Annotated in this window: 49 protein-coding genes and 1 pseudogene (1 of these 50 only partly in view); 25 read left to right on the forward strand and 25 right to left on the reverse strand. The window is 67.4% G+C overall.

Annotation, left to right across the window (positions count from 1 at the left end):
- A protein-coding gene (locus tag DIE23_RS07885; RefSeq protein ID WP_124611605.1) for an acyl-CoA dehydrogenase family protein crosses the window boundary here: on the reverse strand, positions 1-20 show its start. The gene continues 1360 nt to the left of window position 1, outside the view; the window shows 20 of its 1380 coding nt (coding positions 1-20); it begins with the start codon at positions 18-20; the stop codon falls past the left edge of the window.
- 435 nt (positions 21-455) lie between these two features.
- Between DIE23_RS07885 and DIE23_RS07890 the strand changes: the two genes are divergently transcribed.
- The 8 genes from DIE23_RS07890 to DIE23_RS07925 all read left to right on the forward strand — a co-directional run bounded on the left by DIE23_RS07890 (position 456) and on the right by DIE23_RS07925 (position 8583).
- Positions 456-1541 carry an LLM class flavin-dependent oxidoreductase gene (locus DIE23_RS07890; protein WP_124611606.1) on the forward strand — a complete coding sequence of 362 codons (1086 nt, stop codon included), beginning with the start codon at positions 456-458 and terminating at the stop codon, positions 1539-1541.
- 20 nt (positions 1542-1561) lie between these two features.
- Complete coding sequence (locus tag DIE23_RS07895; RefSeq protein WP_124611607.1) at positions 1562-2407, forward strand: class II aldolase/adducin family protein; 846 nt, start codon at positions 1562-1564, stop codon at positions 2405-2407.
- Positions 2408-2442: 35 nt separating this feature from the next.
- Positions 2443-3477 (forward strand): ABC transporter substrate-binding protein, encoded by a 1035-nt coding sequence (locus DIE23_RS07900; protein WP_124611608.1) that lies wholly within the window; start codon positions 2443-2445, stop codon positions 3475-3477.
- A gap of 4 nt (positions 3478-3481) precedes the next feature.
- The gene (locus DIE23_RS07905; protein WP_124611609.1) at positions 3482-4582 is read left to right on the forward strand and encodes an ABC transporter permease; all 1101 of its coding nucleotides are present in this window, start codon (positions 3482-3484) and stop codon (positions 4580-4582) included.
- A complete protein-coding gene (locus DIE23_RS07910; RefSeq protein ID WP_124611610.1) occupies positions 4576-5400 on the forward strand; it encodes an ABC transporter ATP-binding protein in 825 nt (274 codons plus the stop codon). Before DIE23_RS07905 ends, DIE23_RS07910 begins: the two co-directional genes overlap by 7 nt.
- A gap of 50 nt (positions 5401-5450) precedes the next feature.
- Entirely contained in the window at positions 5451-6632 is a 1182-nt protein-coding gene (locus DIE23_RS07915) for a cytochrome c (protein WP_124611611.1), read from the forward strand.
- 38 nt (positions 6633-6670) lie between these two features.
- Positions 6671-7624, forward strand: a complete 954-nt coding sequence (locus DIE23_RS07920; protein ID WP_124611612.1) for an ABC transporter substrate-binding protein — start codon at positions 6671-6673, stop codon at positions 7622-7624.
- Positions 7625-7716: 92 nt separating this feature from the next.
- Positions 7717-8583, forward strand: coding sequence for an MOSC domain-containing protein (locus tag DIE23_RS07925; RefSeq protein ID WP_124611613.1), 867 nt, complete (start codon positions 7717-7719; stop codon positions 8581-8583).
- 80 nt (positions 8584-8663) lie between these two features.
- On the opposite strand, the gene DIE23_RS07930 is transcribed toward DIE23_RS07925, so the two are convergent.
- Together DIE23_RS07930 and DIE23_RS07935 are read right to left on the reverse strand one after the other, a co-directional pair.
- On the reverse strand, positions 8664-10139 hold the full coding sequence (locus tag DIE23_RS07930; protein WP_260435993.1) for a sensor histidine kinase: 1476 nt from the start codon (positions 10137-10139) through the stop codon (positions 8664-8666).
- Positions 10136-10810 carry a response regulator gene (locus tag DIE23_RS07935; RefSeq protein WP_124611614.1) on the reverse strand — a complete coding sequence of 225 codons (675 nt, stop codon included), beginning with the start codon at positions 10808-10810 and terminating at the stop codon, positions 10136-10138. Before DIE23_RS07935 ends, DIE23_RS07930 begins: the two co-directional genes overlap by 4 nt.
- Positions 10811-10936: 126 nt before the next feature.
- On the opposite strand from DIE23_RS07935, the gene DIE23_RS07940 reads away from it, so the two are divergent.
- The 4 genes from DIE23_RS07940 (at position 10937) to DIE23_RS07955 (ending at position 16217) form a co-directional block, all read left to right on the forward strand.
- Positions 10937-12037: an ABC transporter substrate-binding protein gene (locus tag DIE23_RS07940; protein WP_124611615.1), complete on the forward strand. Its 1101-nt coding sequence runs from the start codon at positions 10937-10939 to the stop codon at positions 12035-12037.
- Positions 12038-12137: 100 nt separating this feature from the next.
- A complete protein-coding gene (locus DIE23_RS07945; protein WP_124611616.1) occupies positions 12138-13910 on the forward strand; it encodes an iron ABC transporter permease in 1773 nt (590 codons plus the stop codon).
- A complete protein-coding gene (locus DIE23_RS07950) occupies positions 13903-14970 on the forward strand; it encodes an ABC transporter ATP-binding protein (protein WP_021164062.1) in 1068 nt (355 codons plus the stop codon). Before DIE23_RS07945 ends, DIE23_RS07950 begins: the two co-directional genes overlap by 8 nt.
- Before the next feature lie 155 nt (positions 14971-15125).
- On the forward strand, positions 15126-16217 hold the full coding sequence (locus tag DIE23_RS07955) for a porin (RefSeq protein ID WP_124611617.1): 1092 nt from the start codon (positions 15126-15128) through the stop codon (positions 16215-16217).
- 138 nt (positions 16218-16355) lie between these two features.
- On the opposite strand, the gene DIE23_RS07960 is transcribed toward DIE23_RS07955, so the two are convergent.
- From DIE23_RS07960 to DIE23_RS08005, 10 genes and pseudogenes are all read right to left on the reverse strand, one after another.
- Positions 16356-16856 (reverse strand): hypothetical protein, encoded by a 501-nt coding sequence (locus DIE23_RS07960; protein WP_260435994.1) that lies wholly within the window; start codon positions 16854-16856, stop codon positions 16356-16358.
- Positions 16853-18040 (reverse strand): DUF6402 family protein, encoded by a 1188-nt coding sequence (locus DIE23_RS07965; protein WP_260435995.1) that lies wholly within the window; start codon positions 18038-18040, stop codon positions 16853-16855. Before DIE23_RS07965 ends, DIE23_RS07960 begins: the two co-directional genes overlap by 4 nt.
- Before the next feature lie 230 nt (positions 18041-18270).
- Positions 18271-18715: pseudogene (locus tag DIE23_RS07970) on the reverse strand (excisionase family DNA-binding protein).
- A 95-nt stretch (positions 18716-18810) separates the two neighbouring features.
- Entirely contained in the window at positions 18811-19614 is an 804-nt protein-coding gene (hpaI, locus tag DIE23_RS07975) for a 4-hydroxy-2-oxoheptanedioate aldolase (protein ID WP_124611618.1), read from the reverse strand.
- Between the two features lie 8 nt (positions 19615-19622).
- The gene (gene hpaH / locus DIE23_RS07980; protein WP_124611619.1) at positions 19623-20426 is read right to left on the reverse strand and encodes a 2-oxo-hept-4-ene-1,7-dioate hydratase; all 804 of its coding nucleotides are present in this window, start codon (positions 20424-20426) and stop codon (positions 19623-19625) included.
- A 19-nt stretch (positions 20427-20445) separates the two neighbouring features.
- On the reverse strand, positions 20446-20838 hold the full coding sequence (locus tag DIE23_RS07985; protein WP_124611620.1) for a 5-carboxymethyl-2-hydroxymuconate Delta-isomerase: 393 nt from the start codon (positions 20836-20838) through the stop codon (positions 20446-20448).
- Between the two features lie 29 nt (positions 20839-20867).
- Positions 20868-21716 (reverse strand): 3,4-dihydroxyphenylacetate 2,3-dioxygenase, encoded by an 849-nt coding sequence (gene hpaD, locus DIE23_RS07990; protein WP_124611621.1) that lies wholly within the window; start codon positions 21714-21716, stop codon positions 20868-20870.
- A gap of 44 nt (positions 21717-21760) precedes the next feature.
- On the reverse strand, positions 21761-23224 hold the full coding sequence (gene hpaE, locus DIE23_RS07995) for a 5-carboxymethyl-2-hydroxymuconate semialdehyde dehydrogenase (protein ID WP_124611622.1): 1464 nt from the start codon (positions 23222-23224) through the stop codon (positions 21761-21763).
- Positions 23225-23246: 22 nt separating this feature from the next.
- Positions 23247-24011, reverse strand: coding sequence for a fumarylacetoacetate hydrolase family protein (locus DIE23_RS08000; RefSeq protein ID WP_124611623.1), 765 nt, complete (start codon positions 24009-24011; stop codon positions 23247-23249).
- Entirely contained in the window at positions 24008-24697 is a 690-nt protein-coding gene (locus tag DIE23_RS08005) for a fumarylacetoacetate hydrolase family protein (RefSeq protein ID WP_124611624.1), read from the reverse strand. The genes DIE23_RS08000 and DIE23_RS08005 overlap by 4 nt, the downstream gene beginning before the upstream one ends.
- Positions 24698-24849: 152 nt before the next feature.
- Here DIE23_RS08005 and hpaR point away from each other — a divergent pair, with 152 nt between their 5' ends.
- The gene (gene hpaR, locus DIE23_RS08010) at positions 24850-25290 is read left to right on the forward strand and encodes a homoprotocatechuate degradation operon regulator HpaR (protein WP_124611625.1); all 441 of its coding nucleotides are present in this window, start codon (positions 24850-24852) and stop codon (positions 25288-25290) included.
- Positions 25291-25368: 78 nt separating this feature from the next.
- Here hpaR and DIE23_RS08015 read toward each other — a convergent pair whose 3' ends face one another.
- Positions 25369-26580, reverse strand: a complete 1212-nt coding sequence (locus tag DIE23_RS08015; RefSeq protein WP_124611626.1) for an SDR family oxidoreductase — start codon at positions 26578-26580, stop codon at positions 25369-25371.
- A 647-nt stretch (positions 26581-27227) separates the two neighbouring features.
- Between DIE23_RS08015 and DIE23_RS08020 the strand changes: the two genes are divergently transcribed.
- Both DIE23_RS08020 and DIE23_RS08025 read left to right on the forward strand, forming a co-directional pair.
- On the forward strand, positions 27228-27569 hold the full coding sequence (locus tag DIE23_RS08020) for a DUF3564 family protein (RefSeq protein WP_124611627.1): 342 nt from the start codon (positions 27228-27230) through the stop codon (positions 27567-27569).
- 375 nt (positions 27570-27944) lie between these two features.
- Positions 27945-29840 (forward strand): penicillin-binding protein 2, encoded by a 1896-nt coding sequence (locus tag DIE23_RS08025; RefSeq protein WP_124611628.1) that lies wholly within the window; start codon positions 27945-27947, stop codon positions 29838-29840.
- Between the two features lie 129 nt (positions 29841-29969).
- Here the strand turns inward: DIE23_RS08025 and DIE23_RS08030 are convergent, their stop codons facing one another.
- From DIE23_RS08030 to DIE23_RS08055, 5 genes are all read right to left on the reverse strand, one after another.
- Positions 29970-31691 carry a cation:proton antiporter gene (locus DIE23_RS08030; protein ID WP_124611629.1) on the reverse strand — a complete coding sequence of 574 codons (1722 nt, stop codon included), beginning with the start codon at positions 31689-31691 and terminating at the stop codon, positions 29970-29972.
- Positions 31692-31900: 209 nt separating this feature from the next.
- A complete protein-coding gene (locus DIE23_RS08035; protein WP_124611630.1) occupies positions 31901-33325 on the reverse strand; it encodes a cytochrome c in 1425 nt (474 codons plus the stop codon).
- On the reverse strand, positions 33322-35100 hold the full coding sequence (locus DIE23_RS08040) for a GMC family oxidoreductase (RefSeq protein WP_124611631.1): 1779 nt from the start codon (positions 35098-35100) through the stop codon (positions 33322-33324). Before DIE23_RS08040 ends, DIE23_RS08035 begins: the two co-directional genes overlap by 4 nt.
- Positions 35100-35837: a gluconate 2-dehydrogenase subunit 3 family protein gene (locus tag DIE23_RS08045; RefSeq protein ID WP_124611632.1), complete on the reverse strand. Its 738-nt coding sequence runs from the start codon at positions 35835-35837 to the stop codon at positions 35100-35102. The genes DIE23_RS08040 and DIE23_RS08045 overlap by 1 nt, the downstream gene beginning before the upstream one ends.
- Before the next feature lie 641 nt (positions 35838-36478).
- The gene (locus DIE23_RS08055; RefSeq protein ID WP_124611633.1) at positions 36479-36895 is read right to left on the reverse strand and encodes a DUF3995 domain-containing protein; all 417 of its coding nucleotides are present in this window, start codon (positions 36893-36895) and stop codon (positions 36479-36481) included.
- A gap of 351 nt (positions 36896-37246) precedes the next feature.
- Between DIE23_RS08055 and ald the strand changes: the two genes are divergently transcribed.
- Positions 37247-38362: an alanine dehydrogenase gene (gene ald / locus DIE23_RS08060; RefSeq protein ID WP_124611634.1), complete on the forward strand. Its 1116-nt coding sequence runs from the start codon at positions 37247-37249 to the stop codon at positions 38360-38362.
- Between the two features lie 33 nt (positions 38363-38395).
- Here the strand turns inward: ald and polX are convergent, their stop codons facing one another.
- On the reverse strand, positions 38396-40162 hold the full coding sequence (polX, locus tag DIE23_RS08065; protein WP_124611635.1) for a DNA polymerase/3'-5' exonuclease PolX: 1767 nt from the start codon (positions 40160-40162) through the stop codon (positions 38396-38398).
- A 167-nt stretch (positions 40163-40329) separates the two neighbouring features.
- Complete coding sequence (locus tag DIE23_RS08070) at positions 40330-40722, reverse strand: TraR/DksA C4-type zinc finger protein (RefSeq protein ID WP_124611636.1); 393 nt, start codon at positions 40720-40722, stop codon at positions 40330-40332.
- 341 nt (positions 40723-41063) lie between these two features.
- Between DIE23_RS08070 and DIE23_RS39440 the strand changes: the two genes are divergently transcribed.
- Positions 41064-41237, forward strand: a complete 174-nt coding sequence (locus DIE23_RS39440; RefSeq protein WP_185646404.1) for a hypothetical protein — start codon at positions 41064-41066, stop codon at positions 41235-41237.
- Positions 41238-41319: 82 nt separating this feature from the next.
- On the opposite strand, the gene DIE23_RS08075 is transcribed toward DIE23_RS39440, so the two are convergent.
- The gene (locus DIE23_RS08075; protein WP_124611637.1) at positions 41320-42732 is read right to left on the reverse strand and encodes an undecaprenyl-phosphate glucose phosphotransferase; all 1413 of its coding nucleotides are present in this window, start codon (positions 42730-42732) and stop codon (positions 41320-41322) included.
- 11 nt (positions 42733-42743) lie between these two features.
- Positions 42744-43526, reverse strand: a complete 783-nt coding sequence (locus DIE23_RS08080; RefSeq protein ID WP_124611638.1) for a Crp/Fnr family transcriptional regulator — start codon at positions 43524-43526, stop codon at positions 42744-42746.
- A 925-nt stretch (positions 43527-44451) separates the two neighbouring features.
- On the opposite strand from DIE23_RS08080, the gene DIE23_RS08085 reads away from it, so the two are divergent.
- The 6 genes from DIE23_RS08085 to DIE23_RS08110 all read left to right on the forward strand — a co-directional run bounded on the left by DIE23_RS08085 (position 44452) and on the right by DIE23_RS08110 (position 51338).
- On the forward strand, positions 44452-45234 hold the full coding sequence (locus tag DIE23_RS08085; protein ID WP_185646405.1) for a Crp/Fnr family transcriptional regulator: 783 nt from the start codon (positions 44452-44454) through the stop codon (positions 45232-45234).
- Between the two features lie 168 nt (positions 45235-45402).
- The gene (locus tag DIE23_RS08090; protein ID WP_040139663.1) at positions 45403-45654 is read left to right on the forward strand and encodes an acyl carrier protein; all 252 of its coding nucleotides are present in this window, start codon (positions 45403-45405) and stop codon (positions 45652-45654) included.
- Positions 45651-46847: an acyl-CoA dehydrogenase family protein gene (locus DIE23_RS08095; protein WP_124611640.1), complete on the forward strand. Its 1197-nt coding sequence runs from the start codon at positions 45651-45653 to the stop codon at positions 46845-46847. The genes DIE23_RS08090 and DIE23_RS08095 overlap by 4 nt, the downstream gene beginning before the upstream one ends.
- Positions 46844-47815 carry an amino acid--[acyl-carrier-protein] ligase gene (locus tag DIE23_RS08100; RefSeq protein WP_124611641.1) on the forward strand — a complete coding sequence of 324 codons (972 nt, stop codon included), beginning with the start codon at positions 46844-46846 and terminating at the stop codon, positions 47813-47815. The genes DIE23_RS08095 and DIE23_RS08100 overlap by 4 nt, the downstream gene beginning before the upstream one ends.
- Positions 47812-48867, forward strand: a complete 1056-nt coding sequence (locus DIE23_RS08105) for a DUF1839 family protein (protein ID WP_124611642.1) — start codon at positions 47812-47814, stop codon at positions 48865-48867. The genes DIE23_RS08100 and DIE23_RS08105 overlap by 4 nt, the downstream gene beginning before the upstream one ends.
- A complete protein-coding gene (locus tag DIE23_RS08110; RefSeq protein ID WP_124611643.1) occupies positions 48864-51338 on the forward strand; it encodes a glycosyl hydrolase 2 galactose-binding domain-containing protein in 2475 nt (824 codons plus the stop codon). Before DIE23_RS08105 ends, DIE23_RS08110 begins: the two co-directional genes overlap by 4 nt.
- A 51-nt stretch (positions 51339-51389) precedes the next feature.
- Here the strand turns inward: DIE23_RS08110 and DIE23_RS08115 are convergent, their stop codons facing one another.
- Positions 51390-52781, reverse strand: coding sequence for a sigma-54 dependent transcriptional regulator (locus DIE23_RS08115; RefSeq protein ID WP_185646406.1), 1392 nt, complete (start codon positions 52779-52781; stop codon positions 51390-51392).
- Positions 52782-53785: 1004 nt separating this feature from the next.
- On the opposite strand from DIE23_RS08115, the gene DIE23_RS08125 reads away from it, so the two are divergent.
- Positions 53786-54370 (forward strand): GNAT family N-acetyltransferase, encoded by a 585-nt coding sequence (locus DIE23_RS08125; protein WP_124611715.1) that lies wholly within the window; start codon positions 53786-53788, stop codon positions 54368-54370.
- A complete protein-coding gene (locus tag DIE23_RS08130; RefSeq protein WP_124611645.1) occupies positions 54367-55947 on the forward strand; it encodes a mannose-1-phosphate guanylyltransferase/mannose-6-phosphate isomerase in 1581 nt (526 codons plus the stop codon). Before DIE23_RS08125 ends, DIE23_RS08130 begins: the two co-directional genes overlap by 4 nt.
- 114 nt (positions 55948-56061) lie before the next feature.
- Here the strand turns inward: DIE23_RS08130 and DIE23_RS08135 are convergent, their stop codons facing one another.
- Entirely contained in the window at positions 56062-57351 is a 1290-nt protein-coding gene (locus DIE23_RS08135) for a nitrous oxide reductase family maturation protein NosD (protein ID WP_124611716.1), read from the reverse strand.
- Positions 57352-57671: the final 320 nt, after the last annotated feature.

A 57671-nucleotide genomic window follows, 5' to 3' on the forward strand; every position in this document is an offset into this window, starting at 1 on the left:
GCGGCAAGGCTGGCGGACATCGGTACGGATTCCCTCGGTGACTGGGTAGCTGGACGACGTAACAGTGGAGATCGATTGGCGGATGACGCGGCGGCGCGTGAAGCCGGCCGCGATCGGGTGCGGGCGCGCGGGCTGGTTCGCGGGCGTTTGTCGTTTGTCGCCAGTGCTCGTAGACGGCTCGGCATTCGAGCCGGGTCGCGAATCCCGGACCGCGTGCGGATCCGATTCCTGCCCGGCGCGTCAGCCCCGCCAGAGACGCACCCGGCGCCCTTTCGATTCGATCCCGAGCCCACAGCGTATGCGCAACGCACACGCGCCCAAACCATGCAAATCTGATATTCAAATCGGGATTGATTATTTCCGTTCCGCATGATCCCGGCGGTAATCTGCGCTCCATTCCCGCCCCGGCCGGCCATCGCTGGCCGAGCCGGGCCGTCCTTGCATCGGAGATCCAGATGAGCGTCGAATTCATCGGCATGATCCAGAGCCAGAAGCAGTCGGAAATCCATCCGCCTGCCGGCCCCGTCGTCGACCCCGACTATGTGCGCGACTTCGCCCGCGCACACGAAACGGCCGGCTTCGACCGGATCCTCGTCCCGCACCACTCGACCGGCCCGTCGGCGACGCTGACGATCGCGTTCGCGGCCGCGGCGACCGAACGCATCCACTTCATGCTCGCGCATCGCCCGGGCTTCACCGCGCCGACGCTTGCCGCGCGGCAGATCGCGACGCTCGACCAGTTCAGCCGCGGCCGGCTCGCCGTGCACTTCATCTCCGGCGGCTCGGACAGCGAACAGCAGCGCGACGGCGATTTCCTCGACCACGACGCACGTTACGCACGCACCGACGAATACCTCGGCATCCTGCGCCGCATCTGGACCGAAACGCAGCCGTTCGATCACGCCGGCGCGCACTACCGCTTCACGCAGGGCTTTTCGGAAGTGAAGCCGTTCCAGCGGCCGCACGTGCCGATCTACTTCGGCGGCGCCTCGGAAGCGGCGCTGGAAGTGGCCGGCAAGCACGCGGACGTCTATGCGCTGTGGGGCGAATCGCTCGACCAGGTACGCGACCTGACGACCCGCGTGCGTGCCGAAGCCGCGAAGCACGGCCGGCAGGTGCGCTTCTCCGTGTCGTTCCGGCCGATTCTCGCGGCGACCGAAGACGAAGCGTGGGCACGCGCGCACCGGATCCTCGACGAAACCCGCCGGCTGCGCGACGCGGCCGGACTCGGCACCGGCGGCCCGCAGCAGAGCGAAGGCGCGCGGCGCCTGCTCGCCGCGGCCGAACGCGGCTCGCGCGTCGACAAGCGGCTGTGGACCGAAATCGCGAAGCTCACCGGCGCGCGCTCGAATTCGACCGCGCTGGTCGGCACGCCCGAACAAGTCGCCGACGCGCTGCTCGACTACTACGACCTCGGCGTGACGACGTTCCTGATCCGCGGCTTCGACCCGCTCGACGACGCGATCGACTACGGCCGCGAACTGATTCCGCGCGTGCGCAGCGCCGTCGCGGCACGCGACGCGGCGCGCCGCGCGGCCTGATGCAAAGGGAGACGCCGATCATGTCCGCCGTTCTGTCCTCTTCATCGCCCGCGCGCACCGCGTCGGGTCTCGTCCTCGCCGACACGCCGCGCCAGCATTTCTGGTTCGATCCGCCCGCGCCGCGCTTCGACGTCGCCGCCGAGCGCCGCCACCGGCAGGAGCGGCTCGCGGCCGCGTTCCGCCTGTTCGCGCGCTTCGGCTTCGCGTCGGGCCTCGCCGGTCACATCACCGCGCGCGACCCCGAACTGCCCGACCACTTCTGGGTGAATCCGCTCGGCGTGCATTTCTCGCAGATCAAGGTGTCGGACCTGCTGCTCGTCAATGCGCACGGCGAAACCGCGATCGGCAACCGGCCGCTGAACAAGGCCGCGTTCGCGATCCATGCGGCGATTCACGACGCGCATCCGCACCTCGTCGCGGCCGCGCATACGCACTCGACCTACGGCAAGGCGTGGTCGACGCTCGGCCGCCCGCTCGACCCGCTGACGCAGGACGCGTGCGTGTTCTACGAGGACCACGCGTTGTTCGACGACTTCACCGGGATGGTCGTCGATACGAGCGAAGGCGCACGGATCGCGGACGCGCTCGCGAAGCCCGACGGCACCACGCACAAGGGCGCGATCCTGAAGAACCACGGAATCCTGACGGCCGGCCCGACGGTCGAGGCCGCCGCGTGGTGGTACATCGCGCTCGACAACGCCGCGCACACGCAGCTGCTGGCCGAGGCGGCCGGCACGCCGCAACCGATCGATCATGCGACCGCGCGACACACGCACGGCCAGATCGGCGGCCCCGACGGCGCATTGCATGCGTTCGACAGCCTGTTCGCGCGCGTCGTCGCCGACGAACCCGACCTGCTCGACTGAACGCCTGCCGCACGACCGGAACCGGAGACCACACGATGACCGATACCACCGCACCCGCGCCGACCGGCGCACCTGACGACAAACGCCGACGGCTGCTGCGCGCGGCCGGCGCCGCCGCGCTCGCCGCGCCGACGATCACGCTCGGCCGCAAGGCCTGGTCCGCGCCGCCGCTGAAGAAGCTCACGTTCGCGTGGAACCAGAATGCGTTCTGCCTGACGCCGATCGTCGTCGCGCAGGAGAACGGCTTCTTCGAGAAGAACGGGCTGAAGGTCGAGCTGATCAACTACAGCGGATCGACCGACCAGCTGCTCGAATCGATCGCGACCGGCAAGGCCGACGCGGCGGTCGGGATGATCCACCGCTGGCTGAAGCCGCTCGAAGCCGGCTTCGACGTGAAGATCATCGGCAGCTCGCACGGCGGCTGCGTGCGGCTGCTCGGCGCGAAGACGGCCGGCGTGACGACGCTGCAGGCGCTGAAGGGCAAGACGGTCGGCGTCAGCGATCTCGCGGCGCCCGGCAAGCACTTCTTCTCGATCCTGCTCGCGAAGAACGGCATCGATCCCGAACGCGACATCACGTGGCGGCAGTATCCGGCCGACCTGCTCGGCGTCGCGGTCGACAAAGGGGAGATCCAGGCGATCGCCGACGGCGACCCGAACCTCTATCTGCTCGAGAAGCGCAGCAACGGCGCGTATACGGAACTCGCGACGAACCTGTCCGGCGAATACGCGCGCAAGGTGTGCTGCGTGATCGGCGCGCGCGGCGACCTCGTGCGCAATGACCGGCCGGCAGCCGCCGCGCTCGCGCGCTCGATCGTGCAGGCCACCGAGTACACGCACGACAACCCGAACGAAGCCGCGAAGGCGTTCGCGAAGTATTCGCCGAAGATCAGCCCGGACGACCTGCGCAAGCTGTACGCGACGCTGACCTACACGCACCACCCGACCAACGTCGACCTGCAGCAGGAAATCGCGTTCTACGCGGACGATTTCCGGCGGATCAGCGTACTGAAGAAGAGCACCGACCCGCAGCGCTTCGCGCAGCAGGTCTATGCGAACGTGCTGGGGTGACGCGATGTCGACGATCGAACACGCATCCGCCGCGCGCACCGCATCGGCACCGGGCAGTGCCGCCACAGTGACGGCTACCGCCGCGCCCCGTGCCGCGTGCACGGCCTGCGACGCGACGCTCGTGGCCGAAGCACGCCGTGCACACACCTGGCCGACCGGCGTCGTCGCGGCGCTCGCGTGGGCCGCGCTCGGCGCGGTGACCTGCCTGTGGCCGAATCGCGTCGTCGGTTTCACCGACTGGGCGTACACCGACACGTTCGGCATCGCCGCGTGGGCGATCGCCGCGCTGCTGCTGGTTGCCGCGACGCTCGGCCATCGCGTGCCGGCCACGCGCGCACGGCTCGCCCGCGTGCGCCCCGCCGGCCCGTGGCTCGTCGCGCTGCCGCTCGTGCTCGCCGCGTGGGAAATCGTCACCGCCAAAACGGGCTGGCTGCCGACGCCGTTCTTCGCGCCGCCGCAGGCATTGATCGAGGTCTACGTCGACGACTGGCCGCGCCTTGCCGGCAGCGCCGGCAATACGCTGAAGCTGCTTGCGCTCGGGTTTGCCTATGGCGTCGCGGTCGGGTTCGCGGTCGGCGTCTCGATCGGCTGGTCGCGCCGGATCGGCTACTGGGTGCATCCGGTGCTGCGCGTGCTCGGCCCCGTGCCGGCCACCGCGCTGCTGCCGCTCACGTTCTACTTCTTCCCAACGAGCTATTCGGCCGCCGCGTTCCTGATCGCGCTGTCGACCGGCTTCCCGGTCGCGGTGCTGACGTGGTCGGGCGTCGCGAGCGTGAACCGGCAGTACTACGACGTCGCGCGCACGCTCGGCGCGAACGCGCGCTTCCTCGTGCTGCGCGTCGCCATTCCGGCCGCGCTGCCGCATGTGTTCGTCGGCATCTTCATGGGGCTGAGCGCGTCGTTCACGGTGCTCGTCGTCGCGGAGATGATGGGCGTCAAGTCGGGGCTCGGCTGGTACCTGAGCTGGGCGCAGGGCTGGGCATCGTACGTGAACATGTATGCGGCGCTGATCGTGATGGCGCTGCTGTTTTCCGGGCTGATCGCGCTGCTGTTCGCGGTGCGCGACCGTGTGCTCGCGTGGCAGAAAGGAACCGTCAAATGGTAAGCGCCGCCGTTCTCGAATCGTCCGTTTCCACGCCGTCCGCCACGCCCCGTGCCACGGCGCCGCGCGGCGCGCGCATCGACATCCGTCGCGTGAGCCATGCGTTCGACGGCCCCGGCGGCCCGCTGCCGGTGCTCGACGACGTCACGCTGTCGGTCGCGGCCGGCGAATTCGTCGCGCTGCTCGGCCCGAGCGGCTGCGGAAAATCGACGCTGCTGCGGCTCGTCGCGGGCCTCGACGCCGCGCGGCAAGGCACGATCGCGCAGAACGGCGCGCCGATCGAACGGCCCGACCCGTCGCGCATCGTCGTGTTCCAGGATCCGACGCTCTACCCGTGGCGCCGCGTGCGTGCGAACGTGGCGCTCGGCCTCGAGGCGCGCGGCGTGGCGCGCACCGCACAGCATCGCGTCGACGATGCGCTCGCGCGCGTCGGGCTGCAGGAATTCTCGAACGCGTTTCCGCATCAGTTGTCGGGCGGGATGGCGCAGCGTGTCGCGCTCGCCCGCGCGCTCGTCAACGATCCGCGTCTCCTGATCCTCGACGAGCCGCTCGGCAAGCTCGATTCGCTGACGCGGCTGACGATGCAGGCCGAGCTGACCGCGCTGTGGCAACGCGACGGGTTCTCCGCGCTGCTCGTCACGCACGATGTCGAGGAAGCGCTGTTTCTCGCGCAGCGCGTGATCGTGTTCGGGCCGCGGCCCGCACGCATCGTCGCGGAATTGCGCGTCGACCTGCCCTATCCGCGCCATCGCGGCGACCCGCGTCTCGCCGAGCTGCGCCACGAAGCGCTGCGGCATCTCGGACTCGATGCGAGCTGGTAGATGCGCGGTAACGTTCGCAGGATGGCCGGTGCGCGGCAAAGGCCGCGCCGATGAACGCGCCGCCGTTCGCCGACTGGGCGCTCCTGTTCCTGCAACTGCTGTATCGCGCGCAGATCGCGTTCGCGCGGGTGCTGCATGCGATCGGCCTGACCGGCGATGCCGACGGACAGGCCGCGTGGCCCTGGGCGCACCGGATCGCGCTCGAAACGCTGCGCATCGACGCGGGACTCACGCGCCAGCTCTCGCTCGCCGGCGCGGCGGCCGCGCTGGCCGTGGCGCTCGGCTTCATCGCGCTCGTTTCGCGCAAGTGGCGGGCGGTATCGGCAATCGCCGCGCTGGCCGTTGCGTGGTTCGCGCCGTGGCCGCCGGCATCGCTGTGGCTCGCGCCCGCGGTACCCACGAGTTTTCAGCGCAGTCCCGAGGCGTTTTCCGTCGCGAACGTGATGCGCGGCGCACATCTGTATGCGCAGCATTGCGTGGCCTGTCACGGCGCGGACGGCCGCGGCGAGGGACCGCTCGCGGCAACGCTCGCCCACTGGCCACCGACCTTCGCGGGCGCGCTGCTTGCCCGCCGGCTCGACGGCGAACTGTACTGGCGTGTGCGGCACGGTACGCGCGACGCGCGCGGCGCGGCGTCGATGCCGGGTTTCGCGGCGACGCTCGGCCCGGCCGATACATGGGCCGTGCTCGATTACCTGAAAGCGCTGTCGGCCGGCAGCGGCGCGCAGGCCGAAGGCGCGTGGCCCGTGCCCGTCCCGCTGCCGGCGCTCGACGTGCGCTGCCGCAACGCCGCGCCGCAACCGCTCGAGCGCTGGCGCGAAGGCCAGCGCGTGCGCATCGTCGCGCTCGCGCCGGGCAGCGCACTGCCGACGGAGGATCCGCGCTGGCAGACGCTGCTCGTCGTTGGAGGCGATATGCCTGCGCTGCCGGCAACCGGCACTCGCGCGAACTGCGTCGCGGCGACGCCCGATGCATGGCAAGCGTTCGCGACGATCGCCGGCGTGCCGCCCGAGGCGTTCGGCGGCACGCAACTGCTTGCCGACCGGCGCGGCTGGCTGCGTGCCCGCGCGTTGCCGGGCAGCGCGGGCTGGTCGGCCGACGACCTGCTGTGCCGCTCGGATGCCGCCTCGCGACCGCCGACTACCGCCGCGAATGCCGATCCGCTGACCGCGCTGTTGCTGCGCGTGGACGCCGAACCCGTGCGCGACGTGCAGGCCGGGCTCCCGCATTGAATCCCTGAACCGTTTCCCCCGATCGACCGAACTCCACGATGAATCCGACCCGACGCCACTTCCTCGCGCAAGCAAGCGCCCTCGCCGCCGTCTCCTTGGCTCCGGCCGCGCTCCATGCGCAATCGGGCGCGCGGCCGCTGCTGCGTGCCGGCGACCAGAAAGGCGGGCTGCGCGCGCTGCTCGAGGCGGCCGGCGAACTGAACGGCCTCGCATACGACATCGCATGGACCGAATTCCCGGCCGCCGCACCGCTGGCCGAAGCGCTGAACGCGGCGGCCGTCGACTGCGGGCCGATCGGCGACGCCCCGGTGATCTTCGCGCTCGCCTCGGGCGCGCGCATCAAGGTGATCGGCGCGAACCGGTCCGACCCGTACGGCACGGCCGTGCTCGTGCGGCCCGACACAACGCTGAAAGACGCCGCCGACCTGAAAGGCAAGCGCATCGGCACCACGCGCGGCTCGATCGGCCATTTCGTCACGCTGAAGGCGCTCGACGCGGCCGGCCTGCCGCCCGACGCCGTATCGTTCCGCTTCCTGCCGCCGGCCGACACGATGCTTGCGCTCGCAACCGGTTCGATCGACGCGTGGGCGACGTGGGAACCCTATACCGCCCTCGCGGAAACGAGCGGCCGCGCGCGCGTGCTCGTCAACGGCCGCGGCCTGTGGTCGGGCTTCAGCTACGTCGCGGCGACCGACGCGGCGATCGCGTCGAAGCGCGACGTGCTGCGCGACTTCCTGCAACGCGTGGTGCGCGCGCAGGCCTGGTCGTACCGGCACGTCGACGCGTATTCCGCGGCGCTCGCGCGCATCATCGGCATCCCGCCGACGGCCGCGAAACTGCAATTCGAGCGCCGCAACACGCGCTGGCAGCCGATCGACGCGACGGTCATCGCGGGACAGCAGCGCACGGCCGACTTCTACCTGAAGGCCGGGCTGCTGCGCCAGCCGCTCGACGTGCGCACGACCTTCGACCTCGGCTTTCCGCTGGCGTGACCGGCCGCGCGGCAGCCTGCAACCGCCCAAACGGCTTTCGCACGATCTGGCACAATCGCGATTCGACCATCCCGCCTTCGTCAGCCAGCGTCATGCCAGCCATCTCCGAACTCTTCGTCTACCCGATCAAATCCTGCGCGGGCATCGCGCTGCCTCGCGCGCAGCTGCTCGAAACGGGCCTCGCGTACGATCGCCACTGGCTGATCACCACCCCGGACGGGATGATGATCACGCAGCGCACGCATCCGCGCCTCGCACTGATCCGCACCGCGCTCGACAGCGATGCGCTCGTGCTGAACGCGCCGGGCATGCCCGAGATCCGCACGCCGCTCGACGGCGATGCGACGCCCGCCACGCCGAAGATGGCCGCGACCGTCTGGCGCGACACCGTCGACGCGATCGACACGGGCGCCGAGACGGCTGCATGGCTCACCGAATTCCTCGGCATGTCGTTGAAACTCGCGCGCTTCGGCGCCGACGCGCGCCGCGGCTGCAACCGCAAATGGACCGGCGACATCGACACGCACACGCAGTTCGCGGACGGCTATCCGCTGCTCGTGATCGGCCAGTCGTCGCTTGACGACCTGAACGCAAAGCTCGTCGCGAAAGGCGCGCCGGCCATTCCGATGAACCGCTTTCGCCCGAACATCGTCATGTCGGATCTCGATGCGTATGAAGAGGATTTCATCGAGCATCTCGACGCCGAAGGCGAGACGCCCGTGCGGCTGCGCCTCGTGAAGCTGTGCACGCGCTGCCCGATGCCGACGATCGACCAGGTGACCGGCGCGCCGAACCCGGAATGGCCGCACGAGCCGACCGACACGATGCAGACCTATCGCGCGCATCCGAATTACGACGACGCGCTGACGTTCGGCATCAACGCGATCGTCGTCGAAGGCGCGGGCGCGTGGCTCGAGGTCGGGCAGTCCGTCGCAGCGGAGATCGGGTTCGGCGACTGAGCGGATTGACCGAAGCGGCGGACGGCGCAGCGTCTGCGTCGCCGCCATCCGCCGCGGTTGCGACGATCGCGGCGGCCCTGTTATTGCGCCGCCGGAACCGTCGGCAGCACCACCGTCACGATCAACCCGCCACCCGCCGCATCGGCCAGCATCACGCTGCCCTGATGCACGCGCACGATCTCCCGCACGATCGACAACCCGAGCCCCGTGCCGTCGACCGTCTGCGTCTTGCTGCCGCGATGGAAGCGCTCGAACACCGCGTCGCGCTCGCCGGCCGGAATGCCCGGCCCGTTGTCGATCACGTCGAGCCGCGCAAGCTCGCCGTCGCGCGATACGCGCACCGTGATTACCGCGCGGTCGCCCGAATAACGGATCGCGTTGTCGATCAGGTTGCCGATCATTTCACCGAGTAGGTCCGGTTGGCCGAGCACGTCGACATCCGTCTCGTGCTCGAAACCCAGGTCGATGTCACGCGCGCGCGCGACCGGCGACCAGTCGAGCGTCACGCTGCGCGCGAGCCGGTGGAGCGCGACCGGCTGGTGCGCGACCGCATGGCCGCTGTCCGAATCGAGGCGAGACAGCGACAGCAGCTGCTGCACGATCTTCGCGGCCTGCCGCACCGCGCCGTTCACGCGCCGCAGATGCACGTTCACGCGCGGCTGCTCGTCGGGCCGCAACGCCAGCTCGACGCCGGCCTGCACGGCCGCGAGCGGCGTCTTCATCTGATGGGCCGCGTCCGCGAAGAAACGCCGCCGCGCGACCTGCATCTGCTGCGTGCGGCCGATGTACTGGTTGATCGACTCGACGAGCGGCGCGAGCTCGCTCGGCATGCCGCCGGTGTCGAGCGGCGTCGGATCGCCGTCGCTGCGCGCGGCGACCGTCGCCGACAGCCGGTTCAACGGCCGCAGCCCGCGCCCGACGCCGAGCCACACGATCCCGAGCGCGAGCACGACGAGCAGCCCCTCCTGCAGCAGCGAGCCCATCAGGATCTCGCGCGCGAGCGCCTGGCGCCCCTCGATCGTCTCGCCGACCATCACCCACACGATGCGCGTCTGCGCGGTCGGCACGTCGTGCACCGGCACGCGCAGCGCGGCCATGCGCAACTGCTCGCCGCGATAGACGACGTTGTAGTAGCGCGTGACGAACAGCGCGCCGTCGCCCGGCGGGAGCGGCAGGTCCGGATAGCCGGTGATCGTGTGGCCGTTGTCCTCGCGGATCAGGTAGTAGATCTTGCCGCCGTCGCCCGACTCGAACATCTCGAGCGCGAGATACGGCAGGTCGACCTCGAGCTCGCCCTCGTTGAGCCGCACGCCTTCGCGGATCGACTTCAGCGACGACGACAGCGTGCGGTCGAACGCGACATGTGCGGCGCTCATCGCGCGCTGGTAGGTGAGCCACGAGTCGAGCGCGAGCAGCCCGAGCAGCGGCAGCAGCAGCCACAGCGCGACCTGCGTGCGCAGGTTCGGGCGGTGCCATGCCCGCCGCCGGGCGGCCCCAAGTGGGGCATGCGCCCCCTCGGGGGACAGCGAACCAGAGTAAGCGTTGGGGTGGTTCATCCGACGGCCTTCGCTTCGAGCAGATACCCGAGCCCGCGCAGCGTGACGATCGCGATGCCGGTGTTCTCCAGCTTCTTGCGCAGCCGGTACACGTAGATCTCGATCGCGTCCGCATTGACCGACTCGTCGAGCCCGAAGATCTTCTCCGACAGCGTCTCCTTGTTGATCGCGCGGCCGTTGCGCAGGATCAGCACTTCCAGCACCGAGCGCTCGCGCGGCGTGAGCGGCAGCGGTTCGCCGGCGAGGTGGAAGCTGCGGTCGATACTGTCATACGAAAGCGGCCCGCATTCGACCCGCGAATGCTCGTGGCCGAGGCTGCGCCGGATCAGTGCACGGGCGCGCGCCTCCAGCTCGGTCAGCTCGAACGGCTTCGCGAGATAGTCGTCGGCCCCGAGATCGAGCCCCTTCACGCGGTCCTCGACCGAGCCGTGCGCGGTGAGGATCAGCACCGGCACCGGATTGCGGCGCGCGCGCAGCCGCCGCAGCACCTCGAGCCCGTCGAGCTTCGGCAGCCCGAGATCGAGGATCACCAGCGCGTAGTCCTGCGTGCGCAGCACGTGATCCGCCGCCTCCCCGTCCGCCATGTGATCGACCGCGAAGCGCGCGGCGCTCAGCGCGTCGTTCAGCGACTGCGCCAGGTTCGGGTTGTCTTCGACGAGCAGTACACGCATGGGGACCTCGGGAAATCCATGACACAAAGGACGCTATTGTGAACCGAAATGAAAGCAGGCTGAAAGTGCCTCGCAATTAACATCCGCGTCACTCGAACAACACACACGCATAACTGGAGGAAGACAATGCCGTTTGCACCGAAGCAGCTCGCCGCCGCACTGGCGATCGTCATGGGCACCGCCGCCGGCGCCGCCGTCGCACAGGTTCCGGCCGGGTATCCGGGTAACTACCAGGGTGTCGTCGACGCCGCGAAGAAGGAAGGCAAGCTGATCGTCTACTCGACGACCGACACCGGCCTCGTGCGCCCGCTGATCAAGGATTTCGAAAGCCTGTACGGCGTGAAGGTCGAGTACAACGACATGAACAGCACCGAGCTGTACAACCGCTACATCAGCGAGAACGCGGCCAGCAGCACCAGCGCCGACGTGCTGTGGAGCTCGGCGATGGACCTGCAGGTCAAGCTCGTCAACGACGGCCTGATGGCGTCGTACGATTCGCCCGAAAGCCCGAACGTGCCGCAATGGGCGCAATACCAGAAGCAGGCATACGGCACGACCTTCGAGCCGCTCGCGATCGTCTACAACAAGCGCCTGATCCCCGAGAACGAGGTGCCGAAGACGCGCGCCGACCTGATCAAGCTGCTCGGCACGCAGGGCGACAAGTTCAAGGGCAAGGTCACGACCTACGACATCGAGAAGTCGGGCGTCGGCTTCAACTACCTGACGCAAGACGCGCACGTGAACGAGCAGGTCACGTGGGAGCTCGTGAAGGCGATCGGCGCGACCGGCCCGAAGCTGCAGTCGAGCACCGGCGCGATGATGGAGCGGATCTCGTCCGGCGAGAACCTGATCGGCTACAACATCATCGGCTCGTATGCGTACGCGAAAGCGAAGAAGGACAAGTCGATCGGCTACGTGTTTCCGAAGGACTACACGCAGGTCGTGAGCCGCCTGGCCACGGTCTCGAAGAAGGCGAAGAACCCGAACGCAGCGAAGCTGTGGGTCGACTACCTGCTGTCGAAGCGCGGCCAGACGCTGATCGCGAACCAGGCGAACCTGTACGCGATCCGCGCGGACGTGACCGGCGAAACCTCGGCCGCGAGCCTCACGAAGGAACTCGGCGATTCGCTGAAGCCGATCCAGATCGGCACCGGCCTGCTCGTCTATCTCGACCAGTCGAAGCGGCTCGCGTTCCTGAAGCAATGGCAGCAGGCGATCAAGCGCTGATCCGCTGACCTCCGGCCGCCCGCCGCGCATCGCGCAGGCGGCCCCTTCCCCTTACCGACTTCCTAGAGGCGGCCATCCGGATGGCCGCAGGGGTGAACTCATGCTTTCAACCAGCACACGCGGAACGGCGCCGGCCGTTCCGCCCACCACCGGCCCGGGCGGCGCGATCCCCGCGCTGCCGGCCAACGGCCTGCAGTCGCTCGCCGGCATGCTGCGCTGGATCGTCGTCGCGGTGCTGACCGTCGCGGTCGCGCTGCCGCTCGGCTTCATCCTGTTCCAGAGCCTGCTGTCCGCACCGTTCTTCGACGCGAACAAGACGCTCGGCATCGAGGGCTTCCGCTTCATCTTCACCGACCCGGATTTCTGGTCGGCCGTGAAGAACTCGTTCATCATCGCCGGCGGGATGCTGTTCATCTCGATCCCGCTCGGCGGCATCCTCGCGTTCCTGATGGTGCGCACCGACCTGCCCGGCCGCCGCTGGCTCGAGCCGCTGCTGCTCACGCCCGTGTTCGTGTCGCCGATGGTGCTCGCGTTCGGCTACGTCGTCGCGGCCGGTCCGGTCGGCTTCTACTCGGTATGGTTCAAGGAACTGTTCGGGGTGCAGAACGTCCCCTGGAACGTGTACTCGATCTTCGCGATCACGGTGATCGTCGGCCTCACGCACGTACCGCACGTGTATCTGTACTCGTCGGCCGCGCTGCGCAACCTCGGCTCGGACGTCGAGGAAGCCGCGCGCGTGACGGGTGCCCGGCCGTTCCGCGTCGCGCTCGACGTGAGCCTGCCGATGACCATGCCCGCGCTGCTGTTCGCCGGCGTGCTCGTGTTCTTCCTTGGCTTCGAGGTGTTCGGGCTGCCGCTCGTGCTCGGCGATCCGGAAGGCCACCTCGTGCTCGCGACCTACCTGTACAAGCTGACCAACAAGCTCGGCGTGCCGTCGTATCACCTGATGGCCGCGGTCGCCGTGTGCATCGTCGCGATCACGTTCCCGCTCGTGCTGTTGCAGCGCCGCCTGCTGAAGACCGCGAACCGCTTCGTCACCGTGAAGGGCAAGGCCGGCCGCGCGACGGTGCTGCCGCTCGGCGTATGGCGCTGGGTCGCGCTCGCGATCGTCGCGCTGTGGCTCGTGCTGACCGTGATCGTGCCGATCTCCGGCATCGTGCTGCGCGCGTTCGTGACCAACTGGGGCGAAGGCGTGCCGCTGATGGAAGTGCTGACGCTGTCGAACTTCATCGAGCTGTTCGAGCAGGACAACCTCGTGCGCGCAATCGTCAACACGCTCGGCATCGGCGTGATCGGCGGCGCGCTCGCGATCGGCTTCTACTCGCTCGTCGCGTTCGCCGGCCATCGCCGCCACGACTGGGCGACCAAGCTGCTCGACTATCTCGTGCTGCTGCCGCGTGCGGTGCCGGGCCTGCTCGCGGGTCTCGCGTTCCTGTGGATCTTCCTGTTCGTCCCGGGCCTGCGCGAGCTGAAGAATTCGATGTGGAGCATCTGGATCGCGTACACGGTCGTGTGGCTCGCATACGGGATGCGGCTCATCCAGAGCGCGCTTCTGCAGGTCGGGCCGGAGCTCGAGGAAGCCGGCCGCAGCGTCGGCGCGACGCGCAGCCGCGTGTCGCTCGACGTGACGCTGCCGCTCGTCCGCTTCGGCCTGCTCGCCGCGTGGCTCCTGATCTTCATGATCTTCGAGCGCGAATACTCGACCGCCGTCTATCTACTGTCGCCCGGCACCGAAGTGATCGGCGCGCTGCTCGTGTCGCTGTGGGCGACCGGCGCCGTCGACCAGGTCGCCGCGCTCTCTGTCATCAACATCGCGATGGTCGGCGCCGGTCTCGGCGTGGCCCTGCGCTTCGGAGTGAAACTTCATGGATAAGCTCATCGTCGACGACCTGCATCTCAGCTACGGCGCCAATCCGATCCTCAAGGGTGTGTCGTTCGAACTGAAGGCCGGCGAAGTCGTGTGCCTGCTCGGCGCGTCGGGCAGCGGCAAGACCACGCTGCTGCGCGCGGTGGCCGGCCTCGAACAGCCGTCCGACGGGCGCATCCAGCTCGACGACCGCGTGTTCTTCGACGGCGCGCAGCGCGTCGACCTGCCCGTCGAACAGCGCTCGCTCGGCCTCGTGTTCCAGTCGTACGCGCTGTGGCCGCACCGCACCGTCGCCGACAACGTCGGCTACGGGCTCAAGCTGCGCCGCGTCGCGCCGGCCGAACAGAAGCGCCGCGTGCAGACCGCGCTCGACCAGCTCGGCCTCGGCCATCTCGCCGAACGCTTTCCGCACCAGTTGTCGGGCGGCCAGCAGCAGCGCGTCGCGATCGCGCGCGCGCTGGTCTACAACCCGCCGGTGATCCTGCTCGACGAGCCGCTGTCGAACCTCGACGCGAAGCTGCGCGAGGAAGCGCGTGCATGGCTGCGCGAGCTGATCGTGTCGCTCGGGCTGTCCGCGCTCTGCGTGACGCACGACCAGACCGAAGCGATGGCGATGTCCGACCGCATCCTGCTGCTGCGCAACGGCCGCATCGAACAGGAAGGCACGCCGGCCGAGCTGTACGGTGCGCCGCGCTCGCTGTACACAGCCGAATTCATGGGCAGCAACAACCGCATCGATGCACGCGTCGCGGCCGTCGACGGCGAACGCGTGACGCTCGCCGGCGACGGCTGGGAGCTGCAGGCGCTCGCCCGCGACACGTTCGCGCCGGGCCAGGACGCACAGGCCGTGATCCGCCTCGAACGCGTGCAGGTCGCCGACGGCCCGGGCGCGAACCGGCTGCAGGCCGATCTCGTCACGTCGATGTATCTCGGCGACCGCTGGGAATACCTGTTCCATTGCGGCGAGATGCGCCTGCGCGCGTTCGGCCACGTGCCGCGCGCGGCCGGCAAGCACTGGATCGAATTCCCGACCAACGACTGCTGGGCGTTCGCGAAAGCGGGCTGACCCGGGCGCGGCGGCCGGCGCGCCGCCGCGCATGCATTCAGGCGCGCATTCCGTTTCGATACAGGTTCGGCCGACGCTTCACGGCGTCCGCCGTGGCCTGCTGCGCGCTGCGTAACCGTTTCACCCAACCCACAAGAACCAAGGAGACACCGTCAATGAAGTCACGCGCAGAACGTTCCCTTCGCAGTGCCATCCTCACCGGATCGGCCGTCGCAGCCGGCCTCGCGACAGGCGCCGCGCACGCGCAGTCGTCGGTCACGATGTACGGGATCATGGATGCCGGCATCGAGTTCGCCAACCACGCGGCACCGCAAGGCGGCAATTCGTACAAACTCAAATCCGGTAACAAGAACACGTCGCGCTGGGGCTTGCGCGGCGTCGAGGATCTCGGCGGCGGGCTGAAGGCCGTGTTCCGCCTCGAGAGCGGGATCGATCTCGCGAACGGCGCGTCCGACGACGGCCCCGACTCGATCTTCGCGCGCCGCGCGACGGTCGGCCTGAAAGGCAAATGGGGGGAAGTCTCGCTCGGCCGCAACTTCACCGTCACGTACGACTACATGCTGCCGTTCGACCCGATGGGTTACGCGCAGAACTATTCGTGGGCGACGTCGTCGATGGCGACCGGCGGCCGCAAGGACGGCCTCTTCACGCGTTCGTCGAACGCCGTGCGCTACGACGGCGAATTCAGCGGCTTCAAGTTCGGCGCGTTGTACGGCTTCGGCAACGTGCCCGGCAGCGTGAAGACCAGTTCGAAGTACGACTTCGCGCTCGGCTACGAGACCGGCCCGTTCGCGGCGGTCGTCACGTTCGACCGGCAGAACGGCGCGGCCGACAGCGTCACGCCGGCCGATACCGTCAACTACATCCAGGGCATCCACGCGGGCCTGAGCTACGACTTCGGCAACCTGAAGACGATGGCCGGCTATCGCAACTATCGGCGCACGTATCACACGAGTGCGGCGAACCAGTTGAGCGACATGTACTGGCTCGGCGGGTCGTACCAGTTCACGCCGACGTTCTCGATGATCGCGGCCGTCTATCACCAGAACATCAAGGGCGGCAGCGATGCCGATCCGACGCTGGTGTCGGTGCGTGCGCAATACGCGTTGTCGAAGCGCACGGTGCTGTACGCGGCCGGCGCGTTCGCGATCGCGCAGCATGGGCAGAAGGTGGGTGTGTCGCGGGATTTCGCCGGGTATGGCACCACGCAGGTCGGCGTGACGGCGGGGATTCAGCAGCGGTTTTGAATCTGACGCGCGGCACGGGCGGCGGCATGCGTCGTCGCCCACCCGCCTCCATGCTGCGCTGTCGCCACGGCCCTGGCGCGTCCTCGCGCGGCGAGGCACACCACACTACGCGGTCGCACACGTACTAATCGCGCATATCTACGGCAACATGGCCTTCCATCGTTCGATCTGTGCAGGGGGAAGCTTGATCTCTCCATCGCTATCCACCGCAGTATCGAATATTAGCGATTCCTTAGTCCATATCAAGCGAACAGCATCCGGGTACTCGTAAGTCCGCTCGGCAAGCAATTGCATGTCGGATGTCCGATAGAGCCGAAGAAGGATCCGATCCCCTCCCAGGTAGGCGTATTGCGCCGTGTAGCGCCCCCCGTCGTTCCTGGAGCGCTCGGTATCAAACTGTGTTGCTCGAGCGCGCACACGCGCATCCTGATAGTAAGAGCCCGCGAAGCACAAAAAAGTGACAGTTGCCAGACCTAAACCGAGCACTTTCATTCCCGACTTCATTCGTGCGGCACGCCCCTCTTGCCGTGCAAGACTGCAAAAGATAACTATCAGAATGCACACTGCGATTCCGATCAGCGCGATTTCTGCAAGTGCAACCAGACCTGCCCCTTGCATGGCGGTCGCCAAGCCGTTCATTCGAAGTACACCGTTATTGGTTTAGCGAGCATGATCGGCCTATAGTCCGAAAATACAATGAAGTCTCCGCCTCGATGGTGCCTGTCTTGCCACTCCCGGAACGAGCGGTTCCGGACCGGATAGTAAACCTTCCCTGGTTCATAGAGGTTTGCGACCGTACTGCCGGACACGACGGGAAAGTCGAACCAGGGCTGCTCTGCGAGATTCGCTGCCGTGTAACTCGGCACGATAACCACACCGTTTTTGCTCCAGTGGCCCAGGTACTGGGATCGTGAATCTGTTGCCCCGTCGAAGGAATAGCCATCCCTGACGTATACGACAATATTCGTAACCGTCGCCTTCCTGTTCTCCGCATCGAAAATGACGCGTGCTACTGCCGCATATAGGTTGAATGCCCCCAACGCGCCGGTCAGGTCGTCAGGAACACCGGCATCCGGAAGCCGCCGTACGGCCTGCAGTGCCTTCTGCTCAAACGAGCTTTCTACCGCTGCTCGCTGAAACTGGAATCCTTTGTGTAGCTTGCGAATATCGTAGCCGCTGACCGTCCAAGGCGATACTTCTCCGCGACCACGGTAGCGGCCGAGAATGTCTTTGAGGGCTTCGTATGCACGCGAACTGTATATATCGGTATTTACCAAGTTATCGTATGCCTTCCTGGCACGCGCGTGCTTGAGGACCCAATCCAGTCTTATGGTAGTCCGATCGACCATTGACTCAGGGTCGAGTTCGCCATTCTGGTTGATCTCGTTCTGCTGATCCTTTGATGTGGGCGAGTAGTTGAGCCGCCCCGCAAACCAACGCTCCATCAGTTTCGCCGAAACTGGCATATGCTCTTTGCGCATTGCATCGGGAATTTGCTGAATATCGAAAGGCGGCACCACCCTTTCCTTCTCCGTCGGCTTCAGTTGCTTGGGCGGAACAGGTGCATCCAACCACTTCTTGAAACGAGAAAACGCAGCCGCGACCTTTTCGATATCGTCCACCATCTTGTCGAGCGAGTCACGCTTGTCGACCTGCGCAATGGGCATAGATTGCTCTACTGGCAACTCGCTCGCCGGCGGCGCCATTGTCAGTGACAGGCCAAGATCACACGCCGGGACTCCCCCATCGTCCCCGTCGCATAGCTTCCATTTCCAAACCAGCTTGTTGATCCTGAAGTACGGGATCCTATCGTTATCGCTCACCGTGGCTTCCCCTCGGTTTGTAGAATCCCGGACCATACAGATTCACTCACCGGTTCACAACGTTACGCATGCGCCATTCATCAAGAATCACAGCTTCGACGGAGTCGCCAACGCGGAAAACTCGTGTCGTGAAACAAGCGGCAGGCAGTCCCGCGGTTCGGGACAAAGCACCCAAGCATCGTTGCCAACTGTGAACGGCGACCTCGTCATTCGTAGCCCGTTCTGAACTCTTACGCTTGCCGGCTCAGTTCTTCCGTTGCATCGATACTCACCTGATCGCGTTCCGTCTTGTAGCGCGTCAGATCGGACAAGCGCACACAACGGTGCTTTCCGGTTTTGTGATACGGCAGCGCCTTCGATTCGAGAAGCTTGATGAGATGCGGCCGCGACACATTGAGCAATGTCAGCCGCTTCCTGCGTCGTCAGCCCAGCATGAACAGGCGCGACCTTGACGGCGTTGCCATCGGCGAGTTCGGCGAGGATGTCGACCAGCAGGCGCACTGCAGAAGTCGTGAGTTCGACTTGATGCGCGCGATTCTCGTCGTCGAAAATTTGGATGCGCTGTATTTCCGTTCGCGTGGCGGGGTAAGCCGCCAGCGCACCCTGCCCTTCGACAGCCGCCTGCACCTCGCGCTCCACGGGCAAGATCGTGTCAGACGTCGACGTATGGGGCATCGCGCACTCCGAATGTAGGTTTTGGAATGCGAAATTTTGATCTCGGCAAACGAAATTCGATCGAACTCTATAGAACTGGCAACCTCCGGTATCGCTCAATACGTCGCATCCCGCTTCGTCGCCACCCCACCCTTCCCCTTGAACTGCGCCGCCAGCCGCTCCGCACTCCTCGCCAGCAGCGTCGTATCGACCCCGACCGCAACAAACAGCGCCCCCGCTTCCAGATACCGCCGCGCCGCCGCCTCATCCGCGCTCAGAATGCCCGGCGCCTTCCCTGCCGCCTTGATCGCCCGGATCGCGCCGTCGATCGCCGCTTGCACGTCCGGATGCCCCGGATTGCCGAGATGTCCGAGATCGGCCGCCAGATCGGCCGGCCCGATGAACACGCCATCGACGCCTTCCACCCGCGCAATCGCGTCGATCGCGTCAAGCCCGGCACGCGTCTCGACCTGCACGAGCACGGCCATCTCGTCGTTCGCCCGATGCAGGTAGTCGCCAACGCGGTTCCAGCGCGACGCGCGCGCCAAAGCACTGCCGACCCCGCGAATTCCATGCGGCGGATAGCGCGTCGCGGCCACCGCCGCGCGCGCCTCATCGGCGCTCTGCACCATCGGCACGAGCAACGTCTGCGCGCCGAGATCGAGCACCTGCTTGACGATCACCGGATCGTTCCATGGCACGCGTACGACCGGATGCGACGGATACGGCGCGATCGCCTGCAGTTGCGCGAGGATCGTCGGCACCGTATTCGGCGCATGTTCGCCGTCGATCAGCAGCCAGTCGAAACCGGCGCCTGCAACGACTTCGGCGCTGTACGGATTCGCGAGCCCGAGCCACAGCCCGACCTGCGCGTCGCCGCGCGCGAGCGCGGCCTTGAAGACATTCGACGGAATCTGCATCGCTCGCCTCACTCGAAGTAGCACTGGATCGTCCCGAGCGGGCCGTAGTCGACGCTGAACGTGTCGCCCGCGCGCGCCGCGCACGGCCGCGTGAACGAGCCGCCGAGCACGATCTGCCCCGGCTCCAGCGCGACGTCGAAACGCGACAGCCGGTTGGCGAGCCACGCGACGCCATTGGCCGGATGGTTCAGCACGCCGGCCGCGACGCCCGTTTCCTCGACCACGCCGTTGCGCGACATGATCGCCGCGACCCAGCGCAAATCGACGTCCTGCGGCCGCACCGGCCGCCCGCCGATCACGACGCCCGCGTTCGCCGCGTTGTCGGCGATCGTGTCGAATACCTTGCGCGGCCGCTTCGTATCGGGGTCGATCGACTGGCTGCGCGCGTCGATGATCTCGAGCGCGGGCACGACGTAATCGACCGCGTCGTACACGTCGAAGATCGTGCAGTTCGGGCCCGCGAGCCGCTTGCCGAGCACGAACGCGAGTTCGACCTCGACGCGCGGCACGATGAAGCGGCCGGTCGGGATCGTGCCGCCGTCGTCGAAGAACATGTCGTCGAGCAGCGCGCCGTAATCGGGCTCGTCGATCTGCGACGTGTTCTGCATCGCCTTCGACGTGAGGCCGATCTTGTGGCCCTTGAGCGTGCGGCCTTCCGCGAGCTTGAGGGTCACCCACGCACGCTGGATCGCATACGCGTCGTCGATCGTGATGTCGGGATGGTCGAGCGAGATCTGGCGGATCTGCGTGCGCTCGCGCTCGGCGTCGTGCAGACGCCGAGCGAGCTGGTCGATGATGGCAGGTTCGAGCATGGTCGGATCGGGAATGGGTTCAGCCGGCCCGCTTGTAGCGGGCGTGGATGTTGTTGTACTTGTACGAGCCGCTTTCGCTGAACTCGGTCAGCTCCATCGACAGCGCCAGATAACGCTTCGCGTACAACTCCGCGAAATGCGCCTTGATCGCGTCGAACAGCGCATCGCACGCGACCTTCTTGGTCTCGTCGCTACGGCCCGAGCCGATCTTCAGCGTCACGTGGACGAACGCGTCGTCCGCAGTGCCGTCGGCGACGCAGTAATCCTGCAACTCGATCGCGCGCGAGCGGATGCCGCCCGTCGGAAACACGCCGCCTTGCGCGATCAGCGTCGCGTTGATCGTGCGCAGCAGCGCGGGAATGCGCGCGTCGTCGCGGATGTTCGCGGTGTATTCGACGACGATGTGTGGCATGGCAACGCTCCGGGTAGGTGATGCGGCGCTCAGGCGAGCGGGAAGATCGCGTTGATCTGCCCGGTGCCCGAGCTCGCGAAATAGTCGGTGACAATCTCGACGGGCTTGTCGTAGCGATCCCAGCCGAGCAGGCCGAGCAGCATCGCCGTGTCGTGCATGCCGCCTTCGCCGTGACAATGCGTGTTGTACTCGGGCAGCATCGCGCAGAAGGTCTTGAAATCGCCCTGCTTCCACAGCTCGACCACCCGCAGGTCGACCTGCCGGAAGAACTCGCGGCTGATCTGGTGGATCGATTCCTCGGGACTGCCGTTGTCGTTGAAGCGGTGCGACAGCGAACCGCTTGCGAGGAACGCGACGTTCGAATCGCTCTTCTCGATCGCCTCGAGCAGCGCCTCGCCGAAGCGCCGGCTTTCGTCGAGCGTGTGCCACATGCACCAGCCGGCGATCGACACGACCTTGAAGTGCTGGTCGCCGTTCATGTAGCGCATCGGCACGAGCGTGCCGTATTCGAGTTCGAGGCTGTCGATCTCATGCGCGCGCGTCGCGATGCCGCGCGCGCTGGCCGTCTCCGCGATCAGGCGGCCGAGTGCCGGATTGCCCGGATACGCGTACTCCATGTCGCGGATGAAATGCGGCAGCTCGTTGCTGGTATACGTGCCCGCGAACCGCGCATTGCAGTTCACGTGATAGCCGGCGTTGACGAGCCAGTGCACGTCCGACACGACGATCGTGTCGACGCCGAGCGCGCGGCAGCGCTCGCCGATCAGCTGATGGCCGCGGATCGCCGCTTCGCGGCAGCCGTGATGCCTGCCGGGCAACTCCGACAGGTACATCGACGGCACGTGCGTGATCTTCGCGGCGAGGGACAGTGTGCCCATCGTCAAGTCTCCTTACTTTTATGCGGCGAAACGCCCCACGCCCGTTACACGCCCCAGCGAGGAATGTGATGCGAACCCATCGAGATGCACACGTTCTTGATCTCCGCGAACACCTCGAAGCTGTACTCGCCGCCCTCGCGCCCGATGCCCGACTCCTTCACGCCGCCGAACGGCTGGCGCAGGTCGCGCACGTTCTGGCTGTTCACGAACACCATCCCGGCCTCGATGCCGCGCGCGAGGCGATGCACCTTGCCGACATCCTGGGTCCAGATATACGACGCGAGCCCATAGGACGTATCGTTCGCAAGCCGCAGCCCTTCTTCCTCGTCCTCGAACGGAATCAAACACGCGACCGGCCCGAAGATCTCTTCCTGCGCGATGCGCATCCTGTTGTCGACATCGGCGAACACGGTCGGCCGCACGAAGTTGCCGTTGCGCAGATGGTCGGCGAGACCGGCCGGCTTGTCCGCACCGCCCGCGACCACGCGCGCGCCTTCCTGCTCGCCGATCCGGATATAGCCGGTCACCTTCTCCCAGTGCTGGCGCGTGATCATCGCGCCGAGTTGCGTCGCCTGATCGGACGGATCGCCGACGACCAGGTTGTTCGCGCGGCGCGCGAACTCCTGCACGAAGCGGTCGTAGATCGTGCGCTGCACGAAGATCCGCGAGCCCGCGGTACAGCGCTCGCCGTTGATCGAGAAAATCGTGAACAGCGACGCGTCGAGCGCACGGTCGAAATCGGCGTCGTCGAAGATCAGCACCGGCGACTTGCCGCCGAGCTCCATCGAATACTTCTTCAGACCCGCGCGCTCCATGATCCGCTTGCCCGTGACCGTGCCGCCCGTGAACGACACCGCGCGCACGTCCGGATGGCGCACCAGTGCGTCGCCGGCGGTCGCGCCGTAACCCTGCACGACGTTCAGCACGCCCGGCGGAATGCCGGCCTCGAGCGCGAGCCGGCCGAGCTGGTCGGCCGTCAGCGGCGACAGCTCCGACATCTTCAGCACGGCCGTGTTGCCGAACGCGAGACACGGCGCCGTCTTCCACGTCGCGGTCATGAACGGCACGTTCCACGGCGACACCAGCGCGCACACGCCGACCGGCTGGTACAGCGTGTAGTTCAGCATCTGGTCGTCGACCGGATACGTGCGGCCATTCATCTGCACGCACACTTCCGCGAAGAAATTGAAGTTCTCGGACGCGCGCGGAATCAGCTGCTTGCTCGTCTGAGCGATCGGCAGGCCGGTGTCCTGCGTCTCGAGCGCAGCGAGCATCGGCACGTTCTTCTCGATCAGCTCGCCGAGCTTGCGCATCAGCTTCGCGCGCTCCTTCGCGGGCGTGTTCGCCCACTTCGGGAACGCCTCCTTCGCCGCGCGCACGGCCGCGTCGACCTCGGCCTCACCGGCCGACGCGACGTCGGTGATCACCTCGCCCGTCGCGGGGTTCAGCGTCGTGAAGGTCTCGCGGCTCTCGACTTCGCGGCCGTCGATCCAGTGCTTGATGGTCATCTGCTCTCCTTGGGCGACGGGCTCAGCCGGCGCGATAGTAGTCTGCTTCGCCGACGATCGTGTTCACGAGCCGGCCGATCCCTTCGATTTCGGTCACCACCTCGTCGCCCGGCTTCGTGTCGGCCAGCCCTTCCGGCGTGCCGGTCAGGATCAGGTCGCCCGGCGAGAGCGTCATGAAACTGCTGATGTGCTCGATTAGCGCGGGCACGTCGAAGATCATGTCGCGCGTGCTGCCGCGCTGCGTCTCCTGGCCGTTCACCGTCGTGCGCAGCATCAGGTCGCCCGCGTCGCCGATCTCGTCGCGGCTGACGAACCACGGCCCGAGCGGCGTGCAGGTGTCGCGGTTCTTCACGCGCAGGTTCGGGCGGTAGTAGTTTTCGAGGTAATCGCGGATCGCATAGTCGTTCGCGACCGTGTAGCCGGCGACGTGGTCGAGCGCTTGCGCGCGGCTCACGTTGCGCGCCGGGCGGCCGATCACGACGGCCAGTTCGCACTCGTAGTGCATGTGCGTCGCGTCCGCCGGGCGCACGGTGCGCGACCGGTGGCCGATGAACGTGTTCGGCCCCTTCAGGAAGATCAGCGGCTCGCTCGGCGCCTTGAACGAGAGCTCCTTCGCGTGGTCCGCGTAGTTGAGGCCGAGCGCGAACGTCGTGCGCGGTGCGACGGGCGGCAGCCACGTCACCCAGTCCTCGGCGACCACGCGCCCCGTGTCGAGTCGGATCGCGCCGTCGCCAGCCGGTTCGGCCGCGTGCAGTGCGCCGTTGTAGATCACGCGCGCCGTCTTCATCGTGCCTCCTCCGCAATCAGCGTATGCCGCAACGTGCCGATGCCGGCGGCGGCAATCTCGATCGTGCTGCCCGCGCGGGCACGCGGGGCGCCGCCCGCGACGCCGAGCAGCAGCACGTCGCCCGCGTCGAACGACATGAATGCCGTCACGTCGGCGATCAGTTCGCGCACCGGGCGGATCAGCGTGGCGGTCGATGCGGATACCGCGGCGGCGCCGTCGATCCGCACGGTCAGGCCGATCGCGTCGACATCGCCGACCGCGGCCGCCGGCACGATCGCCGGACCCAGCGGGCAGAAGCCATCGCGGCACTTGAAGCGCACGGCCGGACGGTAGTAATCGGGATGCGGGACCGACACGTCGCTCGCGAGCGTGAAGCCGTACACGTAGTCGAGCGCCTGCGAGGCCGGCACGCGCGTCGCGCGCCGCGAGAACACGACGGCCACCGACGCGCCGATCTCCAGCGCATCGACGCCCGCCGGCACCACGACGGCCGCGCCGTCCGCCGCATGCGTGTTGGCCGGCTTGATGTAGAGGATCGGCGCCTGCGGCGGACGGCCGTAAGGCGGTGCGTGCACGGCATCGCCGAGCGCGTCGAGTGCAGCGCGCTCGTTGAGCAGCGCACCGTAGACGGTACCGATGGCGACCGGCAGCGGCGCCGCCGCGGCGGTCCTGCAAGACAGCTCCATGCGTCATTCCCCTGCCGCGCGTCGCGGCGCATCGTCAATAGTTAACATCTTAAGTAAATAATCGAACCCTGGCAACCTCGATTACCCTGATACACGAAATTCATCACCGTCGGCTGTTAAGATTGATGCGTCCCCGTCCATTCCCCACCCCGATGAACCGTACGCTCGACCATCGCAACCTGGCCATGCTGCTGCTCGAAGCCCGCGAAACACTGATGGGCCTGTTCCGCCCCATTCTCAAGGAATTCGCGCTGACCGAACAGCAATGGCGGATCATCCGCGTGCTCGACGGCGAGCCCACGCACGCGCTCGAAGCGGGACAGATCGCGCGCCGCTGCTGCATCCTGAGCCCGAGTCTCACGGGCGTGCTGGAACGGATGGAACGCGACGGCCTGATTACGCGCACGCGCGCGCAGGAAGATCAGCGGCGGCTGCTGGTGAGCCTGACGCCGCAAAGCAGGAAGCTCGTGACCGAAATCGGCCCGCGCATCGACGAGCAGTATCGCCAGCTCGAAGCGCGTTTCGGCCAGGACGGCCTGGACGACATCTACCGTGCACTCGACCGGCTGATCGAGCTCGGCAGCGCGTCGTAAGGCCTGCCGCCGCCGGACCACCGCGCGCGGCGGCGAACCTGAGCCCGGTAACCGCCAGGCCCCGAATCGCGCGGGCGGTCAGTGCTGCGCGCCGCGCATCAGTTCGGTCACCGCGACGCCGCGCGACGTGCGCATGCATTCCTCGACGTAATCGACGAACGGCAGCGGCTCGAAATCGATTTCGTCGCGTACGCGGCGGTTGTCGAACACGCGATCGACCATCGCGAACTCCGCGCCACGCTGCAACGCCCTGCCGATCACACGCTCGAGCGCCGGATCAGATCGACCGAGCACGTCGCGCACCACGAGCGGCAATTCGGCCGGCGCACAGGCCGCGTAGCGCGGCGCGCCCGTCATGCCGGCCGCCTCGTCCATCGCGCGCACGATCTGCGCGACCTGCGGCGCCTCGTCGCCGGCCGACACGTGGTACACGTCGTGCATCAGCGTCGGCTTGACGGCCAGCAGCATCGTCGCGCGTGCGACGTCGTCGACCGACACGATGTCGATGCGCGTCATCGGCCGTGCGGTGAAGCGGCGCGCCGCGTGCGCGACGCGGAACATCCAGAACGAATTCGGCGCGGGCCGCGTGCCGAGCACCGTGTGACCGACGACGTGCGAAGGACGCACGACGACGAGCGGCAGCCCGAGCGCGCGCAGGCGCTGTTCCGTTTCGGCCTTCGCCTGCAGGTAGTCCGCCGCGAGCACCGCGCCGTGCAACCCGTCGCTGCCCTGCGCCGCGTTGCTCGCCGCCGCGCCCGCCCGCTCCTCGTAAACGATCCCGCCGCGGCCCGCGTGCGCATAGGCGGTGCCGAGGTACACGAAACGCTGCAGCTGCGGTGCGTGCGCGAACCGCTCGGCAAAGCGCAGCGAATCGGCGATGTCGGCCTGCAGATGCGTACCGTCGGCCGGCGACGCATGGCCCGCGCAGTGAATCACGTGCGTCGCACCGGCGAGACGCGGCGCGTCAGCGCCCTGCCACACGTCGCCGAGTGCACCGACGACCACGTTCGCGTCGCCGAGGCGCGACGCCCAATACGGTGCGAGCCCCGCGCGCAGCGCCGCTTCACGCAGACGCGCGACCGCGTGACCGCGATTCTCGGCGCGCACGACACACACGATGCGCTCGAGCAACCCTGCGTTAACGAGCGCCGTCAGCACGGTACTGCCGATGAAGCCGGTGGCGCCGGTGAGCACCAGCCGCCCGACGTTGGCCGCCGCGACCGGTGCGCTGGCCGGCGACACGAGGCTCGTGCGCCAGTTGAGCGACAACGCGGTTTTCCAGATCAGCACGATAGTCTCCTTCGAAGAATCGGCCGGACGGCGCGGCAGCCCCGGATCGCGGAGCTGCGCACGGCTGTCGGCCGGGCCGGGGCCGACGCTCGCCCCGGCAGTCCCGATCGGGCTGCGGCCCGCGATCGCGTCGATCGCGTCTCCGGCACGAGGCGGCGGCCCGCCACGGACGGGCGTCCGCGGCGCAGGATCGGAAAATGCCAAGTGTGGGGCCCGATCGCTCGCAAGTCTGTCCCGAAAGTTTTGTGAAAGTGTGTGGATTTGTGCGCGAATGTCGGAGTGTGTCGTACCGGCCGGGCTGTCAATTCGTTGAAACGCCCGGTCGGTCGGACAATAATCGGGGTCTTCGCAGCAGGAGTGCCGGCGCTTCGGGCCATCGCTTCGGCGCGACACATCGACGCGGCCTTCCCCAGGTCATCGCATGTCCCGGACACGCCAGCGTCCGGTCACGGCGCGCGGATCGTGGTGCCGCCTGCGTTTGCGCGCGTCAGCGCAATCGCTGTGAATCGTCAGACGTCGTTTCATCGGAAACGACTATAGACGCAATTCGGATTTATTGAGGATTATCACTTGCGTTTCACGACAGTCTATCTAGACTGTTCAAACCAAAACGGTCGAATGTGTCATTTTCTTCAGGAGACGATCCAATGCGCCTCACTATTCGGATTAATGGCAGCGAATCGGCAACCCGCAACACCTTCGCAGTGCTGTGGGTCGACACCGACGAGGGGCTGTGGTCACGCGAGGCACACCAAGGCATCGATCTTCCGACCTGGGGCAAGGTTCGGGACGTAGAAGGCGCGATGGCCCTGTGCGCGGCCGACAGCGGGAATGCCGTATGCCAGTTGAAGGGGTTCAACGCGACGAAACGCGAACAAGGTCCCGCGGTGCTCGCAGGCGAGCACCCCGCCGGCGCGTGGCGCCTGCAGGCGGTCGATCGTTCCACGGTGGAGCCGGAATACCATGAATTTATTTCCGTCGCGCGATAGGTATTTTTGACGGCAATCCTCTGCGGTTTTCGGGTTTATTCCAGTTTCTGCGATATTCATTTCGATATTCAGCAATAACGGCGCCTCTCTCCGGGGCGCTTTTTATTTTCCGGTCCGAAAAATAATCGGGGCCGGATTAATTGCACCACGGCGGCGGTAACGCCCCGCCCGTCCACCCCGCTTCTCTCTGCGGCAGCAAGCATCGCTGCGCCGCCGCTTCCGCCTTCCCCCGCCTTTTTCCGCTCACGCATGACGGGAAATGCGCCTCTTTTATGGGGCCGAAACACACTTTCCTCACATGATGTTTACTCATTTATTACAATCGCATTATTCAGACTGACTTGCCGCCGTCCGGCGGCCCGACCCGGCCCTTGCATGAGCGTGAAAAAAAAGACCCACCCCGCCGATCCGTACGCTGCCGCGACCAAGCACCCGATGCTCGCGTCGCGCCTGCCGATGTGGCGCTCGAAGCTGGTCGTGATCATGGTGTCCCTCGGTTTCGCCGCGCTGATCGGGCGCGCGTTCTGGGTGCAGGTCGCGAACCAGGATTTCTATGTCGGACAAGGCCAGAAGCGCTACCAGCGCACGATCGAGCTCGACGCGATGCGCGGGCGCATCGTCGACCGCAACGGTGCGATGCTCGCGGTCAGCCTGTCGACCTATGAAATCTGGGCGAACCCGAAACAGGTCGCCGAAATCGACTATCCGCAGCTCGCGAAGCTGCTCGACATGCCGCTCGCGGAAGTGAAGCGCCGCCTGCGCAACGACCGGTCGTTCGTGCTGCTCAAGCGGCAGATCGACGCGGACACTGCGAGCCGGCTCGACAAGCTCGAGATCGACGGCATCACGCAGATCGCCGACTCGAAGCGCTTCTATCCGGAAGGCGAATCGGCCGCGCACGTGGTCGGGTTCACCAACGTCGAGGACAAGGGCCAGGAAGGCGTCGAGCTCGCCGCGAATGGCCGGCTGTCCGGTACGTCCGGGCAGCGCGAGGTGATCCGCGATCGACTGGGCCGCATCGTGTCCGACACGCGTCCGCTCGTGCCTGCGCAGCACGGTGCGACGATCGAACTGACGATCGACCGGCGCATCCAGCAGCTCGCGTTCAGCCAGCTCAAGTCCGCGGTGCTCGAGAACAACGCGGTGGCCGGCAGCGTCGTCGTGCTCGACGCGCAGAACGGCGAAATTCTCGCGCTCGCGAACTACCCGACCTTCGACCCGAACGACCGCACCCGGCTGACGGGTCAGCAACTGCGCAACCGCGCGGTGATCGACACGTTCGAGCCGGGTTCGACGATCAAGCCGCTCGTCGTCGCGCTGTCGATCGACGAGCGCAAGGTCACGCCGAACACGATCATCAACACGTCACCGGGCACCTACAAGATCGGCCCGGCCGTGATCCACGACACGTCGAACCACGGCTCGCTGACCGTCTCGCAGGCGCTGCAGAAGTCGAGCAACGTCGCGCTCGCGAAGCTGGCGCTGAACCTGCCCGCCGAAACGATCTGGAACAAGTACCAGGAATACGGGATCGGCCGCGCGCCGGAGCTGACGTTCCCGGGCGTCGCGTCGGGCCGCCTGCGCGGCTACAAGCGCTGGCGGCCGATCGAGCAGGCGACGATGGCGTACGGCTACGGGCTGTCGATGTCGCTGCTGCAGATCGCGCAGACCTACACCGCCTATGCGGGCGACGGCACGCTGCACCCGGTGTCGCTGCTGAAGAACGGCACCGACCCGCAGACGATCAATGCCCATCGCGGCCACCGCGTGACGTCGCCGCAGACCGCGGCGGCGATCCGTGCGATGCTCGAGTCGGCCGTCGGCGAAGGCGGCACGGGCCGCCGCGCGCGCGTTGACGGCTACCGGATCGGCGGCAAGACGGGCACGGCGCGCAAGCAGGTCGGTGCGACCTATGCGAAGGGCAAGTACCGCGCGCTGTTCGCGGGGATGGCGCCGATGAGCAACCCGCGCCTGATCGTCGCGGTGATGATCGACGAGCCGCGCGGCAAGGGCTATTACGGCGGCACGGTGGCCGGCCCGGTGTTCTCGTCGGTCACGAGCGGCTCGCTGCAGTTGCTCGGCGTGCCGCCCGACGCACCGGTCGAGCCGACGCCGAATCCGCCGGTCAAGGCGGCGGCACCACAGAAGACGGTCGCGGCGCCGAAGGCCGCAGTGCAACCGAAGACGGCGGCCGAGCAGAAGGCATCGGCACCTGTGAAAACGGCCGCGCAATCTGGCGCGGCCGTCAAGACGAAGGCCGCGGCAGGCTGAAGCCACCGGGGTGTACCGGGCACCGCGCATAGCGAACAGGCCGCCTTTTCGCCGAGTCGAATGCCTCGCACGCGCCCTTTCGACGGCCGGCGCACTCCCGCTATCCGCGCCAACCCGGCCGCGCGATCGTCAATGCGCGTGCGCGGCCGCCACCGGCTTCGCCATCCTGCCGAGCACGTGCTCGGTCATCCCGCGCGCGAGTTCGCTCTCGCCCATGAACACGGTGCCGATGCCCTCGCTCGACAGCAAGTCGGCCTCGTCGCTGCTGTTCGTGCACAGCACGACCTCCAGCGTCGGGTTCAGCGTGCGCGAGATCTCGACGATCTGCCTCACGTCGAATACGTCCGGCAGCGTGACGACCAGCATCCCGGCGCGCGCGATATGCGCCTGCACGAGCACGACCGGCTCGATCGCGTCGCCCGACACGGCCGCGACACCGTCCGCGCGCAGCTTCTCGACGAGCTCGCGATTCTGCTCGACGACGACATAGGCGATCCCGCGCTCGTCCAGCGCATGCGCGATCCGCGTGCCGACCTTGCCGTAGCCGACGATCACGACCTGCCCGGTCAGATGCGTCTGCGGCGTCGACATCGGTAGCGCGGCGAGCGGATCGTCGCGTGCCTCGAGCTTGCGCGCGAACGCCGAATGCTTGCGGATCCATGCGAGCGCCGGATCGATCATCGCGAACAGCAGCGTGTTCATCGCGATCGAGATCAGCGCGACCGCGAGAATCAGGCTCTGCCCTTCGGCCGACAGCAGCCCGAGCGCCCGGCCGAGCCCCGCGAGAATGAACGAGAACTCGCCGATCTGCGCGAGGCCCGCGCCGACCGTCAGCGCGGTGTTCAGCGGATAACGGAACGCGATCACGAGCGCGACCGCCGCGAGCGTCTTGCCGATCAGCACGATCGCCGCGACCTCGATCACGTGCAGCGGCTCGGCGAGCAGCACCTTCGGGTCGAACAGCATCCCGACCGAAATGAAGAACAGCACCGAGAACGCGTCGCGCAGCGGCAGCGTCTCGTCGGCCGCGCGCCGGCTGAACTCCGACTCGCGCATCATCATCCCGGCGAAGAACGCGCCGAGCGCGAACGACACGTCGAACAGCTTCGCCGCGCCGAACGCGATGCCGACCGCCGCGGCAATCATGCACAGTGTGAACAGCTCGCGCGAACCGGTGCGTGCGACGAGCCACAGGATGCGCGGGAACACGCGCTTGCCGACCACGAGCATCAGCGCGATGAATGCGGCAACCTTCAGCATCGTGACGCCGAGCGTGCCCCACACGCTGCCGCCGGCCGCGTGCGCGTCGCCGGGCGGTGTGCCGCCGAGCAGCCCCGCGACGGGCGGCAGCAGCACGAGCACGAGCACCATCACGAGATCCTCGACGACGAGCCAGCCGACCGCAATGCGCCCGTTCACCGTCTCGACGAGCCCGCGCCCCTCGAGCGCCCGCAACAGCACGACCGTGCTCGCGACCGACAGCGCAAGCCCGAACACGAGCGCCGCACCGAGGCTCCAGCCCCAGGTGAGCGCGAGCCCGCCGCCGAGCAGCGTCGCGACGGTAATCTGGACGACGGCCCCCGGCAGCGCGATCTTGCGCACCGCGAGCAGGTCGCCGAGCGAGAAATGGAGGCCGACGCCGAACATCAGCAGCATCACGCCGACTTCGGCGAGCTGCTGCGCGAGCGACAGGTCGCCGACGAAACCGGGCGTGCCGGGGCCGATCACGATCCCGGCGAGCAGATAGCCGACGAGCGGCGGCATTTTCAGCAGCGACGCGAGGTAACCGAAGATCATCGCGAGACCGAAACCGGCCGCGAGCAACGCAATCAGGCTGACGTCATGAGGCATCCCCCCTCCCGAATTCTTGTAACGATTTAGTAAGGTTAAAGAATGGAAGGATAAGGGATGAGGCGAAAAATTGGCGCGCCACGACGAAAAATACACGCGGTGGCACGCCATTGCAGGGTACAACCCCGGGCAGGCGGAACGCACCCCGCGGGCCGGTTGGCGCCGCGAGGCGGATCGATCGGGCGGGGCCGGATGCCCCGCCGCGTGCGTCAGCGAGACGCCTGCGGGAACCGTGCGCCCGGCGGCGGCTCCGGCCGCGTCGACGGCGTGCCCTTGCGCACCTTCGCGACCTGCGCGGCCGTGATCGTCGCGCCCGTATTGCCCCAGCTCGTGCGCACGAAGTTCGACACGTCCGCCACTTCCTGATCCGACAGGCGCCAGCCGAACGGCGGCATCGTGAAGGTCGACGGCGCCGCATGCGTGCCCTGCAGCGCGCTGCCTTCCAGCACGACGTGGATCAGCGACGTCGGATCCTCGCCCTGCACGACCGGGTTGCCGGCGAGCGCCGGAAACACGCGCGTGTAGCCGTGGCCGTCGCTGCGGTGGCACGCCATGCAGTTGTCGCGATAGACGGCGGCGCCCGGCCTGCCCGCATCGCCGGTCTGCAGCGCCTTCGCCGCGGCCGCGTCGTACACGTGCGGCTGCTCGCCCTGCACGCGCGGCGGTAGCGTCTTCAGGTAGCGCGCGATCGCGGTCAGGTCGGCGTCGGTCATGTGCTGCATGCTGTGGCCGACCACGTCCGTCATCCCGCCGAACGCGGCCGTGCGCAGCGTGCGGCCGGTCTTCAGGAACTGCACGATCTCGGTTTGGCTCCACGTGCCGAGCCCGGTGCGCGGCTCGCCGCGCAGGCTCGTCGGCACCCAGCCGTCGATCGCCGCGCCGCCGGCCAGGAAGTCGAGGCCGCCCACGTCGGTCAGCGCGCGCTCCTGCATCGTCACCGCGCGCGGCGTGTGGCACGCGCCGCAGTGGCCGAGCCCCTGCACGAGATACGCGCCGCGCGCGACCACCGGATCGGTGTACGGCGCCGCATCGAACGGTTTCGGCGTCGGCGCGAACAGCTTGCGCCAGAACGTCAGCGGCCAGCGCATCGACAGCGGCCACACGATGTCGACCGCGCGGTTCTCGTGCTCGACCGGTGCGACGCCGTGCATGAAGTACGCGTACAGCGCCTTCACGTCGTCGTCGCTCAGGCGCGCGTAGGACGGGTACGGCATCGCCGGGTACATCGTGTCGCCGTTCTTGCGCACGCCCTCGCGCACGGCATGGGTGAAGTCGTCGAGCGTCCAGCCGCCGAGGCCCGTCTTCGGGTCCGGCGTGATGTTGGTCGAATAGATCGCGCCGATCGGCGTGTCAAACTTCAGCCCGCCCGCGAACGGCTTGCCGCCGCCCGCGGTATGGCACGCGATGCAGTCGCCCGCGCGGGCGAGGTATTCGCCGCGCTTGACCAGGCTCGCCTCGGCCGACTGTGCGACCGGTGCGGCCGACGGGCCCGAAGCCGCGGCCGGCGCCGCCGGTTGCGCGAAGGCCGACCCGCCGGCGAGACCGAACGCCGCCCATGCCGTGCCGATCGCCAGTGCGCGCCGCAGCGGGGAAATCCGGCGCGCGGCGTTGTGGTGGTTCACTGTCCTCTTCATACGGTCACCAGCGGGGCGGGATTCTTCAGGTATTGCTCGCGGATCGCGCGTGCCGACCAGTAGGCCAGCGCCGCGATGATTCCAGTCGGGTTGTAGCCGATGCCCTGCGGCAGCGCCGACGCGCCCATCACGAACACGTTGTGCACGTCCCAGCACTGCAGGTAGCGGTTCAGCACGCTCGTCTTCGGATCGGTGCCCATGATCGCGCCGCCGACCAGGTGGGTCGTCTGGTACGCGCGCGAATCGAAGTGCTTGCCGAACTCGCGCGTCGACACGCCGATCGCCTTCGGCCCCATCGCCTCCGCGATCTTCTTCATCTGCCCGGTCACGTACTGCGCCATCTTGATGTCGTTGTCCTTCCAGTCGAAGGTCATCCGCAACAACGGCTGGCCGTACGAATCGCGATAGGTCGGATCGAGGTCGAGGTACACGTCGCGGTACGACATGTTCGTACCGTGCGCGTCCATCGAGATCGTGTGCGCGTAGTTGTCCTTCACGGCCTTCTTCCACGCGGCGCCCCACTGCGGCGTGCCCGGCGGCGTCGCGATGCCGCTGATCGGCTTCACGCCGGCCTGGTTCACCCACAGCGGCGAGCCGCCGACGAAGCCGAGCGGACCGTGGTCGAAGTTGTCCGCGTTGAAGTCGTCCACCGCGACGCCGTTGCCGCCCGCGCCGATGAACGGGTTCGTGAAGGTGTCCTTGTCGAAGAACGCCTTGATCGTCGACAGGTTCTGGTACGCGAAATTGCGGCCCACCACGCCTTCGCCGGAGATCGGGTCGTACGGCTTGCCGATGCCCGACAGCAGCAGCAGGTGCACGTTGTGATACTGGAACGCGGCCACGATCACGAGATCGGCCGGCTGGTGCACTTCACGCCCGGCCGGGTCGACGTAGGTCACGCCCGTCGCGCGCTTCTTCGTGTCGTCGAGGTCCACGCGCAGCACGTGGCACTTCGAGCGCAGCTCGAAATTCGGCACCTGCTTCAGCGCGGGCAGAATGTTCAGGTTCGGCGACGCCTTCGAGTACATGTAGCACGCGTAGCCGCTGCAATAACCGCAGAAATTGCACGGCCCCATCTGCACGCCGTACGGGTTCGTGTACGGACCCGACGTGTTCGCCGACGGCAGCCGGTACGGATGCAGCCCGAGCGACTTCGCGGCCTCGGAGAAGCGCTGCGCCGAATACGTATTGAGCTGCGCGGGCAGCGGGAAGTTGTCGCTGCGGCTCGCCTCGAACACGTTGCCGTCGCCGACCACCTTGCCGCCGACCTTGTACGCCTGCCCCGACGTGCCGAACACCTTCTCGGCGAAGTCGAAATACGGCTCGAGCTCGTCGTAGGTGACGCCGGTGTCCTGGATCGTCATCCCTTCGGGGATGAACTTCTTGCCGTAGCGCTCTTCGTAGTGGCTGCGCAGGCGCAACTCTTCCGGCGTGATCCGGAAATGCACGCCCGACCAGTGCAGCCCCGCGCCGCCGACGCCCTCGCCCGGCAGGAACGCGGCGAGCTGCCGGTACGGCAGCGCGGTGTCGTGCACGCCGTGGCGGATCGACACGGTCGTCTTCGACAGGTCGAGGAACAGCTTCTTGCGGATGTTGTAGGTCAACTCGTCGATCGTGTTCGGATACGCGCCGTCCGGATAGGTGTCGCGATACTCGCCGCGCTCGAGCGCGACGACGTTCAGGCCCGCTTCCGTCAGTTCCTTCGCGAGAATCGCGCCGGTCCAGCCGAAGCCGACGATCACCGCATCGACGTGCGGCTTCTTTTCTGCGGCCATCAGGTGCGCTCCCCGTTGATCGAGACCGGGCCGTACGGATAGGGCTTGCCGTTCTGGTTGACGAAATCCATGAAGTCGGCGCGCGCGCCCGGAAAACCGATCATCTTCCACGCAGCCATGTCGTGATTGCCGCCGTGCACCGGATCGCAGAAGTAGCCTTCGCGCGTGTTCTGCAGCAACTGGCCGAAGAACACCGTGGACGGCACGTCGTCGATCTGCGCACCGCCTTTCTCCAGCGCACCGAGCACGGTGTCGCGAGTCGGCGCGTCGAGGTCGGCGAACGCCTTGCCGTGGGCCTTGTCGCAATAGCGATTGACCGCCGCGATGCCGAGCCGGTAAATGTCGCGCGGCACGAGCTTGAGCTGGTAGCCGAGTTCGGGCACGCCCTGCTGGAACGGCCCCTGCATGTACCACGTCGCGCCGTGCGCATACGGGGTTTCCATCTGGCGGTCGATGAATTCGGGCACGCCGGATTCGAGCGCGCCAGGGCCCTCGGCGTCGGCCGGGATCAGCCGGTCAACGGCGGCCTGGATGAACGCCCACTCCTTCGCGTCGAAGAAGGTCGGCTTGTACGGCGCGCGTTCGGCGCCGGCCGACGCGGTGGAGGCATTGCCGGCCGCGGTCGAGGACGACGACGCGCGCAGGTCGCAACCGGCGACCGACGCGATCGGCACGAGCGCGACCGACGTCCGCAGGAAGCGGCGACGCGAGTTGGGTTTGTCGAGTGGCGTGGACATGGTCGGATGTTGATCGTTGGGGAGCGTGGCTCGGGCACGCGCATTCCGCATGCGGCATGCCCGACACGGCAGCCGTGCCGCGCGCGGCCGGCCGCCCTGTTCTTGCGGTGTTGCGAACAACCTCGATGCGGGCGCCGGCCGCGCACCGCGCGGTGGCACCGTCATCGAGCCGCGCGTGTGCCGGTTCCGGCGCACTGCGGAGTCGACCTCTTCGCGGGTCTGATCGTCGGACAAATAGCGGCTTACCGCCCGCATCTGTCCTCATCGCCATGGCTCTGTTCAACTTGGCCGTCGCACCGGCCGACGGCCAGCGCAACGTGCACGACCCTCACTCCGAGCCCGGCGACAAATTGCCGCGAATTATAGATGGAACCGGTTCCATTTCCAAAGGGTTCAATGCAATTCATTACATCGAAAACCGCAACAATGGGGAAATCGTTTTCCGGAATACGCAAGAGCCGTAGTGCGGTCGTATCGTCGATCGCCGGGCCGGACGCACGCACCGGCTTCGCCCGATCGGCGCCGTCGTTTTCTTGGGGGGATCCCCCCGCGCCGGTCGGCGCTTTCCATCGCGGTGCTGCGTCGCGACGCGCGTTACGGCTTCGCTCGCGGCAAAACGGCCGCCCCGCTCGGCGTGGCGCTCACCACGGCCACAGCATCGACGCGATCGACAACGACAGCGCCACGCACAGCGGCGAGTAACACAGACTGTCCAGGCGCGCGAAAAGCGACCCGCGAACCCGCTTGAAGAAGCCCACGTAGCGGAAATCGCCGACCGCGCGCACCGCGAAGATCAATGCGAGCGCAACGACCGCGAACGCGATCGCACTCGGATACAGGTTCGGCCACAGCCAGCCCGCGCGCGACGCCACCGCGCTTGCGCCGGCCAGCAACGCCGCCGCGACGGCGAGCGTGCCGAGCACGGTCGGCCGCAGCAACGGTACGCCGTCCTGTTCCGGAATGGCCGCCCGCTTGCCGAGCCGTCCGCCGAACGCCCAGTAGACGTGAACGAGTGCGATCGCACAAAGCGTCGGCACGCTGAAATACGCGCCCGTCATGTCGGTAAGGTTCCTTGTCTCATCGTGTCGTCGTGTCGTCGTGTCGCGATCCAGCCGGAAGGATTCCGGCGCGCGGCCTCGTTTCGCGCCACACGAGACGATACCCAAACCGTGTACCGCATGCATTGCGACCTCCGGTCGCAATACGCCATGCCGCGTGTTGCGGTGCAGTGCGCGTCGCATCGGGCCGCCGCTTGACTTCCCTCCGGGCACCGCTACCCTTTTATTCCAATACGGCACTCGAACCGTGCATGCGCAACCGTCGCACACGTGCCGTTCGCCGGCACGCATGGTCGAACGATCGCGGCGCGCTCGGGCACGACAACAATGACGAACCCATGGAGACGACTCATGCTGATCGGTGTGCCGAAAGAGATCAAGAACTACGAATACCGCGTCGGCCTCACGCCGGCCGGCGCACACGAACTCACGCGGCACGGCCACCGCGTGCTCGTGCAGCGCGGCGCGGGCACCGCGATCGGCCTGCTCGACGACGACTACATGGCCGCCGGCGCGGCCCTGTGCGACGACGCGCGCGACATCTTCGCGCGCGCCGACATGATCATCAAGGTCAAGGAGCCGCAGGCGGCCGAGTGCGCGATGCTGCGGCGCGGACAGATTCTTTATACGTATCTGCATCTCGCGCCCGATCCCGAGCAGGCGGCCGCGCTCGTGAAGTCCGGCGCGGTCTGCATCGCGTACGAAACCGTGACGGGCCCCGGCGGCGGACTGCCGCTGCTCGCGCCGATGAGCGAGGTCGCGGGACGCATGTCGATCCAGGTCGCGGCAACGCACCTCGAAAGCCCCCGCGGCGGCCGCGGCGTGCTGATGGCCGGCGTACCGGGCGTGCCGGCCGCGCACGTCGTGGTGCTCGGCGCGGGCGTGGTGGGCACCGGTGCGCTGCAGATGGCGGTCGGCCTCGGCGCGCGCGTCACCGTGCTCGACACGAACGTGGCCCGGTTGCGCCAGCTCGACCTGGTCTTCGCGAACCGGATCACGACCGTCTGCTCGAACGCGCATACGATCGACGAAGCCGTGCGCGACGCCGACGTCGTGATCGGCGCGGTGCTCGTGCCGGGCGCGTCGGCGCCGCGGCTCGTCACACGCGACATGATCGCGACGATGCGCACGGGCGCCGTCGTCGTCGACGTCGCGATCGACCAGGGCGGCTGCTTCGAGACATCGCATGCGACGACGCATGCGCAGCCGACCTTCGTCGTCGACGGCGTCGTGCATTACTGCGTCGCAAACATGCCCGGCGCGGTCGCGCGTACGTCGACGTTCGCGTTGAACAACGCGACGCTCGGCCATGCGCTCGCGATCGCCGACAAGGGCTGGAAACGCGCGATGGCCGACGACCCGCATCTACGCGCGGGCCTGAACGTATGCGACGGCCACATCACGTACGAGGCCGTCGCGCTGGCGCTCGGACTGCCGTACGTACCGGCGGAAGACCTGCTGACCTGACTTCGGCGCGCGTGACGGCGCGCACGTGCGCCGTCACGCGCCCTTCGGGCGGCCGCGCTTCGACGCGCCGCTCGCGCCCATCGTGCGCGCCAGCAGTGGCCGCAGTTGCGCGAGCGTGCGCGTGTTGAGCACGTCCTGTCGCGTGAGCCACCCGCGCCGCGCCTGGCCGACACCGTATCCGAGGTGGTCCAGATCGTCCACGCACTGCGCGTCCGAGCCGATCGCCACCGCGACGCCGGCTTTCGCGGCCTCGCGGCACCAGACGTCCGGCAGATCGAGCCGCCTCGGGTCGCCGTCGAGTTCGACGAAGCAATGGCGCGCGGCGGCCGCAGCGAGCACGCGCGGCATGTCGAGTTCGCATGCGTCGCGTTCGCCGAGCAATCGGCCGGTCGGATGCGCGAGGATCGTGAAATACGGATGCGCCATCGCACGCAAGATCCGCACGGTTTGCGCGTCGTCCGACAGGTCGAAGCCTCCGCGCACCGCGCCGACGACGAGGTCGAGCCGGCCGAGCACGTCGTCGGGCACATCGAGGCTGCCGTCCTCGCGAATGCCGGCCTCCACACCCTTCAGCAGCACGAAGTCGTCGAACGACGCGTTGAGGCGATCGATCTCGTCGATCTGCCGTACCAGCCAGTCGCCATCGGTGCGGCCGCCGTCGGTATCCGGCGTGCGATCGGTGACGGCCAGATACGCGAGCCCGCGCGCACGCGCCGCGTCCGCCATCGCGCGCAGGCTGTCGCGTCCGGCCGACGCGTCGGTATGCACATGCAGATCGCCATGAACGTGCTTGCGTTCGACCAGCGCCGGCAGCGCGCCGACGCGCGACGCGTCGATCTCGCCGCGGTCCTCGCGCAACTCGGGCGGCACCCAGTGCAGGCCGATCGCCTCGTAGACGGACGCCTCCGTCGCGCCCGCGATTCGCTCGTCGCCGCGGAATACGCCGTATTCGTTGATCTTCAGGCCGCCGGCCTGCGCGATCCGGCGCAACGCGATGTTGTGCGCCTTCGATCCCGTGAAATAGACGAGTGCCGCGCCGAACGAGTCGGCGTCGACGACGCGCAGGTCGACCTGCAGTCCGTTGCCGAGCACGACGCTCGAACGCGTCTTGCCGTTCGCGAGCACGCGCGCGACCTCGCCATAGCCGACAAACGCATCGGCCACTGCGGCCGGATCGCGCGCCGTCACGAGGATGTCGAGATCGCCGACCGTCTCGCGGCAGCGGCGAAAGCTGCCGGCCGGCACCGCTTCGCCGACGCCGACCACCTTGCGCAGACACTCGAGCAACGGCATCAGCGATTGTGCGGCATCGGGCAACAGGAAGCGCTGCGGCTCGCGCTTCAGGCGGTCGTCGATCGCGTCGAGCAGGTGCGCTTCGGTCTTCGCGCCGAAACCCGGCAACGCGCGTACGTGCCCGCTCTTCGCTTCGGCGCGCAACTGTTCGAGCGAGTCGACGTGCAATGCATCATGCAGCGCCTTGACGCGTTTCGCGCCGAGCCCCGGCACGTCGAGCAGTTCGACGATCGCGTCCGGCAACGCATGGCGCAGCGTTTGCTGAAGTTCGCAGGTGCCGGTCGCGGCGATCTCGCGCAGCTTCGCCGCGAGATCGGCACCGATCGATGGAATCTGGCCGGGATCGCCGCCGTTCGCGATCATCGCCGGAATGTCGCGCCCGTAGTCGGCAATCGTGCGGGCCGCGTTGCGATAGGCACGCACCCTGAACGGGTTGGCGCCCTGGATCTCGAGCATGTCGGCAATTTCGGCGAAGACGGCCGCGCACTCGGCATTGTGGATCGGCATGATCGGCGTGGCTCCCTTCCACGTGGTTGGCGCCGTGCGCTGGCGCGCCGGCGTCTGCCCGCCCGGCGCCGCATGTCGACGGCGGCGGGCGCCCGTTGGTCATCCCGCGCCGATTGCCCGTGTCGTGCCGCGCGGGGCACGCTGCGTGCGCTGCCCCTGCACCGACGTCAGAGCGATGCGCGCGGTGTCGTCGCGTAGCGACGCTCGTACACCGACTGGCAATGCTTGCAGCGCTCGGCGGTCGGGCGTGCGAGCAGACGCTCGTAGCCGACCGGCGCATCGCAATCGATGCACTCGCCGTAGCTGCCGTCGCGCATGCGCTGCTGCGCGCGCCCGATCGCACGCAACTCGGCCAGCTTCATCCCGATCAGCGCGTGATCCATGTCGACGAACAGATCGGCGTTCGCCTCGTCGCCCTCGTCCGGCGCCGCGCCGGCAAGCTCCGCATAGGACTCCGACGCGCGCTGATCCTCGCTCGTCCGGATATCCGCCCGCAACGCCTGCTCGCTCTCGGTCAGCCGCCGCCGCAGCGTCTGCCGTTGCTCTTGATCGAGCGCCATCGCCGTCCCTCCTTTTCCGGGTTCCGCGCAATGAGGCATGCGGCGCGGTTGTCGCGCCGGTGCACAACGGGCCGGAATGCCCGGCTCGCCGTGCCCGGATGCGCATCCGGCCGCACGAAGCGCCGGATGCATTCGACGCAGCATAAACCCAATGCAGACGCATGTGTTGACCGGCGTCAGCGCCAGCACCGTGCGTGCGAAAACCGGGGACCGATGCGAAGACCCCGCGCGCCCGCATTCGTCTGACGCAGCCGCCGTTGAGGTCGATCAATCCCCTGTAAAAAGTTGCGTCATAGATTGAAAGCATGCGCGGAGAATCCGCTGCTTTCCGGGAGAACGTCATGTTGTTCGGCGTCGTCATCTGGGTGGCCCTTGCGGCCCTGTTCCCGACGATGGTCGTGCCGACGATCCAGCACGCCATCCAGCCGTCGAGCGCGCAAGCCGCGCCCGACGCCAGCCCCGCCGCCTCGCCGGCCGCGCTGCCGGCGGCCGCTCAGCCGCCGTCGGACAGCTGAAGCACGGTTTCGGGTTCGCTGTGGCGGGACGCGTCGTGTCGACGCCGAAAACAACGCCACCAATATTTCGCAATCCTCTTCATCAGAACGCATTGCGCCCGACGAAGCCGCGCACGACCGTCATCAGGATGATCTTCATGTCGAACCAGAAGCTCCAGTTCTGCATGTAGAACAGGTCGAACTTCACGCGCGCGGCCATCGCCTCGACCTTGCGGGTCTCGCCGCGATAGCCGTTCACCTGCGCCCATCCCGTGATCCCCGGCCGCACGCGATAGCGATACATGTAGCAGTCGATCAGTTGCCGGTAGAAGTCGTCGTGTTCGATCGCATGCGGACGCGGACCGACCACCGACATCTGGCCGAACAACACGTTGAAGAACTGCGGCAACTCGTCGAGCGACGTGCGCCGCAGGAACGCACCGACCGGCGTGATGCGCGCATCGTTGCGCGAGGCCTGTCGCACGACACCGGGTTGTGCGCGATGCACGCGCATCGTCCTGAACTTGAGGATATGGAACTCGCGCCCGTCGGCACCCTTGCGGCGCTGCCTGAACAGGACGGGCCCCGGCGACGACAGCTTCACGGCGATCGCCAGCACCGTGAGCAGCGGCAGCAGCGGAATCAGCACGGCGAACGCGAACAGCCGGTCGAACGCGAACTTCGCCCACAGTTCCGGTGCGGAACGCGGCGTGGTCGCGAGGTTGATGGCCGGCATGCCGAGCACATCGGTCGCGGATCGCTCGACGACCGCCATCTGCCGCACGTCCGGCAACAGCCGCAACTCGACGAACTCGTCGCGCAGTTCGCGCACGATGCGCTGGATGCGCGACTCGTGCGACAGCGGCAGCGTGAGCCACACTTCGTCGATCTCGCCGCTGCGGATCATGCGCCGCAGCGCGACCCAGTCGTCGATCACGGGCACGCCGCCGATCCCGTCCGCCGCAACCGCGGCCGGTGCATCGTCGTCGAACACGCAGGCCGCCGCGAACGGTCCGGCCGGCTCGAGTTGCATGCGCTCGATCGCCACCCGTCCGTAAGGGGTCGCGCCGACGATCGCGACCCGCCGCTGCCGCGCGCGCGGATCGCCGCGCCTCATCGCCAGCGCGTACAGCGCCAGCCTGCCGAGCAGCAGTGCCGCGTCGCCGGACAGCACCGTCCGTGCGATCCAGCGCGTCGTGACCGTGCCGCCGCGGTTCATGATCCACATCGTGCCGGCCACCGTCAGCGCGCCCGAGCACACGACGGCAACCACCGTGCGCGTCAGCACGGCACCGCTGTCGTGCCGCGACGTCGCGCCGCGCGGCACGCGCACGCTGCGCGGCAACAGCGCGACGGTCAACACGCACAGCAATGCAATCGCGCCGCGTTGCGCGTCCGACAGATCGCGCCACGCGAGCCCCATCGCAGCCTGTGCGGCGAGCGCGCCTGCCAGCACGAGCGCAAGACCGACCGCGGCGATCGCGGCGCGCCGCATCGCATTCGTTCCACCCGCCATCGCATGCATCGTCACGCACCGCGCGCGGGGAATCCGCCGTGCATGTCCTGCATGCGCGGCCGCACCGGCAGCGATCGCGCGCCGGCCCGCGTGCCGAGCAGCCGGCGATAGTCGGCACGAATCAGCTCGTAGCACTCGCACGCCTGGCGCTCGAGACCGTCGCGATCGAGCACGGTGATGCGGCCGCGACGCTGACGGATCAGCCCGGCTTCCTGCAGGTTGCCGGCCGCTTCCGTCACGCCTTCGCGACGCACGCCGAGCATGTTCGCGATCGTCTGCTGCGTAACGGCCAGTTCGTCGCCGTCGATCCGGTCATGCGCGAGCAGCAGCCAGCGGCTCAACTGCTCGCTGACCGAGTGATGCCGGTTGCACAACGCGCTGCGCGAGATCTGCGCCATCATCGCCTGGCAGTAGTTCAGCAGCAGCCGATACGTCGCCGGCGAACGTTCGAATTCGGAGCGCATCACGCAGGTCGGCACGCGGTAAGCCATCCCGCCGATACGGACTTCGACGCGGTTCGATACCGCGGTGCCGCCGACGAGCGTCGCCAGGCCGACCACGCCTTCCCGGCCAACCACCGAGACCTCGACCATCGCACCGTCCTCCATCAGGTGCTGCACCGACATCATGGCGGTCGTCGGGAAATGCAGGTGACGCATCGGTTCCCCGACACGGTCGAGCATGCCGGCCTTGATCCTGACCAGTTCGAGGTGCGGTGCAATGGCACGGATGCTGTCCTCCGGGAGGGCATCAAGGATGGCATTCGCCGAATAGCTCGAGTGAAGATGAAGCATGTCTGTATCCCTTTTATCGTCCGCGCCGCGTGCAGCCGCGTCAGCGGAACTCGTTGTCGCGATGCGCGTCCGGACGGCGACGCGGGTTGCGGCCCACAACCCTCGATCCAATCGACCTTCGGCTTCGCGCCGCCGGATCGAATCGGCAGTCCCGTTTCGACACGCCCGTCCCAATAAGCGATTTACGTGCCAATACCCGCTCCATCCTTAATATATAAATGACTGGCGATTTAGAACCCCCGAATAGCCGGCTTAAAAGTGCAAAAAACGTCTCATTTTCGGACACCTCCTGCCGCCGCGGACACGCCGCGGACACAACAGGCAATTCGACTGATCAATCGCAACCGCGCGCGCAATGACGCCAGCAGCAGCGCACGAGCGCTTGTCGTTCAAATACTTACGCCCCGTTTTCAATTGTTTCCGCGACGTCTCACACGACGCCCGCGCAGCACACCACGTCTGTAATGGTCGTTTGAAACTGTCTCAAATATGAATCGGCAAATTAATTTCCGGATCTGTAAGGAATCGCACATATCAAACGCAACCCAATGATTCAATTGACAAAACATTATTTCAAATATCGATTGTCAAATAATGTTCAATGCATTCGAGATGTTTTCCTCGTACGATCCACGTCGCCGCCCGATTGATTCTCGATCGACACCGAATTCGCGATTTATCCGACAATCCATTTCAGGCGATTAATTCATGAAAACATGATCTTCAAATCCATATAACGTTTTCATTTGCCATGAATCGTCAAACTTTGTGAAGTGACGTAATGCGTAATTTATCGAATTCAATTACGTGCTAGCCTTTTCCCGCCATCGGCATTTGATTTTCGACGAACACAAATCCGCACGTGCGTGCTAAATCCCCATGGATGGCGCCGCGCAATGTGCGATCGCCCCTACGAGGATGCGCCGTGACCCACCAGGCCAATGACGCCGTCGCCCACGCGAGCGGCATGATCGAGCTATCCCACAGCTTCGACGCCAACCGGTTCCTCGCGGCCCTCGACCGCGACGAACGCGCCACGCTGATTGCCAACCTCCAACTCGTTCACCTGAAATCGGGCCAGGTGCTGTGCCAACCCGGCGAAATGCTCGCCGCGGTTTACCTGCCCGTCACGACGGCGATTTCGCTGCAGTACGTGTCGTCCGGCGGCATGACGCTGGAAGTTGCCGAGATCGGCAGCGAGAGCGTCGTGTGCGACGACGTGATCGGCGGCAGCGGCCGGATGCCATGCCGTGCCGTCGCATGCCGCGACGGCTTCGTCTACCGGCTCGACCGGCGCATCTTCGCCGCCGCGTTCGATGCGTCGCCGGTGATTCGCCATCTGGTGTTCGTCTGCGTGCGGCTGCTGATGGCCCAGGTATCGCAGATCACGTTCTGCAGCCGCCATCACGTGCTCAAACATCAGTTATGCAGATGGTTCCTGCTCGCGTACGACCGGTCGCGCAGCATCGAGATCCAGGTCACCCACAGCATGCTCGCGCAGATGCTCGGCGTGCGACGCGAGACGGTCACGGACGCAGCCGGGGAGATCCAGAAGCTCGGCCTGATCCGCCAGTACCGGAGCTCGATCGAGCTTGCCGACCTTGCGGGCCTCGAGAAGCTGTCGTGCGGCTGCCGTGCGATCGTGCGCGACGAGATGAAGCGCATCCTGTCGGCCGACTCGAGCGTGACCGCCGCGGCACGCGCGTGATGCGCACGGCATTTCGGCGCACGCGTGCGATCCGAGTCAGCCGATTGTAGGGTGGCGAACAGAACGCCGTGCGTGCGAATGGTCTACTGATGCCGGACTGCCGGGGGGATGTCAGCGCGCTGTGCGCGTCCGCCCGTGCGGACGACACCACACACGCCGGAGCAGCACGTGAAAAACGACATCAGAACCATCCTCAAGCACGTCGCCCACCTCGAAGCCGCGATCGATTCGATCGGTGACGGGGACGACCTTTACGAAGCGGGCCTCTCCTCGCTCGACACGATCCAGCTGATGCTCGCGATCGAGAAGCAGTTCAACATCGAAATTCCCGACGAGATGCTGAACCGCAATCTGTTCCGCAGCATCGACGCACTCGCGGACACGATCGCGACCCTGCAACGCGCCGAGCATTCCGCATGAGCGCGCTGCTTCCCGAACTCGCGGCCGACGACGAATCACGCCGGCTCGACGAGGCCGCACACGCGGTCGCGCAAATCGCCGCCCAGCACGCGGACGCGGTCGATCGCGATGCGCGCTGCCCCGTCGAAGCGATCGAGGCCATGCGCGCGCGCCGCCTGCTGAGCGCAATGGTCCCGACCCGGCTCGGCGGTGCCGGCGCGTCGCTGGCCGACATCGCCTCGGCATGCTCGATCCTCGGCCAAGCCTGCGCATCGTCGGCGATGGTGTTCGCGATGCACCAGATCCAGGTCGCCTGCATCGTCAACCACGCGGCCGACCAGGGCTGGCACAAGCTGTTCCTGCAGCAGCTCGTACGCCATCAGTGGCTGCTCGCGTCGGCGACGTCGGAGGACGGCGTCGGCGGCAACCTGCGCGCGAGCCAGTGCGCGCTCGAGACCAACGGCGGCGAATTCCGGCTGCACAAATCCGCGCCGACGATCTCGTACGGCGACTACGCGGACGGCATCCTCGCGACCGCGCGGCGCGACGCCGACGCGCCCGCGTCCGAGCAGGTGCTCGTCACGGTGCTGCGCGACGGCTATACGCTCACACGCCGCGGCGAATGGGACACGCTCGGCATGCGCGGCACGTGCAGCAACGGCTTCGTGCTCGACGCACAGGGCGCGACCGAGCAATGCCTGCCCGTGCCGTTCGCGCAGATCGCCGAACAGACGATGGTGCCGGTTTCGCACATTTTGTGGGCGGCGGTGTGGATCGGCGTGGCCGGCGACGCGTTCCATCGCGCGCACCAGTTTTTCCGCTCGCAGGCGCGCCAGACCGACGGCGCGCCGTCGCCCGCGTCGCGGCGCATCGCCGAATCGCTTGCGCTGATGCAGGCGATGCAGGCCCGCGTCGACAACGTGCTGCGCCTCCATGCCAGCGCGTCGCCCCGCTCGTGGTCGGCCGGCATGGCCTGGGCCGCCGAGATCAACACGCTGAAGACCTATGTGTCGTCGACCGCGCTCGAAGTCGCACAGCAGGCGATGATGATCTGCGGGATGGCCGGCTACAAGCACGGCACGCCGTTCAGCATCGGCCGCCACCTTCGCGACCTCCACGCGGCGCCGCTGATGATCAGCAACGACCGCATTGCCGCCAATACCTCGAGCCTGCTGCTCGCACTGCGTCCCGCGACGCTGGAGAAACATTCGTGAACGACCGCCTCTCCGTGCCCTCCGCTGCCACCCCGTCCGACACGCCGCTGGACCGTGCGGGCGTCAATCCGCTACGCGACGAACTGATCGACGCGGGCCTGCTCGTGTCGACCGGCATCCAGGGCCTGTTCGGCCGCAGCGAGCGATTCGAGCGCGTCGTCGAAGCGCTCGACGCCTTCGTCACGCGTCTCGGCGCCGACCAGCAGGCCGAAGTACTGCGCTTCCCGCCGGCGATGAGCCGCACCGAATTCGAGCGCAGCGAATACATGAAGAGCTTCCCGCAACTCGCGGGCAGCGTGCATGCGTTCTGCGGCGACGAACAGCGGCACCAGCGCGTGCTGCAGTGCCTCGACCGCGGCGAGGACTGGACCGAAAGCCAGAAGCCGACCTACGTCGTGATGACGCCGGCCGCCTGCTATCCGGTCTATCCGGTCGTCGCGCGCGCGGGTGCGCTGCCCGGCGACGGCCGCATCATCGACGTGTTCTCGTATTGCTTCCGCCATGAGCCGTCGCTCGACCCGACCCGCATGCAGCTGTTCCGGATGCGCGAATACGTGCGGATCGGCACCCCCGAGCAGATCGTCGCGTTCCGCGCGACGTGGATGGAGCGCGGCACGCGGATGATCGAGGCGCTGCGCCTGCCGAACGCGATCGATCTCGCCAACGATCCGTTCTTCGGGCGCGGCGGCAAGATCGTCGCGAACAGCCAGCGCGAGCAGAACCTGAAATTCGAGCTGCTGATCCCGATCGAGCACGACGACCGCCAGACCGCGTGCCTGAGCTTCAACTACCACATGGATCACTTCGGGCTGCTGTGGGACATCCGCACCGCGACGGGCGACATCGCGCACACGGGCTGCGTCGGCTTCGGCCTCGAGCGGCTGACGCTCGCGCTGTTCCGGCATCACGGTTTCGACATCGACGCATGGCCGGCCGACGTTCGCGACGTGCTGTGGGGGATGCGATGAAATTCGTGTCCCGCGACGGCGAGGACGCGTCGTTCGAGGACGTGCGCCACCGCGCACGCCACTACCGGCCGCACCCGCTGCACAGTCAGGAGATGGTCTGGAAACAGACCAACTGCTATGTCGACATGTGGCTCGAGGTACTCCGGTGGTGGGGCCTCAACCCGTACGCGGCGCTGCCGTTTACGATCGCGCTCGATTTCGAGGGCGACCAGTTCACGTTCTTCAAGTTTCCGCACGACGAACTGGAGCGGCTGTACGGGGTCGTCGTGCAGGAACACTCGATCTACGAGCCGCTCGACCAGCACATCGAGACGCAGGTCGCGCGCGGTCACCTGATGATCGTCGAGGTCGACGCGTGGTTCCTGCCTGACACGCGCGGCAGCAGCTACCGCACGCAGCATACGAAGACGACGATCGGCATCGACTCGATCGATCGCACGCGCCGCCAGATCGGCTACTTCCACAACAGCGGCTATTACGTGGCCGAGGATTTCGACTACAACGGGCTCATCGGGGGCAGTTCGCCGATGCCACTGCCGCCGTACGTCGAGTGCGCGAAGCGGCGTTTCGCGCCGCTCGACGAGCGCACGCTGTGCGAGGTCTCGCTCACGTCGCTGCAGCGGCATCTGCGCCGGCTGCCGGCCGTCAATCCGGTCACGGCGTTCCGGCGCCAGTTGCAGATCGATGCGAGATCGCTCGCCGATTCCCCGCTCGAACGCTTCCACGCGTACTCGTTCAATTCGGTGCGGCAGCTCGGCGCGAACTTCGAGCTGTTCGGCCACTACGCGCGCTGGCTGCAGGCGAGCGGCTGCGTCGGGCCGTTCGCCGAGATTCGTACTGCTTGCGATCGCATCGCGTCCGAAGCGATGGTGCTGGAATTCCGGCTGGCGCGAGCCTGCTCGCGCGGCAAGGAAGAGCGCGGCGACGCGACGCTCGAGGCGATCGAAGCGGCTTACGCCGACCTGATCGACTGTGCGCGCCAGATCACCCCGCCGCTGCAGCATGCGGTGCCCGTTCGCGTCGACGCGGCCCCCGTGCCGTTGATGCGGTGACGCGCGCGCCCGCCGCGCTCGCGTGGTCGATGCTCGGCACGGCCGCGGGTGCCGCTCGCGGGCCGCTCGATCTCCCCGCCGACGGCTGGATCGCGGCCCCCGTCCCCGGCACGGTCGCACAAGCGCTCGCGCTGGCCGGCCGGCCAGACGAGACGGCGCCGCTCGACGAGCGCGACCACTGGTATCGCGTCGAACTGCACGGGCACGGGCCGCGCGTGCTGCGCTTTCACGGCCTCGCGACGCTCGCCGAGGCATGGCTCGACGACACGCCGATCCTGCGCTCGGACAGCATGTTCGTCGCGCACGACGTACCCGTGTCGCTCGCCGGCACGCACCGGCTGACCGTCTGCTTCCGCGCCCTCGCGCCGCACCTGCGCGAGGTGCGCGCACCTCGCCGTGCACGCTGGCGCACGCGGCTGGCCGAACCGGCGACGTTGCGCACCGTTCGCACGTCGCTGTTCGGGCACATGCCCGGCTGGTTTCCGCGCTGCGTGCCGACCGGTCCATGGCGGCCCGTCGACGTGCTGGCCCCCGCCGACGGTCCCGTTCTCGTCCATTGCGACCTGCATGCGCGCATCGACGGCGACACCGGCTGGCTCGATGCGGAACTCGCGTTCGCCGGGCCGCTGCCCGATGCGTTCACGGCCCGGCTGTGGTGCGGCGAACACCACGCGGCGCTCAAACGCAGCGGCGCCGACCGGCTGCGCGCGACCGTCGCGGTGCCGAACGTGCGCCGCTGGTGGCCGCACACGCATGGCGAACCGGTGCTTTACGACGTGGCATTGCACATCGGCGCCGAACGGCGGCCGCTCGGCGCGACGGGTTTTCGCACGATCGAGCTGGACGCGGGCGACGACGGAAAGGGGTTCGGGCTGCGCGTGAACGGCGTGCGCGTGTTCGCGCGCGGCGCATGCTGGAGCAGCGCCGCACCGCTCGCGCTGCACGCGGACGACGCAACCTATGGCCGCTTGCTCGGACACGCGCGCGACGCCGGCTTCAACATGATTCGCGTCGGCGGCACGATGACCTACGAGGCCGACGCTTTCCATGCGTGGTGCGACCGGCTCGGACTGCTGGTCTGGCAGGACTTCATGTTCGCGAACTTCGACTACGCGCTCGACGAGCGCACCTTCGCGGACGCCGTCGATCGCGAGGCCGAACAGTTCCTCACGCGCCACTGCGCGTCGCCGTCGCTCGCGGTGCTGTGCGGCGGCAGCGAGATCGCGCAGCAGGCCGCGATGTCGGGGCTCGGGCCGAAGCAGCGCTTCCTCGAACTGACCGCCGAGCGCCTCGCCGGCCATGCGGCAGCCCGGCGGCCCGACGCGCTGTACGTCTCCGACTCGCCCGACGGCGGCTTGCTGCCGTTCATGCCGCGCGAGCGCGTGTCGCACTATTACGGCGTCGGCGCGTACCTGCGCCCGCTCGACGACGCGCGCCGCGCCGACGTGCGCTTCGCGAGCGAATGCCTCGCGTTCGCGAACGTGCCGGGCGATGCGATGCTCGCGAGCCTCGGCTGGCCGGGCGTTCATGAGCCACGGTGGAAAGCGGCCGTGCCGCGCGACCCCGGCACCTCGTGGGATTTCGACGATATTCGCGATCACTATCTGCAGACGCTGTATGACGTGGCGCCCGACCGTCTGCGGCGCGAGGATCCGTCGCGCTACTTCGAGTTGTCGCGCGCGGTGATCGCGGACCTGATGCGGGATACGTTCTCCGAATGGCGGCGTTCCGGCTCGCGCTGCGCGGGCGCGCTCGTCTGGCAGTTCCAGGACGTGATGGCGGGCGCCGGATGGGGCTTGCTCGATGCGACGCATCGGCCGAAATCGGCGTGGTATGCGCTGCGCCAGATCCTTCAGCCGGTGCAGGTGCTGCTCGTCGACGAAGGGCTGAACGGTCTCGACGTACACGTGATCAACGAGCGGCCGGCGCCACTGTCGGCGGCCGTGGAGCTGGTCGCGCTACGCGACGGCCGCACCCCGGTCGCGCGGGCCGGCGGGCCGGTCCGGATCGCCGCGCACGACACGGTGCGGTTCGATTCGGCCGAATTGCTCGGCCGGTTCTTCGACTGGACCTACGCGTATCGCTTCGGCCCATGCGAGCACGATACCGTCGTCGCGACGCTGCGCGCCGACGACGGCACGTTGCTGTCGCAGGCGTTCTACTTCCCGTCCCGCACGCATCCGGCCGTGTTCGCGCGCCGCGAACCCGGCATCGAGGCATGCGTGTCGCGCACCGGCGACACGTGGCACGTCGACATCGACACGCGCCACGTCGCGCGTCAAGTGCAAATCGACGCGCCGGGCTTCGTGCCGCGCGACGACTGGTTCGATCTCGCGCCCGGCACCCCGGCGCGCGTCGCGCTCGTGCCGCTGGAAAACGCCGGCGACCTTCCTGCCGCCGGCACGCCGCCGACCGTTGAAATCCGCGCGGTCAACGCCGCGCGAACCGTGCGCGCGGCGTCGACCGGCTGACGCGACCGGGACCGGGACCGGGACCGCCCTCGCCCGGCCGCGCCGCGCCCGTCAATCCGACGATCCCGTGCCGCGCGGCCGCTCGATTCCGTACGCTTCCATCCAGCGATAGAGCGTTGCACGCGACACGCCGAGCTCGCGCGCGGAAGCGGCGACGCGTCCGCGCGTGCGCAGCAGCGCGGTCTCGATCGCCTCACGCTCGATCGACTTGCGGATGTCGGCCACCGACGGCGACGCCGCGTCGAGACAGTATTCGAGCTCGAGGTCCTGCGCGGTGATCAGGCGCCCTTCCGTCATCACGACCGCGCGCCGCACGCGGTTGATCAGTTCGCGGACATTGCCCGGCCAGTCGTGCTTGTAGAGCGCGGTGATCGCATCCGTCGAGAAGCCGCGCACGCGATGGCGCGCGTCGCCGCGAAAGCGTTCGAGCATGTGATGCGCGAGCAGCTCGATGTCCTTGCCGCGCGCGCGCAGCGGCGGCTGGTCGATGCGCATCACGCAAAGACGGTGGAACAAGTCCGCACGGAAACGCCCTTCTTCCATTGCTTCGCGCAGGTCGACGTGCGTCGCGGAGACGATCCGCACGTCGACCGGCACCGGATCGCTGCCGCCGAGGCGATGAATCGCGCGTTCCTGCAGGAAGCGCAACAGGCTCGCCTGGCTCTCGTGCGGCAGGTCGCCGATTTCGTCAAGCAGCAGCGTGCCGCCGTTCGCGGCCTCGACGTAGCCGATCTTGCGCACGTTCGCGCCGGTGAATGCGCCGCGCTCGTAGCCGAACAGTTCCGATTGCAGCAGGTGGGGCGGGATCGCACCGCAGTTGACCGCGACGAACGGGCCGTTGCGCCGTTCCGAATGACGATGGATCGCGACGGCCGTCAGTTCCTTGCCGGTGCCTGTCTCGCCGAACACGAACACCGGCGCGTCGGTGCGCGCGAAGCGCCGCACCGTATCGAACAACCGCAGCATCGCGCTGCAGGTGCCGACGATGCCGTGCTCCTCCGATTCGAGGCGCTCTCGATCGCGCGCGAACAGGCATTCCATCCCGTATGCATGGCCAACCGTATCGGCGATCCGCTGATGCGACGCGGGCAACGTGATGTAGTCGAAGCAATAGTCGCGCAACAGCGCGCGCACGTTCGGCGAGGCGGTCTGACCGGTCTCGACGAGCGCGACCCACACGACATCGCGCATCGACGCGCAGGTCGACGCGATGCTGCCGATCGCGTCGGCATGGCCGCCGCTCAGGTCGAGGATGCCGCAGGTGATTTTGCCGGAGGTGTCGCGCAGCTCGTTTGCGTGCGCGACGGTCGTCACTTTCCAGTCGCGTCGCGCGAGCTCCTTGCGAAGCATGACGGACGGCGACTGGGTCCAGTAAATCAGAGGACGCTGCCCGGTAGTCCTCCCCCCGTCGGCGCTCTTATCGCGCGCTATTGGCATATTCATAACGAACCATCACTTTCTCCACTCCGCGAACCGTTCGCGTGCGCTGCGGGCGGCGGCGCATGGCCGCCTGTCCGCGCTGCGTTTCCGCAGCTTTGGCGAAGATCGAAACTGCACACGGCGAGAGCCCCCGGAGGTCGAGCCGGATCTCATCCGGCCTCGTTGTCATCGAACTCGAAGGGAACGCGTGGCCGCGGGAGCCACGGCGTTCCGGCTTTGATGCGACCCGCCGTCAGGCGGAGCGCATCGGCAAACGGGAATTCCGTCCGCATTTGCGTCGCGTCGTACACGACAGCCGCGCTCGATGCTGAACCGGATGGCCGCCAACCCGCTTTCGGAATGGTTGCCTCATTTCATCCGCTCCTGAATTTACACCCCGTTTCGAGATGGCCTTGTTACCAAACGATAAACATCGATTCAGCCGATTACGCTGCCACCCCGCCGGCGCGGCGCGCGTTTAGCGACTCGGATTTGATTATCTACGACCATTCCCGTCAATCAGTGGCAAATGCCACTTTTCTGCAAGATCGGCGCCCTCCATTGCCCGCGATTCTCGACTGAATCGCACAAAAAACCCGGGCAGCATGTTGCCTCTGTCGGTAATCGCGTGTCCCGCGCGACACCAGCATGCCACATCGAACGCAGGCGCAACGGGCGCGTTCGTTACAACGTCGTAACGAAGCTGACGGCAGTATCGACCGCGGCCGCGGCGTCGCCGCGTCATGCCGGTCCAACTGCGCGTTTCGCAGCGGGCCGCCGCGACGGATCAATTATGGGAAAGCCACCACGCGGCCACTGTGTGCTACCGCACATTGCCCCCGCTCGCGGCACGCGGCCCGTTTCGCGCCGCCACCAGCGGCCGCGCGAAACGGAAGTAACGGGAATGTGAGTAGGCTTTCGAACAGACCGGCTCGCCCCACATCCTCATCATGGATATCGTCGAGTCGTACCGCACAAACGCGTTCATGCGGCTCGGCGTGCTGAAGGCTTCACACGAGGACCGCATCATGGAATGGCATTGTTGTGAATTCGAACATCTGAGCGCCGTCGATCTCTATGCAATCCTGCGCGCGCGCAACGCGGTGCTGGTGGTCGAGGATGCACATACGCACCTCGACATCGACGGCAAGGATGCGCATGCGCTGCACGTATTCGCATGCATGCACAAGGGCGACACGACGGAAGTCGTCGCCTACGCCCGCGTGCTGCCCGGCGACGACGCCGATCCGGACACCATGATCGACAAGGTGCTGACGAGCGAGGCATGTCGAGACGATCGCACCCTCGAGCAGCTGATGCAGCGCGCGCTCACGGCCGCGCAGGCTGCATGGCCCGACGCCGCGGTGCGCACGCACGTGTCCGCACAGCGCCAGTCCTTCTACAAACGTTTCGGATTCCGCAAGGCATACGGTCCCTATCTCGAGCAGGGTGAACCGTTCGTCGGTCTCGTGCGGCAGGCGGACCGCGCTGCCGGCGCGCTGCGTCAGCTGCTGTCACGGACCGTCCCGGCACCGCGATCGCGAAACGAGGACGCGCGCGTCGACGGCCGCGCGCACGACCGGCTGCCCGCCGATACCGGAGCCAATCGATGACCGCCACCCTTCGCCCGGTTCCCGAGCCGGAGCTGCCCTGCATCCTGCCGGTCATTCTCGCCGGCGGTTCGGGCACGCGGCTCTGGCCGCTGTCGCGCGAGCAGTATCCGAAGCAACTGATCGAGCTGACCTCGAACGAATCGCCGCTGTCGGCGACCGCACGCCGCCTGAACGGCATCGCGAACGCGGCGCTCGGCGACACGCTGCTGCTGGTATGCGGCGAACAGCATCGCATCATGAGCGCCGCGCAAGTGGTCGGGCGCGGCGCCCCCGCCCGCATCCTGCTCGAGCCGGCCGCGCGCAACACCGCGCCGGCACTCACGCTCGCCGCGCTCGACGCAAGCGTGCGCGCGGACGACCCCATCCTCGCGGTCATGCCGGCCGATCACGTGATCGGCGACGTCGCCGCGTTCCAGGACGCGATCGGGCGCGCGGCGCGCTACGCACTGGAAGGCGCGATCGTCACGCTCGGCGTGCTGCCGCGCCGCGCGGAAACGGGCTACGGCTATATCCAGGTCGGCGAACCGCGCGCCGGTCGCCTCGGCGGACAAGGCGGCTATGCGATCGGGCGTTTCGTCGAGAAGCCGAACGCCGCGCTCGCCGAGCGCTACTTGCACTCGGGCGACTACTGGTGGAACAGCGGGATTTTCGTCACGCGCGCATCGACCTGGCTGAAGGCGATCCGCGCGCTCGCGCCCGACATCCATGCGGCCTGCGACGCGGCATGGCGCGCAGGCACCGCCGAGGATCCGTTCTTCCGGATCGACGCGGCAGCCTTCGACGCCTGTCCATCCGACTCGATCGACTACGCGGTCATGGAACGCATCGCGGAGAGCCCCGAACTCGGCATCGAAGGCATCGTGGTACCGCTTTCGGCAGGCTGGTCGGACGTCGGCACCTGGGATGCAATCTGGGAAATCATGCCGAAGGACGATCGCGGCAACGTCGCGCGCGGCCCGATCGTGTTCGAGGACACGCAGGACAGTCTCGTGCGCTCGGAGGGCCGGCTGATTGCGTGCGTCGGGATGAAGGACGTCGTCGTGATCGAGACGCCCGATGCGGTGCTGGTCGCGAACAAGCACGACGTGCAGCGCGTGAAGAACATCGTCGCGCGCCTGAAGACCGAGCAGCGTCCGCAGGCGAGCGAACACCGCAAGGTACAGCGGCCGTGGGGACACTACGATTCGATCGATCTCGGCGAGCGGTTCCAGGTGAAGCGGATCGTCGTCGAACCCGGCAAGCGGCTGTCGCTGCAGATGCACTATCACCGCGCCGAGCACTGGATCGTCGTGCGCGGCACCGCGAAGGTCACGCGCGGGAACGAGACGTTCTTGCTCAGCGAAAATGAATCGACCTACATCGCCGTCGGCGAGGTCCACCGCCTCGAGAACCCCGGCCGGATTCCGCTCGAGATCATCGAGGTGCAGTCGGGCGACTATCTCGGCGAAGACGATATCGTGCGGTTCGACGATCAGTATGGACGGCCGGTCGTCGAGGCCGCGCAGCGGCGACCGGCGCCGCCGCTCGCCTCGCACGAACCGGACGAGGAAGCCGAGGAGCGCGGTGTCACCCGGTAAGCGCGTGCGGATCGCGACGGCGCACGCGACGACGACGGACACCGCCGCGCAACCAAGGGGCGGCGGCCCGTTCTCCGCATGCCGCTGCCGGCCGGCGGCCCGCGCGACGCACGATCAGTCGATGCCGCCTTGCGACCAGCGCGCCTGCCTGATGGACTCCCGCACGTGCGGCAGCAACGACGTATCCGCACCCACCGCGTCATCTGCCGCCGACAGCGACTGACGCGCGGCCGCACACGGCGCGCCCTTCGCCTGCCCTTTCGATGCCCCCGCCGGCCGTCCGGTTGCGCAATCCTGCGCAGGGCCGACCCGGACCGGCATTCCGCCGATCTCCGACAGCTGATTGTCCGCGAGACGTACGCCCGACACGTTTCCCCACAGGCGAATGCCGTCGAATCGCGCATGCGACACGCGGTTGCCGATCACGGTCACGCGCGACACCGAACCCGACCACGTGCTGACCTCGATCGCCCCCTGCTGCGTGATCTGGCGAGGATCGGACCGGCCCGTCGCGGTCTGGATATCCGCGATCTGGTTGTTCTCGATGCGGATGTCGGACGAGCCGGTAGTGCGGTTGCTGTCTTCCTGCGCGACGAGGATCCCCGAGCTCACCTGGACGTTGCGCACGATGTTGTTCGAGATGGTGACGTTCGCACCGCCGACCACCGTGATACCCCGGCCCCACGGATTGCCCTCCAGCGAGTTGCCGGTGATCAGCACGTTGCGCGTCAGCACGCCTTCCGCCTGGTAACTCACCACGGCGATCATGTCGTCGCCCGTGCCCCGCACGACGTTGCCCTGCACGAGCACGTTGTGCGAGCCGTGCGTCATGTGAATGCCGTCCGCCAGCGTCGACAGCACCTCGTTGCCGACGATCGCGACGTCGGCGCCGCCGAACACGAAGATGCCCGCGCCGGCGCAGCCGTCGATCACGTTGTCGAGCACCTGCACGCCGCGTCCCGTTACCTCGACCTTCGTCGACGCGGGCGTCGTGAGGCGCGTCGCGCCGGATCCCGTGAGCCGGAACCCGACGAGCGTCGTACCGTCGCCGCGCATCTCGATCGTCTGGTCGTCGGGCGTTGTCGCGATCAGCGTCGCGCCGTAGCCCGACAAGACCACATTCGGCTGCCGCACGACCAGCGAACGGCCGGTCACATACCGCCCCGGCGCGAATATCAGTCGCTGGCCCGGCTGCAGCGCGTCCAGCGCATGTTGCAGCATGTCGGCCTGATCGGCCGCGTCCGCAGCGGGACGAACGTACGCATCCGGCACATTCGCATGAAGCGCACCAGGCGCGGGCGTGCCGGATGCCACCGCGGCACTGCCCGGCCATGCCAGCCCGCCTGCCATGCACATGCCGGCGATCGCCGCGCATGCAAGGAACGGGCTGTGTGATCTACGCATATCGAATCGACTCCCTGGAATGACTTCGCACACGTCGGCTGGCGCCTCCGAATCGCTGCATGCCGGCCGCGTTGCCCGCCCGCGATACCGCCGAAACCGGCGACGCGATACGTTCGATTAGATCATTCGAACCAGCCGGGTTTCGGTGCGTCAACAGACCAATGCATCCCGTCCGCGCTGCGCGATCTCACGGGCCGTTCGACGATTCGTCGCGCTTCCCAGGAAGCGAATCGTCAAACGGTAGGCTCGCGAACCGACTGCCGGCCGACGACGCATATCATGGCCATCATGCGACGCGGCCGTGCTCCGGCATCGCCGGA

This window comes from Burkholderia sp. Bp9143, from assembly GCF_003853645.1.
Taxonomy (GTDB): Bacteria; Pseudomonadota; Gammaproteobacteria; order Burkholderiales; family Burkholderiaceae; genus Burkholderia.

Excerpts from the sequence above, each read along its gene's own strand:
- DIE23_RS07905 (WP_124611609.1), top strand. The coding sequence starts at position 3,482 with ATGTCGACGATCGAACACGCATCCGCCGCGCGCACCGCATCGGCACCG.
- DIE23_RS08070 (WP_124611636.1), bottom strand. The coding sequence starts at position 40,722 with ATGGCGCTCGATCAAGAGCAACGGCAGACGCTGCGGCGGCGGCTGACC.
- hpaH (WP_124611619.1), bottom strand. The coding sequence starts at position 20,426 with ATGCTCGAACCTGCCATCATCGACCAGCTCGCTCGGCGTCTGCACGAC.
- DIE23_RS08020 (WP_124611627.1), top strand. The coding sequence starts at position 27,228 with ATGCGCCTCACTATTCGGATTAATGGCAGCGAATCGGCAACCCGCAAC.
- DIE23_RS08115 (WP_185646406.1), bottom strand. The coding sequence starts at position 52,781 with ATGAATATGCCAATAGCGCGCGATAAGAGCGCCGACGGGGGGAGGACT.
- DIE23_RS08045 (WP_124611632.1), bottom strand. The coding sequence starts at position 35,837 with ATGTCCACGCCACTCGACAAACCCAACTCGCGTCGCCGCTTCCTGCGG.
- hpaR (WP_124611625.1), top strand. The coding sequence starts at position 24,850 with ATGAACCGTACGCTCGACCATCGCAACCTGGCCATGCTGCTGCTCGAA.
- DIE23_RS07955 (WP_124611617.1), top strand. The coding sequence starts at position 15,126 with ATGAAGTCACGCGCAGAACGTTCCCTTCGCAGTGCCATCCTCACCGGA.
- DIE23_RS07920 (WP_124611612.1), top strand. The coding sequence starts at position 6,671 with ATGAATCCGACCCGACGCCACTTCCTCGCGCAAGCAAGCGCCCTCGCC.
- DIE23_RS07935 (WP_124611614.1), bottom strand. The coding sequence starts at position 10,810 with ATGCGTGTACTGCTCGTCGAAGACAACCCGAACCTGGCGCAGTCGCTG.
- DIE23_RS07915 (WP_124611611.1), top strand. The coding sequence starts at position 5,451 with ATGAACGCGCCGCCGTTCGCCGACTGGGCGCTCCTGTTCCTGCAACTG.
- DIE23_RS08025 (WP_124611628.1), top strand. The coding sequence starts at position 27,945 with ATGAGCGTGAAAAAAAAGACCCACCCCGCCGATCCGTACGCTGCCGCG.
- DIE23_RS07925 (WP_124611613.1), top strand. The coding sequence starts at position 7,717 with ATGCCAGCCATCTCCGAACTCTTCGTCTACCCGATCAAATCCTGCGCG.
- DIE23_RS08080 (WP_124611638.1), bottom strand. The coding sequence starts at position 43,526 with ATGCTTCATCTTCACTCGAGCTATTCGGCGAATGCCATCCTTGATGCC.
- DIE23_RS07960 (WP_260435994.1), bottom strand. The coding sequence starts at position 16,856 with ATGAACGGCTTGGCGACCGCCATGCAAGGGGCAGGTCTGGTTGCACTT.
- DIE23_RS08000 (WP_124611623.1), bottom strand. The coding sequence starts at position 24,011 with ATGAAGACGGCGCGCGTGATCTACAACGGCGCACTGCACGCGGCCGAA.
- DIE23_RS07895 (WP_124611607.1), top strand. The coding sequence starts at position 1,562 with ATGTCCGCCGTTCTGTCCTCTTCATCGCCCGCGCGCACCGCGTCGGGT.
- hpaD (WP_124611621.1), bottom strand. The coding sequence starts at position 21,716 with ATGGGCACACTGTCCCTCGCCGCGAAGATCACGCACGTGCCGTCGATG.
- DIE23_RS08135 (WP_124611716.1), bottom strand. The coding sequence starts at position 57,351 with ATGCGTAGATCACACAGCCCGTTCCTTGCATGCGCGGCGATCGCCGGC.
- DIE23_RS08075 (WP_124611637.1), bottom strand. The coding sequence starts at position 42,732 with ATGGCGGGTGGAACGAATGCGATGCGGCGCGCCGCGATCGCCGCGGTC.
- DIE23_RS08030 (WP_124611629.1), bottom strand. The coding sequence starts at position 31,691 with ATGCCTCATGACGTCAGCCTGATTGCGTTGCTCGCGGCCGGTTTCGGT.
- DIE23_RS39440 (WP_185646404.1), top strand. The coding sequence starts at position 41,064 with ATGTTGTTCGGCGTCGTCATCTGGGTGGCCCTTGCGGCCCTGTTCCCG.
- hpaI (WP_124611618.1), bottom strand. The coding sequence starts at position 19,614 with ATGCAGATTCCGTCGAATGTCTTCAAGGCCGCGCTCGCGCGCGGCGAC.
- DIE23_RS08055 (WP_124611633.1), bottom strand. The coding sequence starts at position 36,895 with ATGACGGGCGCGTATTTCAGCGTGCCGACGCTTTGTGCGATCGCACTC.
- hpaE (WP_124611622.1), bottom strand. The coding sequence starts at position 23,224 with ATGACCATCAAGCACTGGATCGACGGCCGCGAAGTCGAGAGCCGCGAG.
- DIE23_RS08130 (WP_124611645.1), top strand. The coding sequence starts at position 54,367 with ATGACCGCCACCCTTCGCCCGGTTCCCGAGCCGGAGCTGCCCTGCATC.
- DIE23_RS07945 (WP_124611616.1), top strand. The coding sequence starts at position 12,138 with ATGCTTTCAACCAGCACACGCGGAACGGCGCCGGCCGTTCCGCCCACC.
- DIE23_RS08035 (WP_124611630.1), bottom strand. The coding sequence starts at position 33,325 with ATGAAGAGGACAGTGAACCACCACAACGCCGCGCGCCGGATTTCCCCG.
- DIE23_RS07940 (WP_124611615.1), top strand. The coding sequence starts at position 10,937 with ATGCCGTTTGCACCGAAGCAGCTCGCCGCCGCACTGGCGATCGTCATG.
- DIE23_RS07985 (WP_124611620.1), bottom strand. The coding sequence starts at position 20,838 with ATGCCACACATCGTCGTCGAATACACCGCGAACATCCGCGACGACGCG.
- ald (WP_124611634.1), top strand. The coding sequence starts at position 37,247 with ATGCTGATCGGTGTGCCGAAAGAGATCAAGAACTACGAATACCGCGTC.
- DIE23_RS08105 (WP_124611642.1), top strand. The coding sequence starts at position 47,812 with ATGAAATTCGTGTCCCGCGACGGCGAGGACGCGTCGTTCGAGGACGTG.
- polX (WP_124611635.1), bottom strand. The coding sequence starts at position 40,162 with ATGCCGATCCACAATGCCGAGTGCGCGGCCGTCTTCGCCGAAATTGCC.
- DIE23_RS07890 (WP_124611606.1), top strand. The coding sequence starts at position 456 with ATGAGCGTCGAATTCATCGGCATGATCCAGAGCCAGAAGCAGTCGGAA.
- DIE23_RS07900 (WP_124611608.1), top strand. The coding sequence starts at position 2,443 with ATGACCGATACCACCGCACCCGCGCCGACCGGCGCACCTGACGACAAA.
- DIE23_RS07930 (WP_260435993.1), bottom strand. The coding sequence starts at position 10,139 with ATGAACCACCCCAACGCTTACTCTGGTTCGCTGTCCCCCGAGGGGGCG.
- DIE23_RS08040 (WP_124611631.1), bottom strand. The coding sequence starts at position 35,100 with ATGGCCGCAGAAAAGAAGCCGCACGTCGATGCGGTGATCGTCGGCTTC.
- DIE23_RS07950 (WP_021164062.1), top strand. The coding sequence starts at position 13,903 with ATGGATAAGCTCATCGTCGACGACCTGCATCTCAGCTACGGCGCCAAT.
- DIE23_RS08125 (WP_124611715.1), top strand. The coding sequence starts at position 53,786 with ATGGAATGGCATTGTTGTGAATTCGAACATCTGAGCGCCGTCGATCTC.
- DIE23_RS07910 (WP_124611610.1), top strand. The coding sequence starts at position 4,576 with ATGGTAAGCGCCGCCGTTCTCGAATCGTCCGTTTCCACGCCGTCCGCC.
- DIE23_RS08095 (WP_124611640.1), top strand. The coding sequence starts at position 45,651 with ATGAGCGCGCTGCTTCCCGAACTCGCGGCCGACGACGAATCACGCCGG.
- DIE23_RS08005 (WP_124611624.1), bottom strand. The coding sequence starts at position 24,697 with ATGGAGCTGTCTTGCAGGACCGCCGCGGCGGCGCCGCTGCCGGTCGCC.